This is a genomic window from Lachnospira hominis (ex Hitch et al. 2025) (assembly GCF_040096395.1).
Taxonomy (GTDB): Bacteria; Bacillota; Clostridia; order Lachnospirales; family Lachnospiraceae; genus Lachnospira; species Lachnospira hominis.
In genome coordinates this window covers 1-57,671 of record NZ_JBBMES010000004.1, presented here as the reverse complement: position 1 = coordinate 57,671, position 57,671 = coordinate 1, and the positions used below count along the sequence as shown (strand labels likewise).

Below are 57,671 nucleotides of genomic sequence, written 5' to 3'. Positions count from 1 at the left end.
TGTAATCAAAACCTTCAGGGTCAGATTTGAGTTCATCGAGTAACTTTATCATCTGCTCAGGAGTTACGGCTGATTTATCTCTTGTCTGTGCTGTAGGAAGAAGATAAAGCTTAGGGCATCGTTTATCTGTGATTAATGCCTGCTTTATACGGCAGTTTCCTTCAACAACGTCAACGAGATTGTATACAATTCTGTTTTCAAGTCCAAGAACAACATCAAGGTTTCTAAGACCTGTATCTGTATCAATCATTACTACTTTCTTTCCAAGTTTTGCAAGTCCTGTGCCAATATTGGCTGTTGTAGTAGTCTTGCCAACTCCGCCTTTTCCAGACGTTACTACAATTACTTCACTCATTATATGCCTCCCGGTTAATTAATACTATTAAATTACATTATGCGTAATTTTTTCAATTAAATCAATATTTTTTTAAAATTCTTTCAAATTCTTTTCTTTAAATTCGTATATCTTCAAGAATATCGGATGTAAGTTCTTCTATATAAATATTTCCGTCTTCAACAAACGATATTTTAGGCATCACACCTTTATTTTTGCTCTTTTTCTTTGGAGCACTGTCTGAACTTCTTGCTATGACATCTGCAATCTTTATCTGCATAGGATTCATTTCAAGTGCAACAACAAATGCATGTTCGTCTCCGTTTGCACCGGCAAAAACATTACCGCGTAAGCTTCCAAGCACAATTACATTACCGGCAGAGATTATGCGTCCGCCAGGATTTACATCGCCAAGAACAATTACACTTGTCTCAGATTCAAGAACCTGTCCGGAACGGAGTGTTCCCTTATAAAACAGGCCTTCTGACGTACCGCCGGCATTATTGTTGTGTGCAGTTGTAGTGCCCGGCATTTCTTCCTGCAGTTCTGTCTGTGTTTTTACTGCCGCTTCAAATAAAGCATCACGGTCTTTATCAAGGTCTACAATACATAAAATATTCATTTCTGTTTCTTCCTGGATAATTTCCATAAGCTGTATCTGCTGGTCTTCTGACAAAAACCTGCCTTCAAACGCAAGTGCCATATCAGCTTTTCCAAAGAAAGCCGCTGACTGTCGGAATTTTTCTCTCACACTGTTTTTTAAATCGGCGAAGCTGTCATCGCCGTTTAATACAACAGTTATACCATGTTTGTTACCTTTAATAATAACAGTATTACTCACCCTCATCACCTCGTTACTATATTATTCAAGTCCAAAATAAAGATTAAGGACTTTGGCAGTAAGCTCAGATGCCTGCGAACCAGAATAACCATGAGGTATTGATACTGCCATTGCAATCTGTGGATTGTCATATGGTGCATAACTTATCATCATGGCATGGTCAGGTTCTTTTTTATTTTCCTGGGCTGTACCGGACTTAGCTGCAAAATTAAGATTTACTTTTGACAATGCAGAATACGTATTTACAACGAGATTCATTCCGTAATGAACCGTATCCCATATTGACTGGCTTATATTCATGACATTGGCAACATCAGCACTGTTATCTCGTATAAGATTACCATTGTTATCTGTAATCTTATCAATAAGTGTAAGGTTGTAGCATGTTCCTGAATTAGCAACTGTTGTTACATATCTTGCAAGATTAAGTGTACTGTAAGCATGATTACCCTGTCCGATTGCTGAATATACCGCATCAATATTAGATGCACTAGGTGCTTTCTCGGCAATCTCAATACCAGACATTGTTGCAAGACCAAGCTCTTCTGCATATTTCTGCATTACAGAAGTTGCATATGTGTTATCAAATAATCCATTGCTTAAGGCAAGGTTGTAACCTACATTATAGAAGAATAAGTTACATGAGTCCCTGATGGCTGTTGTAACTGTCTCTGTTCCATGACCGCTTCGTACCCAGCATCTTGGACTAGGTGTAATTTTATCAAATGTACCACTACAGTAAAATGAAGTTGAAGGATTGATAATTCCCATATCAAGAGCCATGATTGAAGTACATACTTTATATGTTGAACCCGGAGCATTCTGAGCCTGCGTTGCCCAGTTATAAAGCGGGTTGGATTTGTCATTGTTAAGCTGCTTGTAATAGTCTGCATCTATTGTTCCAGACATTCTGTTATTGTCATAACTTGGATATGATACAAGTGCAAGAACATTACCATTGTTAGGGTCAGTTATTACGCATGAACCTGAACATGGCTGTAATGCAAGCTGTGCAGGTGTTATTCTCTTTGATGATATACAGCTGCTCATAAAATCGTATGCAGATATTCTTCCCGAACTTAATGCCTGATAATCATCATCACCTTGAAGAAATCCCTGCTCAAATAACATCATACATACCTGTCGTCCGGATATATTGCCGTTCTCAATCATATACTTGTATAATTTTTTATGGAAATCTGCATCAGTCTCTAAAACATCAAATATATAATTGACAAGTTCATTATATGCTTCATCAAGGCTTGTATACTGTTCCGATGTAAAATCTGACATATTAATCCAGTTTTTTGTGATAGAATATCTTAAAAGCTGTTCAAGACTTGTTGAATTGCCATTAGTCCAGTCTTTATATACAGAATCATTCGTATCAACATTATTGGAATTAAATATGCCATTTGCTTTTAATAAATCTTTGTAAATATACCAGATATATGCCTGTTCTTCTTCTGAAAGCTGTCCATATGCTGTAGGTGATGATGTAAGTTCACTTCTTAACAAGTCAAATATCTGTTCTTTTTTAGACTGGAATGCTGCATACACATCACGTTCATTTTCAGTATTTCCCTGTGCAATCTTACTTGTTGATACTAGATTGTTATCAATAAGAGCAAAATACACCTCAGGTATAGTAATATAAATATTGTTAATATCACCGGTTGAAGCATTATACGTATACTTTGTAGTACCGCTTGTAAGGTTTGATGAAATTATAGATACAAGTTCATCTTCAATTGCATTGTATATCTTTTTCTGAAGTTCTATATCAATTGTAAGATATACGTCATTGCCAGCCTTCGGGTCAGTTTCATCTAACACTTCAGTTATTCGTCCTACGGTATCTACATATACGGTTTTTGAACCTTTTTCACCTGAAAGTTCCTGTTCCATTGACTGTTCAATGCCGGCTTTACCTACAACATCATTGTTTTCATATGATGAGTTCTGCTCTTTTAATGTTGCAAGTTCGGTTGTAGACACAGTACCCGTATATCCGAGAATCTGTGAACAGTATACACTGTCAACGTATTTACGGATATACTGCTGTTCAACTGTAACACCTGCAAGCTCATCTGAATTTTCAAGAATAGCTGCAACTGTCTGGTCGGAAACTTCATTAGCAATTGTAAAACTGATATATCTGTTATATGAATTTGCAGACATTAAAAGCCTTAAATTGATAATCTCAAGCACATGTTGAGGCGTGTATTCCTGCTGGTTAATTCCATAACGTGAGCAGAGTGAATCAATCATCTGTGAAGCAGATGAATTCTTTTGTTCATCAGATAACTGAGCAATTGTCTGCGTACCATAGGTATCCCTTTGAAATCTTAAAAGAGAGTTACCGCTCACAGTGTACTGGTAAGAACCATTTTCATATGTAATCTGGAAATCATTAGAATACTTATCACCTTTTTCTTCGATTATATTAAGTGTCTTATTAATTGCATTATTGATTGTTGCATTTTTAATGTCATTATCTTTGTATGTGCCGCTGTCACTGATTTTAACTGCAAATGCAAGTTCATTATACGCAAGAAGCACACCATTTTTATCAAAAATACGGCCTCTTGTCGCAGATACACTTGTAGTTTTCTTTATAGATTCAGTAAGATTAGTTGCATATGATTCGCCATTTATAATCTGAAGTGAAAATAATCTGCTTACAAGTACCGATGCAAGTACTACAAATACAAGCACTAACGGAACAAGTCTTGACTTTAGTAAACTTAAACAATAGTCAAATATTTCTCTCATCAAATTTATTTACTCTCCTTTTATCTCTGACATTAAGATGTGAATTAAGCCATACAAGCGGCTTATACAATATTACAAAAGCAAGCATTGTATAAATCATCTCTGGTATTATAAATCTTGTCAGGAAAAATACAATATTCAGCCTGTTATGAAGAAGGAAATTACCTATATATGATAAAAATTCATATATTAAATCTCCTGCTGAAACTATAATAAGCGGGAATATAATTTCTGTGCCTTCATATCTTCTGTAAAATATACCTGCAAGGTATCCTATGTATATAAATACAAGCGAAGAAAAACCAAATAATGATGAAGCCGATAAATCATATAATGCACCGGCAAAAAATCCTGTAAACATACCTTCATTTTTGCCATTAAAATATCCAAAAATAACAGGTATAATTATAAGCAGATTTGGCATAATTCCAGCAATGCTGATTACTCTTCCAAGTGTTACCTGAAAAAGATAAAAAAGCAAAATTATAATTAATTCTCCTATTTTTCTTTTCATAATGCTCCTTATATGATTACCGGTACAAGTTTAATTTCCGTTTTCTTTTTTCTTAGTAATTACAAGAACTTCCTGAAGATGACCAAAATCAACGGCAGGAACAAGATATCCTGACTGCGTAAGGTTATTGGCATCTGTTGTCACATCCTTTGTATATCCTATAAGAATACCAGGAAGATATTTGCCGCTTATGTTAGATGTAACTATCTTATCGCCATTACGGATTGTTATTCCGTTTTTAAAATATTGTATATGGATAAGTCCCTGATCCATAAGCTCAATATCTCCGCGGATTGTGCAGACATCCCCTGTATCAATAAGCTGTCCACTGACATAACTTCCATCTTCTATAATGCTCTTTACAACAGAATAATTCTTACCGACTTCTGTTATGATTCCTACCAGACCGCCGCCGGCAATTACATTCATGTCTGTCTCAAGACCATCATCACTGCCTTTGTCTATAGTAAATGTAGAAAACCAGTTGTCGGATGATGTTCCGATTATTCGGGCTCCTGTTTTTGGATATTCTGTATATTTTGCATCAAGTTCATACAATTCACGCAGCCTGTCAAGCTCATAAGTATCCTGCTTTAAACGGTTATTTTCTTCTGTAAGATTATCAACCTGCTCATTAAGCTTTTCATTCTCATCTAAAAGCCTGTTGACTTCCTGAAGTCTGTCGTAACCGTCAGTTGCCCATAATCCCATATAATTCATTCCCTTTTGCAGAGGAACTACTACAGCAGAGACAACATTTTTTAAAGGTGTGACAAGTTTGTTGGTAAAAAAACTGATTGCGATAAATATCACGCAAAGTCCTGTCACCAGAATTAGTATGAATTTAGAAGTGAAAATTTCTGAAAACTTTTTTTTCATTTTACAAATTCCTTACATCTGTTCTAATACACTATATGATAATTATTAATCGTAAGTCTTATCCTGAGGAGTATATGCAACGCCTGCAAAATCAGGATTTGTAACTACGCCCATAAGACCTCTGACAACGCTTTCAGATGGATTTTCTACGATATTAACTGAAAGATTTGTCTCCTGGTTGATGAATTTTTCAAGGTTATTGATATTTGATGTACCACCTGATACATATATGCCGTTCTTGATAATATCAGCAGCAAGTTCTGGTGGAGTACGCTCAAGAATAACTTTTATTGAATCCATAATTGAATGAAGCGGGTCAACGATAGCCTGATAAATTACATCGGATGATATGTCAACGCTGACAGGAAGTCCTGAAAGGACATTACGGCCAAATCCCGGTGCAAAATGCTCTTCTGCCTTGACTGCACTTCCGAGTTCTTTCTTTAAACCTTCTGCAGTCTTGCTTCCGATTACAAGATTATATACTTTACGGACATTGCTTATAATGCTGTCATCAAGCTTATTACCGCCAATTTTAACTGATTTGCTGATAACAATACCACCGAGTGAAAGAACTGAAATCTCAGTTGTCTCAGCACCGATATTTACAATCATGATACCTCTTGATTTTGTTACATCAAGTCCGGCACCAATGGCATCAGCTACAGGTTTGTCAACAATATATATATTTTTTGCTTTAACTTTTGAATCAGCAACTAGTTCATAGAAAGCTCTTTTTTCTACTTCTGTCACATCTGTAGGAACTGCAATATAGAAATCTGTATTCCCCGGTGCTTTCTTATCACCATTAATCTTGTTGAAAAAGCTTAAAAGAAGTGTCTGCATATTTTCAATGTCTGCGATAACACCAAATTTAACCGGAAATGAAACCTCGATATTTTCAGGTGCTTTCTCATACATTTCATATGCTTCATCACCAAATGCAAGAAGGTCTTTCTTATTTGCAATTGCGATGATATTCTTTTCGTTTAAGATATCCTCCTTATCTTTACAGCACATTTTAAAATTACTTGTGCCAATATCAACTCCGTAAATGTTTGCCATGATTATGGACTCCTTTCGTTTACATATATTCTTTTTCTTTAAGACTAGTATACTTATTATCCCCGATTATTATATGGTCTAACAGATGTATTCCCATAATTTCTCCTGCTTCGGCAACTCTTTTTGTGACAAGTATGTCATTTCTGCTCGGAGTTTCATCACCGCTTGGGTGATTATGCAGAAGTATTATGGATGATGCACCGTATTTTAATGCTTCCATAAATATTTCTCTCGGATTAACCAGTGATGCATTGACTGTGCCAACAGATATTATACAGTCTCTTATACGGCAGCATTTGTTATCAAGAAGAACGAGAATAAGATGCTCTTTATCAAGTCCTCTCAAATCCTGCATGTAATAACCTGCTATTGTCTCAGGCGAAGAAAAATCAAGCTTTACAGCTGCTGTCTTTTTTGCAATTCTTCTTGCCAGTTCACATATGCACTGTATCTGCACTGCCTTAACCCTGCCAACCCCCTTAATCTTCATAAGTTCCGGTATTGACAGATTCGCAAGACCGATTAGCGAATCATTATCATTAGTATCAAACCTGCCACATGTCTTTATGATTTCTTCTGCAAGTTTTGTGGCATCAATCCCTTTCGTTCCGGTTCTTAAAATCGCTGCAATAAGCTGTGCATCACTTAATGATGATGCACCCAGTGCCATACATCTCTCATATGGCCTATGCTCATTCTCTCCGGTATGGGAATTTAAAAAATAACCTGATTCGTACAATTTGTCATCCTTTCCGGACAAGCGGATAATCAGATGAATCTGTAAATCACAATGGCAGCTATCACGCCAATAATACTTGCCACTGTAATCTTAATCTGCAAAGCAAATGTAATAACCAATATTCCCAGATCAAGAACAAGTGGATTACCGTTACTGTTGATGCCAAACGTATTGCCGTATGAGAGCCATGAAAGTCCTGAAACTCCTGCTGTCACCTCGGATATAAGTCCGCCGATAACAATGCCAATCATAATAAATAAAAGTAAAAGCCATCCGTTTTTGTACTTAGAAATACTACTCATGTCACTCCATTTCCGCTAAAAAGCATATAAATTTACAAATTAAGCTAAATTATTATATCATACTTTTTTTATAATGTATATAAACTTTTTTATGATATTAAAGTCAAATTATCACCATTATTCGACAGTGATTAATCCTTCTTCATACATTTTCTGCATGCTCATTATAATTCCAAGTTTCGCATGATACCATGTGAGTCCACCCTGGAAATATGCTGCATATGGCTCTCTTAAAGGTCCATCAGCACTAAGTTCAATTGATGAACCCTGCACAAAAGCACCTGCTGCCATAATGACATCGTCATCATATCCAGGCATCGCCCATGGCTCAGGAGTAACAAAACTGTCAACAGGTGCAGCAGCCTGAATACCTTTGCAGAATGCAATAAGTCCTTTTGCTGAACGCAGTTCAACTGCCTGAATTATATCGTAACGTTCTTCTTTTCCGTCAGGAACAACTTTAAATCCAAGCTTTTCATAAGCATTTGCTGCAAATATAGCACCTTTTAATGCACCTGCAACTACAGTCGGAGCAAGGAAAAGTCCCTGATAAAACTCTTTGTTTACGCCACCGATTGTCGCACCTACTTCCTTTCCGAGTCCCGGTGAAGAAAGTCTGTATGCAGCCTGCTCAACACATTCTTTTGTTCCTGCAATATAACCGCCGCATGGTGCAAGTCCACCACCAGGATTTTTAATTAAAGAACCGACAATCATATCTGCACCAACTTCGGTAGGTTCGATACGCTCAACAAATTCACCATAGCAGTTATCTACCATGCAAATAACATCCGGTTTTATTTCTTTTATGAATGAAATAAGTTCGCCTATTCTTTCAACTGAAAGTGTAGGACGGCTTGCATATCCTTTTGAACGCTGGATAGTAACAAGTTTTGTCTTTTCATTTATTGCCTTTTTAATATTTTCGTAATCAAAGCTTCCGTCAGCAAGCAGGTCTACCTGTCTGTAAGAAACGCCATATTCTGCAAGACTTCCTTTGGAAGGTCTGATGCCTATTATTTCATCCATAGTATCATATGGCTTTCCTACAGGTGATAAGAGTTCATCACCAGGACGCAGATTTGATGAGAGTGCAATGTTCAGTGCATGTGTGCCACAGATAATCTGTGGCCTTACAAGTGCGGCTTCAGCCTTGAATATATCTGCATAAACCTGCTCAAGCGTATCTCTTCCGTCATCATTATAGCCATATCCGCTTGTACCATTTAAATGCATTTCAGCAACATGGTTTTTCTGCATTGCATTAATAACTTTCATCTGGTTATATTCTGCCGTCTCATCAATTTTCTCAAAGCGTTCCTTTAATCCTGCTATTATATTTTCACTGTAATCATATACTTTTTCGGATATTCCGAGCTGTTCACAGTACATTTTCTTAATATCGCTGTTCATTATATTTCTCCCTGTTTGTTTTTTATTATTTCAATCATTGCTTCAAGCATATCATCTTTTGAATGATTGTAATTTTCATAATTAATCCATGTGACATCTTTTTCACGGCGGAACCATGTCAGTTGTCTTTTTGCAAAATGTCTTGTATCCTGTTTTATCAATTCTTTGGCTGTATCAATATCATACATGCCGTCAAAATAATCAAACATTTCCTTATATCCGATACCCTGCATTGAAATATTTTCTCTTGTAAGCCCCGAATCAATAAGTCTCTTTACTTCCTGTTCAAGCCCTTCTTCAAACATCTCATCAACCCGTCTGTCGATTCGTTCATATAGAAGCTTTCTGTCATCGTTTAATACAAAATAGACAAAATTATATGGTGAAACATTCTGACTTTGCTCTTCGTTATGCTCTGAAATTTTTTTGCCTGTCTGGTGGAAATATTCCAAAGCCCTTATAACTCTTTTTACATTATTGGGATGAATGTCTTTCGCTGATTTTTCATCTACTTTTGCAAGCATGCCATGAAGCACTTCATTGCCCTCTTTATCAGCCATATCTTTAAGGTACTTCCTGTATTCGGATTCTTCATTTACATTATCAAAATTAATATCGTATAAGAGTGCCTGAATGTAAAATCCGGTACCACCTGCTATTATCGGAATATGTCCTGCATCATATATTTTTTCCATTGCATCTTTTGCCATTTTCTGGAATAATACAACATTAAAATCTTCATCCGGTTCAAGGCAGTCAATAAGATAATGTTTTACACCTTGCATCTCCTCCGGTCTGATTTTTGCTGTGCCTATATCCATTTTTTTGTAGACCTGCATGGAGTCGGCACTTATAATTTCGCCGTTTAAAGCTTTTGCAAGTCTTATTGAAAGTTCTGTTTTTCCGACAGCTGTCGGTCCTGTCAGTATTATCAATGGTTTCATAGAATACGTTTAAACTTCCTTTCGACTTCATATTTTGACATAACTATAAGTGTAGGTCTGCCATGAGGACAGTTGTATGGATTTTCAGCCTGCATAAGTTCTTCTATAAGTTCTTTTGCCTCTTCAAATGAAAGCTTATTGTTTCCTTTCACAGCAGCCTTACATGACATCGTTGCAACACGTTCTGTTATTATATCAAGGTCAGTGCTGTTATCATCTGTCAGACCATCTATCATATCTATAAGCATCTGTTTAAGATTGATATTTGGAAGTCCTGCCGGAAGCCCGTTGACTTTATACGCATTTCCACCAAATTCCTCAATCTCAAAGCCCAGCCTTGAAAATGCCTGTTTATTGCGTTTGTACGCATCTTCCTGCTGCATGTTAAGTTCAATAATGACAGGTGGCATTATCATCTGCGTATCCATGTCCTTTACTTTTAAGTGATTCATAAAACGCTCGTAAAGAATTTTCTCATGTGCGGCATGCTGGTCCATCATATAAAACTTATCTTCATATTCAATAAGCCAGTACGTCTCAAAAAGCTGGCCTATAATCCTGTAGTCAGCCTTTGCTTTCCCGCTCATAAGAGGAGTATCAAACATTGAAAGCTGTTCGGCTTCCTGCTTTTTTTCCGCTTCATATATCTTTTTATCTTCTTTTATCATTTCATCAGAACGCTTGATTTCAAATGGTTCCGGAAGACGTGTCGGCGGCATTTTTGTATAATCTGTTGTGTTTTTTATAAAACCTGCGGTTTGATTTTCATTTACAGCTTTTTGTTTAACAGAAGATTCTGTTGAATTATAAAAGCTCTCTCTTGGAGGCTCAATACGTGGTGCCTGATAAGGTTTTGAATCTGTATTTTCCTGTACGTAAGATTTTTCGGTCTGTTTTATATTTTCAGGCGATTTAGTAGATTGCTGCTGCTTTACCGGGTCGGGCAGCTTTACGCGTGCTGCAAGCTCTCTGTTTGCAAGACATTCCTTTACAGTTTCAAGCACAAATCTGTATACAAATTCATTTTTTGAAAAACGAAGTTCCATTTTCGTCGGATGTACATTAACATCCATTATCGACGGATTAATTTTAAAATGGATTGCCGTAAAAGGATAGTTATGTGGCATTATATAGCCTTTATATGCTTCCTCTATTGCTTTTGTAATTATTGAACTTTTAATATACCGCCCATTGATATAATAATTTTCATAGCCACGGTTTCCACGGCAGATAACAGGTTTTCCTATAAATCCTGTTATTTCAACATCCTGTGTCTTACCGGATATTTCCATAAGGTTTGATGTAATATCACGACCGTACACACCATAAATTATATCTTTAAGATTCATATTTCCGGATGTGTGGAGTTTATTCTGGTTATTATTTATAAAACGAAACGATATGTCCGGATGTGACAGGCTCAGATGTTCTATAAGTGCATTGACATATCCCGCTTCTGTTGCGGCAGTCTTTAAAAACTTACGGCGTACAGGAGTATTGTAGAACAGATTTCTCACAATAAATGTAGTTCCGTCAGGAGCACCTACTTCTTCAAGTGATATTTCATTACCCCCTTCAATAACATATCTGCTGCCTGTAAAATCATCTGCTGTCTTGGTGATAAGCTCGACCTGTGATACAGCAGCTATACTTGAAAGTGCCTCACCTCTGAATCCGAGAGATGAGACATTCATTAAATCTTCAATTGATTTGATTTTGCTTGTTGAGTGGCGTAAAAATGCCATAGGAATATCATCCTTTGAAATTCCGCTTCCGTTATCTGTTATTCTTATAAAAGATATTCCACCGTCTTTGATTTCTATTGTAACAGCGGTTGCACCGGCATCTATTGCATTTTCAACAAGTTCCTTTACAACTGATGACGGTCTTTCAATAACTTCTCCGGCAGCAATTTTATTGATTGTTTCCTGATCCAATACCTGAATTGACATTTTTCCCTCTCTTTCTGCAATTTACCAGCGGTTATTTATTTTTTCCTGAAGCTTGTATAATGTATTAAGTGCATCAATTGGTGTCATGTGTCCTATATCAAGATTTTTTATATCTGCAACTATGTCATTATCACTTACCGTATCAAAAAGTGACATCTGCTTTACTTCAAGTTCATCTACTTTCCGGTATTCTTTATTCAGCTTATCGAGCTTTTGGGAATATTGTGCAATATCTTTTGCTTTCTGTGAAATATCAGCATCGCTTAATTCCGTAACAAGCTCTTTTGCACGCTCAATTACAACATCAGGCACTCCGGCAAGCTTTGCAACCTGAATTCCGTAACTCTTATCAGCACCGCCTTTTATGATTTTACGTAAAAATACTATATCATCGCCTTTTTCTTTTACAGCTATACAGTAATTATTTACACCATCAAGCGTTCCTTCAAGTTCGGTAAGTTCATGGTAATGTGTGGCAAAAAGTGTTTTTGCACCTAAAAGCTTCGTATTTGCGATATGCTCAACCACAGCCCATGCTATGCTTAAACCGTCAAATGTACTTGTACCTCTTCCTATTTCATCAAGAATAAGAAGACTCTTAGGTGTTGCATTTCTTAGAATATTGGCAACTTCCGTCATCTCAACCATAAATGTTGACTGTCCCGAAGCAAGATCATCAGATGCACCTACTCTTGTAAATATTCTGTCTACAATACATATATTGGCACTGTCAGCCGGAACAAATGAACCGGTCTGTGCAAGAAGGACAATAAGTGCAGTCTGTCTCATATATGTTGATTTACCAGCCATATTGGGACCCGTTATAATTGAAACTCGGTCTGATGCATTATCAAGATAAGTATCATTGGCGATAAACATATCATTATTCATCATTTTTTCAACAACAGGATGCCTGCCGCCTTTTATGTCAATAACACCTTTTTCATTGATTTTTGGCTTGACATAATTATTCTGCATTGCCACAACTGAAAGTGAGGCAAATACATCTATCATTGCAATTGCTTTTGCAGTTGACTGGATTCTTACAACCTGCGTTGCAATGTGTTCTCTCACCTGGCTGAATAAATCATATTCAAGACTATTAAGCTTGTCTTCGGCACCAAGAATAACATCTTCAAGATGTTTTAACTCGTCTGTTGTATAACGCTCGGAATTAGTAAGTGTCTGTTTTCTAACCCAGCTGTCCGGAACCATTGATTTGAATGAATTTGTTACTTCAAGATAATAACCGAACACTTTGTTATATTTAACTTTCAGATTCTTGATTCCTGTATTGTTACGCTCACGTTCTTCAAGCTGTGCAAGCCATTCTTTTCCTTCTGTCTTTGCTCTTCGCAATTCATCAGCTTCCGCTGAAAATCCATCTTTAATCATTCCACCTTCACGCATTGATATAGGAGGTTCTTCAACAATAGCTGAAAGAATAAGATTATAGATATCCCTTAAATCATCCATATCTTCATGATATTTTTTAAATAAATCCGATTTGAAATTACCGATAATTTGTTTTATATACGGAAGCATTTCAAGTGAATTACGGAATGCAATCAAATCTCTTGGATTTGCCGACTTACAGCTTATCTTTGTCATAAGACGCTCCAGATCGTAAATAGGATTCATATATTCACGTAATTCTTCCCTGTCAATCTGGTTATTGCAAAGTTCTTCAACAACATTCTGTCTGTTTATTATTTCATCTTTATTAATAAGAGGCTGCTCAATCATAGAGCGGAGTGCTCTTGCACCCATAGCAGTTTTTGTCTTATCAAGAACCCAGATTAATGAGCCTCGTTTCTGTTTTTCACGGAGTGTCTCTACAAGTTCAAGATTTCTACGCGATGAACTGTCAATAAGCATATATTTTCCTGTTGTATAAGGAGTGAGCGTGATAATATGTGACATATCGCTTTTTTGTGTCTCATAAAGATATGTAAGAAGAGCACCTGCAGCAATGATACCTGTCGGATAATCTTTTACACCAAGACCGTCAAGTGCTGATATTTTAAAATGAGATAAGAGCTTTTTAATTGAACTGTCCTCATCGAAATACCAGTTTTCAAGTGTTGACATTGAAATATTCAGTTTTTCATTTACAGCTGTTAAATCAATACCACTCATGGCAAAGTATTCATTTACAATTATTTCGGACGGAACAAATTTATTTATCTCATCAATAAGCTCATTTTCCGATTTTAATTCTGTAACAAAATAATCACCTGTTGAGAAATCACATATCGAAACACCTATAACATCTCCTTGATAATATATACAAAAAAGATAATTGTTTTTAGTTTCATCCAAAGCCTGTGCATTAAGATTGGTTCCCGGAGTTACAACTTTTATTACTTCACGTTTTACAATGCCTTTTGCAAGCTTCGGGTCTTCCATCTGTTCACATATTGCAACTTTGTGTCCGTTAGATACAAGGCGGTTGATATATGTCTCGGCAGCATGGAAAGGAACGCCACACATAGGTGCACGTTCCTCCTGTCCGCAGTCTTTTCCTGTAAGTGTAAGTTCAAGTTCTTTGGATACAGTTATTGCATCATCAAAGAACATTTCATAGAAATCGCCAAGTCTGTAAAATAATATACAGTCATTATATTGTTTTTTTGTCGCAAGATAATGCTGCATCATTGGTGAAAATTCAGCCATTACAACATTTCTCCCATATAATAAAATCCCTTACATTCTGTAAGTTTTACATCAACTATATTGCCGATAAGTGATTCATCGCCCGGAAAATGTACAAGCATATTATTAGTGAGACGTCCTGTAACAAGGCTTGAATCATGGTCGTTGATACACTCAACGAGGGCTTTTGCACGCTGTCCTTCATATCTTGCACTGATTGTATGTGAAACTTCATTAATTGTTGCAAGAAGCCTGTTAAATCTGTCTTTTACAACATCTTCAGGTACCTGGTTTTCCATTTTGGCAGCAGGAGTTCCTGTTCTCTTTGAATATATAAAAGTATATGCACTGTCATATTTAACTTTTCTTACTACATCAAGTGTATCTTCAAAATCTTCTTCCGTCTCACCTGGAAATCCGACAATAATATCTGTTGTTATTGACACATCAGGAAGTCTGTCTCTTATCTTATCTACAAGTTCGAGGTAGTGTTCCTTTGTATATTTTCTGTTCATAAGCTTCAGAATGCGGCTGCTTCCTGACTGGAGAGGAAGATGGATATGATTGCAGACTTTCTTTGATGTTCTCATAACTTCAATGAGGTCATCCGAAAAATCTTTTGGATGAGGTGTCATAAATCTGATTCGCTCAAGCCCGTCAATTTTTTCTATTTCTCTTAAAAGTTGTGCAAATGAAAACGGTTCTTCAAATGTATTTCCATATGAATTAACATTCTGTCCAAGAAGCATGACTTCTTTTACACCATCGTCAACGAGACGTTCGATTTCACGTACAATCTCTTTAGGTTCACGGCTTTTTTCGCGTCCACGCACATAAGGAACTATACAATAGCTGCAAAAATTATTGCAGCCATACATAATATTTACACCTGATTTGAACGGGAATTTTCTTTGTGTAGGAAGTTCTTCCACAACATCTTTTGTGCTGTCCCAGATGTCAATTATCTGACCTGCCTGCTGCCAGTGTGTATAGAGAAGTTCTGCTATTTTAAATATATTAAATGTACCAAATATAACGTCAACGAATTTATATGATTTTCTGATTTTTTCTACAACATCCGGCTCCTGCATCATGCATCCGCAGAGTGCAATAACCATATGTGGATTCTTTTCTTTTATTTTACTTAACTGGCCGAGTCTTCCATATACACGTAAATTTGCATTTTCACGTACTGTACATGTATTGTATACAACAATATCGGCCTCTTCTGAATCTGTTGGAGTATATCCGATTTCTTCAAGGATTCCCAGAAGTTTTTCGGAATCTCTTGCATTCATCTGGCAGCCAAATGTCTGTGTGCAGCAAAGAAGAGGTCTGTTAAGTTCTTTCTTTAACTGTGCAACATGTTCTTTACATTTTTCTATAAAATACAGCTGTCTTTCAAGTGCATTTTCGGGTATTGCATTATTTATGCTTATATTACTCATTTATTGTTTTCCTCTTTCTTATCCTTTTCCGGTATTAGATTGTACATTAACATACAAAATTGTGTCAAGAAACATGTTATCAAGAAACACGTTAATTTCTGATGAATTTTGATTCAAATTCATCTGCCGGCATCGGTTTTCCATAATAATATCCCTGTATGCAGTCGGCACCCAATGCTTTAACGCACTCAAGCTCTTCGGCGGTCTCGACACCCTCCACGCACACTTTTATTCCAAGCTTGTGTGCCATATCGATAACATATTCTACCAGCGAATAATTTTCTGTATTACTGTCTATATTCTGGACAAACATTCTGTCAATTTTTATTATGCCAAATGTCATATCACGTATATATCGAAGATTAGAATATCCTGTGCCGAAATCATCAATCGCAAGTTTGAAGCCGAGAAGTTCAAATGAACGCAGAACATTACGCACCATAGGATTGTTTTCAAGCTCACCGCTTTCAGTAACTTCAAAAACAATATTTTTGTGACTTATATCTTCCTGGGTGATACATTCCATTGCATCACCTACAATATCACTTTTTATAACCTGTACAAATGAAAGATTGATATTGACTGTGAAATCCGGAATTATTTCGCACCATTTTTTACACTGCTGCACAGCCTGGGTTATAATCCATTTTCCAAGCGGAATAATAAGTGAACTTTCCTCAAGAAGCGGGATAAAATCAACCGGTGACATAAAACCGTATTTTTCGCTGTTCCATCTTATAAGTGCCTCGGCACCTTTTATAGCATTACATGAAGTATTGAATATTGGCTGATAATATACTTCAAAGCCATTAAAGCCATTTATAATACTGCTTCTTAAATGTTCCTGAATATCCATTTTATGAATATAAGTCTCATACTGTTCTTTTGAATATGCAACAAATGTATTCCTGCCTTTGAGTTTTGCTTCATGTAATGCAAAACGTGCATTCTGGATTACACTGTCAAATGAATCACGTCCCGATTCAAATATATCTGCACCGCCGGAGATTGTATAAAAAATGCTGTAATTACGCTCTTTTATCATATTGTCAACACGGACTCTTATGTATTTATAAAGCAGCTTTGCTTTTTCGACGATTTCTTCATCAGTACCCTGTCTTGTCATAAGAATTGCAAATTCGTCCCCTGAAAGACGGTACACGGACTTCGTATCACCTACACACTGAATTATACATCCTGCTATATCAGCAAGAACTTCATCACCTGTTTTAACTCCATATTTTTCATTGACTGCCTTAAAGTTATCTACACCGATAAGGAGCATGTAACCGCGTTTTTTTTCAGAATTATTGTCCATCATAAAATAATTTTTTTCAAGCATGCTTTCACTGTAAAGATTAGTTGTATTATCATACTTTCTTATGCTGCCAATTTCTTCAATTGCACCTACAAGATAAAGTACATCATTTTCTTTATCATATACAGCCTCACCACGGCAGTTAATCCATACAGGCTTTTTTTCTTTGTTGTACCATCTGTATTCAAGGTCATGTCTTCCTGATTTGTTTTGTTTAATACGATTAATGTCATTAGCCAGCATTTCTATATCATCCGGATATATTACTTCATTAAGTTTCTCAGCTGCATTATCAAATGACACACTGTCAAGAGCAAATATGTCCAAAGCTTTATGGCTTATCGTATAATAATCATTTGTTAAATCATATACATAAATACATCCTGACGTACATTCATCTAAAATATTAATCAAATTTTCGTAATTTAAAACACGCGATACGTTCTCATTGTTCCAATTCATCTTATGCCCCATTTCAAATCTTATACTGACATTTGTGCAATTATTATTTTCTGACCTGGCCGTTACCTAGTATTACATACTTGCCTGTCGTAAGAGCTGACAGCCCCATAGGTCCCCTTGCATGGATTTTCTGTGTGCTTATACCTATTTCTGCACCAAAGCCAAATTCAAATCCATCTGTAAATCTTGTAGATGCATTTACATAAACTGCGGCTGCATCAATCTCATCAAGGAATTTTCTAGATGCATTATAATCATTTGTTATAATTGATTCTGAATGCCCTGTATTATATTTATTAATATGTTCTATAGCTTCGTCAATCGTATCAACTGTTTTCAGTGATATAATATAATCAAGATATTCTGTTCCCCAGTCTTGCTGTGTTGCAGGAACAATGCGTGAATCAGCTTCACATGCTGTTTCATCTCCTCGTACTTCTACATTTTTTTCTTTGAGACGGTCAACGACAAGTGGAATGAATTCTTTTGCTATTTTTTTATTCACAACAAGAGATTCACACGCATTACACACACCAATCCGCTGTGTCTTTGCATTATAAATTATATCGCATGCCATTTTAAAATCTGCATCTTCATGGACATAAATATGGCAGTTTCCTGTTCCTGTTTCAATTACCGGAACTGTACTGTTATTTACTACATTTTTTATAAGACCGGCACCGCCTCTTGGAATGATTACATCTACATATTCATTCATCTTCATAAGTTCATTTACATATTTTCTGTCTGTATCAGAAATTAATATAACAGCATCTTCGCATACGCCGGCTCTGATAAGTGTATCTCTTATTATCTCAACAAGTTTTATATTGGAGTTAATGGAATCACTTCCTCCACGGAGTATAACTGCATTTCCTGACTTAAATGTCAGTCCGAAAGCATCAACTGTGACATTTGGCCGCGACTCATATATTATTGCGATTACACCAAGCGGAACTTTTTTATATCCTATCATAAGACCATTAGGACGCTGTTTCATTGAAGTAATCTCACCGACTGGATCTTCAAGTGCAACAAGCTGTCTTAATCCTTCAGCCATTCCTTCGATTCTGGCATCTGTGAGTGTAAGCCTGTCAATAAGTGCAGGTTTCATGCCATTTTTAACAGCTTCATCAACATCTGCCTTATTAGCTTTTTTGATTTCATCAGCTTTTTTAATAAGTTCATCTGCAACCATTTCAAGAACTTCGTTCTTTTTTGTGATTTTAAACTTTGCCATCTGTCTTGACGCTGCTTTTGCTCTTTTTCCCAATACATCTAATGATTCCATTTTTTCCTCCAAAAACACTTAAACTAGAAAACTCTGTCCTGTGTCACAATGATATCAGGGCATATATCAAATTCATCGGTCTCAAACTCTTTTGTTATCTGCATTTCAAATGCGGCAGCTACTGTAAATATATTATTATGGTCTTTAAGAAATCTGTCATAAAAACCGCCGCCGTAACCGGCTCTGTGATGTGATAAATCAAAAGCCATCCCGGGCATTACCATAAAAGCTTCATCGCTGTCTTCCCATACTGTACCGTCATCATCCGGTTCTGGTATTCCATATGCACCAGGAGTTAAATCGTGAAAAGAATTTATTTTTATAAATTTCATGTCTTTTCCATAAACTTTTGGTACATATACATTTTTATCCAAAGAAATACAATCATTTATAAAATCATGTGTATCGACTTCATTATTATAACTTACATAAACAAGAATATCATGATTTTTTTTAAATTCTGGCATTTCTTTTATTTTTTTAAATATAGCTGCACTATTATTCTTTATATAGGCTTCGCCAAGCATAGCTCTTTTTGCTTTTATTTCTTTGCGTATTTCATGTTTAGTCATATTATCACTCAAAAATCTTCCAACTTTACCCGACAAATATAAGCAGATCATCAAAATGCTTTATGCACCCTTTAAATTTGTCTCTTGTTTTATATATCGCATGATGCATATCCGGAAATCTGAATACCTCCACAAAATCATTTTCTTTCCTGAATATAGACATCTTCTTGACATGTTCACTTGTAACTATTATATCATCCTGAACATATTCGACGCAGACATCTGCCGGTAATTTATATTCTGTTTTCTGTGTGTTCAGGTTGATTATACGTGTTCCTTTATCACTCTCAAGGAAATTATAAGGAACCCCCGATATCACGCATATATTCTTAAAGTCTGCTGCCTCCGATATACGGCTGTTAAGCCGTACACGTTTGACTTTGTTATCATAATCATATATTACAACTTCTTCACTGTCTGCAGATACATCTCTCTTTGTATACAAGAGAGTATTGTTATATTTACGCATATGTGCAAGCTGCATTGTATCACTTGCATTGTCAAGAATGTCTATATAAGTAATCTTTTCAAGTCCAATTACCATATCAGATACAAACTGGTTGACATTTATTACTCCTATGGTTTTATTGCCTATTTTTATTCCGCACAGATTTCCGCTTAATGGAACAATCTTGTCAATTCCAAAACGACCAAGTTCTTCGTTTTGGAATTCAAGTTCTTTATTATTTTTTACATCTTTAAGCAAAAAACTATAGCTGTCTTTGTTGCCATACTCACCATTTTTTGTCTCAAAAACACAAAAATCCTGTGCCAGTACAAGGACTTTGAGATAATCCGGTTCTCTGAGTCTGTCTGTAGGAACAATCTGTGTATGTATGATAAATGTCTCCTGCAGTGAAATCTGATACCAGTAAAATGTAATCTGTGTTTCATGTTCATTTATCATTTTTGCTGATGTAAATACAAAATAATCTCTTTCCTCCGAGCCGTAATAAATCTTCGTAACATTGAACTTTGGCACTTCCGGAAGAATTTCAAAACGCTCATTATTTGCCGGATTAAATAAGAAAATATGTTTGCCGTTGAATTGCTCAAGTCTTCTGTTATCGTCAATTATCTGAAGGAGAATTTCCCTGTTCACAGGAATATACATGCCCTCTTCAAAATTCTTGACCAGTTTAATGTCCATAAAACCTCCGTTAAACCCCAAAACTATGTGTACGTATTCAACCTCTTAAATCAATTCAAGTATATTAAAATCATTATATTCGTGTTGCAGGAATAATGTTCCGGTATTTTCACCATTAATTATTCTGCTTATATTTGTAACATCATTTCCATTCGTAATAACCATGTCTGTGCCAGAATATGTTGCAATCTGTGCTGCAACAAGTTTGGCTGACATACCGCCTGTTCCTACTGAACTTCCTGATGAATTTTTGCCCATATTCATAAGCTGCTCATCTATTTTATCTACCACATTAATGAACCTGGCATCCGGATTCTTATTCGGGTCGTCTGTATAAAGACCATCTATATCAGATAAAAGAATAAGTAAATCTGCCTCTGTTATCGAAGCAACTAAAGCCGAAAGCTTATCATTATCTCCGAAACTCTGAACCTGTTCAATCTCATATGTTGATACAGTATCATTTTCATTTACAACAGGAATTGCTCCTATATGTAAAAGTTCTTTAAATGTATTTTCTGCATTAGTACGTGTAACCGGATTAAGCATTGTATATTTAGTAAGAAGTACCTGTGCTGCAATTGTTCCGTATTCTGCAAAAAGTTTCTGGTATACCATCATAAGTTTGGCCTGTCCGATAGCTGCACACGCCTGCTTTACAGGAAGCTCGTCAGGTCTTTCGTGAAGCCCTATGGCTGTTTTTCCAACTGCAATTGCACCTGATGAAACAAGTATTACTTCTTTTCCGGAATTTTTTATATCTACTAATGCTCTTACAAGACGCTCAATTTTTAACAAATCAAGTTTTCCTGTCTCGCTGTGCATAAGTGATGATGAACCAATCTTTACAACTATTCTTTTTTTATCTTTAAGAAAATCTCTTCCGTTACACATATAAGCTGTCCTTTTTCCAATTTAAAATATTTCTGTACTATTTTACACTATTTTGCTCAGATTGTCACCTTTTTTATATATTCCGATGCAATCCTTTCCGCAACTTTCATTCCATCAACTGCAGCAGATGTAATGCCTCCTGCGTATCCTGCACCTTCGCCACATGGAAACAGGCCTTTAATATCTGATTCACAGTTTTCGTTTCTTATAATTCTTACCGGACTTGATGTTCTGCTCTCAACACCTGAAAACACAGCATCTTCCATATCAAAACCTTTGATGTGTTTTGCAAAGCCTTTAACGCCTTCACTTATTGAATCACTTATTGTTGTGCCTAAGACATTTCTTAAATTGGCAAAGCTGTAACTGCCTTTAATGTTCGGTGTTACACTGCCAAATCCGGTTGAAATTCTGTCCTGTCTGAAGTCTCCAAGCAGCTGGACAGGAACATTACCATCACCGTATCTATATGCAAGCTTTTCAAGCTCTCGCTGATAATACATTCCTGCCAATGCACCATTATTTCCATAATCATCAGGTGTTACCGTGACAATTATTGCACTGTTTGCATTGCCTGAATTTCGTCCTGAATAGCTCATTCCATTGACAGCAAGCATATTTTTTTCAGAAGAGGCATTGACAACATAACCTCCGGGGCACATGCAGAATGAATAAACGCCTCTGCCCGCTTCTGTCTGGTATGTAACTTTATAATCTGCCGCAGGCATCTTGTATGCAGAATCACCATAAGCATTATAATTAATAAATGACTGTGGGTGTTCAAGTCTTAAACCGACAGCGAATGACTTTGCTGTCATATTTATATTTCTTTTTTCAAGCATCTCGAATGTATCTCTTGCACTGTGTCCTATTGCAAGACACAGATTGTCACATGCAAGTTCATATTCTTCACCATTTTTTACATTTTTGATTTTAATACCGGAGATTGCTCTGTATGAATTCTCTTCAATTGTTAAAATATCGGTTATTTTGCAGTTGAACCTTATTTCACCGCCAAGTTCAATAATATGTTTTCTTATTGAAGATACAACATTTCCAAGTACATCAGTTCCAATGTGCGGTTTATTTATGTATAATATTGACGGGTCAGCCCCGAATTCAACGAAAGTTTCAAGCATGCATCTGATTCTGCCGCTTGTATCTTTTATCATTGTATTTAGTTTTCCATCAGAAAATGTACCTGCACCGCCTTCGCCAAACTGTACATTTGATTCTGTGTCAAGTTCACCTGTATTCCAAAAATTTTCTACAGTTTTTCTTCTTTCATCCACAGGCTCTCCACGTTCGATTACAATTGGTTTAAGTCCTGCTTCGGCAAGTTTCAGTGCGGCAAATATTCCTGCAGGTCCGAATCCTGTAATTACAGGTCTTTTGTGTGAATCAAGGCTGTAATTAACGTCTTTAGCCGGAAAATCAAACTCATTAATACATGCCATTGAAGCATTTTTTATCTGCATTTTATGCTTTTGTTTTTTAATGATTTTTCCTTCAATAATGTCATTTAAAGCAGTATTTTTTCCAGATATTATAACATTGTATACATCAACACTGTATACATAATAAATATCAGGTTTATGTCTTGCATCAAGCGATTTTTTAAATATTTTCCATTCAATCTGTGCATCTGCAGGAAGCTTTAATGTATGTATAATCATATTTTTAAGCTTTTTTTCGGATTCATCCGGCTTTAATTTCAGCTGGCTTACACGTATCACGTTTTTCATAATTATCTCCGTTCTATATTTTTACTCCGGCTGCTCATAAGCCCGGCAAGATGTCCGCTGCTGAATGCCCATTGCAGATTGTATCCGCCGCATTTTCCGTCAACATCAACAATTTCACCGGCAAAATAAAGTCCTTTTGTGTTAAGAGACTCCATTGTATCAGGATTTATCTGTGAAAGTTCAATACCGCCCTGACATACCTGGGCATTTTCAAATCCTTTATATCCTGTTATATTAAAAATGAAGTTTTTTAACTGCTTTACAATCAGAAAACACATTTCTTTTCCAGCTTCACCAACAGACATATTAATATCTGCATTTATGCTTTTTGCTGCCGCAGACACAAGCTTTTTATTTACAATTCCAGCAAAAAACTGCTCAATTGTCTTTTGCGGTTCGCGTTTTATCCGCATTTCTATGTCACTTGCAATATCATCATATTCAATATCGCTAATCATATCTATGGCAGCAGTTACTTTTTTCTTTTCAAAAACGCCCCTGACTGCAAAACGGCTCACCTGAAACACAGGAATTCCGGAAATACCGTAATCAGTATACTGTATCTCTCCTGTATCACGCGAAATTTCTTCGCCGTCAATATATATTTTTACAGTTCCGGTGCTTCTTACGCCAGCCATTATTTTGCAGAATTTATTGTCACTTTTCAACTGCACAAGTGCCGGAAGAGGTCTTTTAACACGACATCCCATATCTAATGCAATTTTATATCCGCTTCCGTCAGAACCCGAAACAGGTAATGCATTTGAGCCGGCAGCCAGAATGACTGATTTTGTATTTACACGCCTGTTTTCATTATTATCATAACAATCAATTAAAAAATTCTCTTTTTTATATATGCTCTCTATATTACATTCAAGAAAAATTTCTATTCCCAGTCTTTTTATTTCCATGCATAAAGCATCACAGACTGAAGCTGCAGTTTCAGAATGTGGGTATACATAACCGTTTTTTTCTTTTGAATAAATGCCAAGCTGCCTGAAAAATCCGATGACCTCTTTTTCATTAAACTTATTAATGACATTCATAACAAAATCCTTATCTTCATTCTGGAAACATGTTGCATCCATCTTGTGATTTGTAAAATTGCATTTGCCATTACCTGTAGATAAAATCTTGCTTCCAAGCCTTTTTGTATGTTCTATTATGGCTGTTTTTGCTCCATTTTGTGCTGCTGTGACAGCCGCCATCATTCCGGATGCACCGCCACCGATAACAACACAGTCATATCTGTAAGATCTCACATTTTCCTCCATAAGTATTTTTATAAACATTCCAACAGGTATTTTATGAACTGTAAGCCTGTAAAAAATTATAAAGATTTTCTTCACCATCAATATAAAGTCCCAGTTTTAACTGTTCACGTATTTCTGCCGGAATTGAATTCATATTAATATCGGCATAATCATAGAATGTTCTGTCCGATTCTTTATATATAACAACTTTTCCGTCTTCATAGACAAGATAAAAACTTTCATTGATATCTTCATCTGCCGGATAGGTGCTGTCAGTTGCCTGTGTATAATTTTCGAGATTAATGTTATTTTTATTATGTTTCGTTTTATAATAACCTGTTATAAATATAACAAACCAGATTATTATTATCAAACCGACAACAATTCCCACAATATAACCATATATTTTTTTCATACATGTTTATCAGCCTGTATACAAGCTGCCTCCATGTGGTTATTATTGCCTTTTTCAATTCAATTATTCAGTTTTGATATCACATGCACCAAAACTGTGCGGTAAAAGCTCATCAAGCTTGAATTTTTTAATTAATCCATGATTTTCAAGGATTATAATTCCGTCACTGTTCATAAATTCCGACATAACCTGTCTGCATATTCCGCACGGCCATGTGAATTCATTGCTGTCTGATGCAATTGCAATCTTTTTTATTCTGGTTTTTTGGTCACTTACACATTTGAAAATTGCCGTTCTCTCAGCACAGTTTGTTGCACCATATGACGAATTTTCTATATTACAGCCTGTGTATACATAATTATCTTCTGATAAAACAGCTGAACCTACATGAAAATGTGAGTATGGCACATATGCTTTTTTTGCTGCTTCTTTTGCCATTGATATAAGTTGTTCATCACTTATTTCATCCATCATATTACTCCTTTATTGTGACTTCACTTGTGTTTTCAACGAGTGCAACATATGTTTTGCCTGGATTCATTACAATTTCTGTTCCGTCACCATAATAATACTTCGTTGCACCTTCGCTCTCACTTTCTTTTATCCATGTGACTTCACTGGCATATCCATTAGATACAAACAATCCTTTTCCCGAACCATATATTTTATAATTTGGTGTTCCGTTTTCATAATAAGCAGGCGTGACATATTTTATAAGAATATTATCAAAACTCAGCTGCTCACCGCTCTCGCGGTCTATTTGTGCTGCACCGAACTGATATCTTAAATATTTTCCTGTCTTTTCATCATATTCAAACCAAGGGTCATTATATGGATAATTCATGTCAAGTTTTTTACAAGAAGCACCATTTTCAGGCACTATTTTTTTGCTATCATCTGTATTAAATGTAAACGGTGGAACAAATCCGTCGGGATATGTAAGCTTATATCCTTTATACTCAGCACTTTCTGTTATTCCATCCCAGCTTGTGTATGCATTATGCGGTGCAACTCTGTCGCTGCTTCTGTAAAAATTACAGTAATTCATTCCATCAAGCGAATGAAATGATGCTCTCTGAAGATAGCCGGCTGCATATTCGGAATACCCGAAATGGACATAAACAGCTTCAAATTCTTTGGCAAACAGAAGAAAATATGTACGGCAGCTTCGCACAGGTCCTATTTTTTCAAGGTCTGTTTTATTTTCAAAAAGACAACACATACGTGTAATGCCGCCCTCGACCGGTGATTCAAAAACAACATCTGCCTGTCCGATATCAGACTGAGGCATGGCATCATATATATTACTGTACATTACCGCATAAGGAACATTCTGATAATCTTCTTTTGATACCCATTGACCGCTCAAAAGGCTTCTTACCATTCCTTCATGTGTATCTTTTATCTCTGTCATGTCAGCAGGCGTATCTTTTTGTGTAATTATTACAGAATTATCTATATTTACTTTTTTTCTTGTAAGCTTTCCCATAACAAGAATTACTGTCAATATTGAAACAGCTGCCACAAGTGAAAATATAACAAACTGGATTCCGGTTCTTCTTTTACGCCTTTTTTTCACTATTTACATCCTCCCCAGATATTATTCATCTTGTAATTCCAAGATTATCAAGTATTTGTCTTTGTTTAGACTCCATTACAGCAGCCTCATCAGGTTCCATATGGTCATAGCCAAAAAGATGCATCATGCTGTGTGCAACAAGAAACGCAAGCTCACGTTCCTGTGAATGTCCGTATTTTTCTGCCTGTTCAACAACCTTTTCTACCGATACAACTATATCACCAAGCATCAGTTCACCCGAATCAGGATTAAAATAATCTTCAACGTCATTTTCAAGTTCATCACTTATGCCGTCAAAATCTCCGGGTAATGCAAAATTAAGCATCGGAAATGATAATACATCAGTAGGATTGTTAATATTCCTATACTCAGCATTTATTTCTTTTATTTCATCATTGTCTGTAAGTGTAACATTAACTTCAGCTTCATATGGGCATTTTGCATAATCAACAGCTTCGTTTATAACACGGTTTATAATATTCTCGTAATCAAGCTTTAATTCTTTGTCCGTTTCGTATTCTATATTAATTGTCATTTTGTCTTCCTCTTCTTTTTGTTGTGTTTTCTTTTTTATTTTCGCTCTCTTTGTCTTTTACCAGACTTTTTGTTCGTCTGTTCTGACGGCTCTCATAATCTTCATATGCCTTTACAATCTTTTGGACAAGAGGATGCCTTACTACGTCCTGATTCGTAAGTTTGACAAAACCTATATCATCAACTTTTGATAATACTTTAATTGCAACATCAAGTCCTGATACAGTTCCGGCCGGAAGGTCTTTTTGTGACGAATCACCTGTAACTATTACTTTTGAACCAAATCCTATTCTTGTAAGAAACATCTTCATCTGTGCCGGAGTAGTATTTTGCGCTTCATCAAGAATGATAAAAGCATTATCAAGTGTCCGTCCTCGCATATATGCAAGTGGTGCTACTTCAATCAGCCCTTTTTCCATATTTGCAGCAAAACTTTCAGCTCCCATAATCTGATAGAGTGCATCATATAAAGGTCTTAGATATGGGTCAACTTTACTCTGGAGATCACCGGGCAGGAATCCCAGTTTTTCTCCGGCTTCTATTGCGGGACGTGTAAGAATTATTCTTCCGACTTCATTATTTTTAAATGCCTGTATAGCCATTGCCATTGCAAGATATGTCTTTCCTGTTCCGGCAGGACCAAGTCCGAATACAATCATTTTCTGTCTTATCTGTTCTACATAATACTTCTGTCCAAGTGTTTTGGGCTTAATCGGCTTTCCTGTTATTGTTCTGCATACAAGTTCATCATCTATTTCTAATACAGCATCTTCTTTCTCATCCATGCATAATGCAAGTGCATAGTCAACATTTTGTTCTGTTATTGTATTTCCACGTTTGGCAAGTTCCAAAAGATTTGCCAGTACCTTTCGTGCATGACCGGCACCGGATTCACTTCCAAGAATTTTTACCTGCGAATCTCTTGCTATTATTGTAACTTTTAATGTCTTTTCAATCTTTTTTACATATTCATCAAACTGTCCAAAAACCGAAACGCTGTAATCAGCCGGTATTTCTATATTTGTTTCAATAACACTCATCAATTGCTCTCTTTCTTTTCTCCATCCGATATTTTACTGTCAGGCATTGCAAGTTCATCTGCCGCAACATTTTCTTTTACTGTCTGCGGTGAAATAAGAATAAGTGCACCTTCACATGTATAAATATCATTATTTTTAAATATTTTAACACGTTCATCAGCTATTTGCACGCCCTTTTGATTCAACTGTGACAATAATCTTGCAAGTCTGCCATTTAATACAGCAGAAGCTTCCTCATCACTATATGTATATTCTTCCGGTTTATATTCATAATATGTTATTTTTCCAACTGACACCGGAAGATATAAGTCGTCATTAATTTTTAATGTCTTATAATCCTCTTTTTTATCGCATAACTTTAATCCAACAGATCCGGGTCCTATACTGATAATATATTTACCGGCTCTTATTACTGCATTCACCCTTGTTTTTCCTGTAAATACTTTATTTTCATATTTTTCAGACAGCTCATCACTGTAAATCATTTCTGTTTTTATTAATACATCTGCATCTGCCGTGACGCCTCTTTTTGCTATAACTTCACCAGAATCGTCACATATATTTACAACACCGGAAACAAGCACCTGTCCTTTTTCAACGTTGTCACCTTTTTTTACAAGCGGGGTGCCGCTTCTTGTTATTATTGACTCTATTGTTCCATCATCAGACGCAATTATATTTTCGGGAATCTCTGTGCTTTTTATTTCGCCCTCAAAGCTGTCATTTTCTTTTATTGAAATATAAAGATGATTACCTTTTACTGCCGCTGCGACCCATGTAATCTCATCAAAATCCTCTCTCATCCTCTTTTCTATATCATTACAGTCAATACAGGCAGTTCTGCATCCGTTTTTTACACCGATGCTTTCAAGATATCGTGTGAGAACAGGCGTTGTAAGATTGCTGTTGCCCGAAAATGTAATATTGAAAAGGAAAAGACTGCATATGTATATAAAAGCCATGCACAGTACAACTCCAGCAACAAACGAGTAATGCTTTCTATACCTGAAAGCTATAAACGGAATTCCTTTTTTCTTTTTTATGCGTATTTTATTTCCTGTTTTTTTTGCAATTTCACACGCCGTCCTGAAGTTCCTGGCAGATATCACAGCCTCCAGATATTCATCGCTAGAAATAACATGCTCAAGACATATTTTTCTGTGGTGGCACATATTAATAAATCTTTCTCTGCTGCCGGACATAACATGTATCGTTACACATCCATAAATAAATTTAAATCCAGCCATAAACTACGCCTCTTTTATTTCTGTCTGTTATGATTTTCATATTCCACAAGACATATTATCCCTTTTATCTGAATCTGGTCATCATCCAGATATTCAATTTCAAGGCACTTCCCTTTTATGCCAACACATCCTTTTTTTGTAGTCAGTCTCACTTCGGTTGTTTCATAGCTTACTATTGATTTGAAGTTCTGTACAACAACCTGCATATCTCCTGTAATATTTATAACAGGCATGCCAAAGACAACATCTTTTGGCAGTCCAAGCGACCTTGCAGTTTCAGCTTTATTCATAAATTACTCACATCGTCAGGCAGTATTATTATAATTAATATGCCAGACATCTGGTTTTTATTCATGATGCGGCATCATTTACAGACTCTGCATCTTTTTTGCCATTATATCTGTATAAAAAAAGATGAGCCCCGAAAGGCTCACCTTCAATAAAAGTCATTTAATATTAGTTGAACTTACGTTTTCTAGCTGCTTCAGACTTTTTCTTACGTCTTACGCTTGGCTTTTCGTAATGTTCTCTTTTACGAATTTCCTGCTGAATGCCTGCCTTAGCACAGTTTCTCTTGAATCTGCGTAATGCACTATCTAAAGACTCGTTCTCTTTAACGATGACATTTGACATATCTCTTCCTGACCACCCTTCTGTTGCAAATTGTGCTGTGCAATACATATTAGGGTATTTACTAATCGCACAATAGACATTATACCACATAATCTCATTGCGTCAATGATAAAATTGAATTTTTTGCACAATTTTTTATTTAATCTGTCCTTCAAGAACTTCTGGTACTTTTGCAAGTAATTCATCAATTCCTGCCGGATTCTTACCGCCGGCCTGTGCCATATTAGGACGACCACCGCCGCCACCGCCAACGATTGATGCAACAGCTTTGATAAGATTTCCTGCATGAGCACCTTTTGCAATAACATCGTCTGTTGCCATTGCAATCATATTAACCTTATCACCCTGGGCACTGACAATAAGTACAACACCTGAACCAATTTCACCTTTAAGCTTATCACCTAAGTTTCTTAATTCGTTCATATCTACGTTATCAACTTTGGCTGCAATATATTTAACGCCTTTTACTTCTTTAACATCATTAGAGACATCACCAAGTGCATTATTAGCAATCTGTGCCTTGAGTTTGTCATTTTCACTTGAAAGAGCTTTGATTTCTTCGTTCATTGCATTAATTCTTCTGATAAGCTGTGGACGCTCTGTTTTTGCAGCAACAGCGGCTTCATTTAATTCTTTTTCAAGTGATGCAAAATACTTCATAACTCCTTTATCTGTAAGAGCTTCAATTCTTCTTACACCGGCAGCTACACCAGACTCAGAAATAATCTTGAAAAGTCTGATATTGGCTGTATTTGCAACATGTGTACCACCACAGAATTCTTTAGAAAAATCTCCCATTGATACAACTCGTACTTTATCACCGTATTTTTCACCAAAGAGAGCCATAGCTCCTGTATTCTTGGCTTCTTCAATAGTCATAACCTGTGTGATTACAGGAATTGCTTCTGAAATCTTATCATTTACAATATCTTCAACTTTTGCAATTTCTTCTGCTGTCATGCTCTGGAAATGAGTAAAGTCAAATCTTAATCTCTCTGGATTAACAAATGAACCCTTCTGCTCAACATGATTGCCAAGAACTTCACGAAGTGCTCTCTGAAGAAGATGTGTTGCACTGTGGTTCTTGCTTGTGTCAGCTCTCCATGCACCATCAACTTTTAATGTGACTTCGTCGCCGGACTTAATCATGCCTTTTGTCATAACACCGACATGTCCGATTTTACCGCCTTTAAGGTGAATAGTTGTTTCTACCTTAAATTCGCCTTCACTGCCTGTAATTGTACCACAGTCGCCTTCCTGACCACCCATTGTGCCATAGAATACTGTCTCATCAACTATAATTGTTCCTTTATCACCCTCGGAAAGAGCCTCAACAACTTCTTCTTCAGTTGTAAGAACTGTTACATGTGAATGATTTTCAAGCTTGTCATAACCGACAAACTTACTTGTAATTGCAGGGTCAATATCATCATATACAGTAGCATCCGCTCCCATATAATTAGTTGTCTTTCTTGCTTTACGGGCTTTTTCACGCTGTTCGTTCATAGCCTTTGTAAAGCCTTCTTCATCAATTGTGATATTCTTTTCTTCGAGAATCTCTTTTGTGAGATCAAGTGGGAATCCATAAGTATCATAAAGCTTAAAAGCATCTTCACCGGCAAGTACGCTGCTGCCATTCTTTAATACTTCTGCTTCCATATCATTAAGAATACTTAATCCCTGGTCAATTGTCTTGTTAAACTTTTCTTCTTCTTCAGAAATAACTTTGGTAATGAATACTCGCTTTTCTTCAAGTTCAGGATAACCATCCTTTGAACCTTCGATTACTGTCTCACAAAGCTTAGACAGAAACTTACCTTCAATACCTAAGATACGTCCATGTCTTGCTGCACGACGGAGAAGTCTTCTTAAAACATAACCTCTTCCTTCGTTAGATGGCATAATACCATCACTTACCATAAATGTAACTGATCGGATATGGTCAGTGATAACACGGATAGAAACATCCTGCTTCTCATCATCTTTGTACTTAACGCCTGCCATCTCACAGACTTTGTCACGGAGTGCCTGTAATGTATCAACATCAAATATTGAATCAACATCCTGAACTACAACTGCAAGACGTTCAAGTCCCATACCTGTATCGATATTCTTCTGGATAAGGTCAGAATAATTACCTTTGCCATCATTATTAAACTGCGAAAATACATTGTTCCATACTTCCATATATCTGTCGCAGTCACAGCCTACTGTACAGCCCGGCTTGCCGCATCCGTACTTTTCGCCTCTGTCATAATAAATCTCTGAACATGGACCACATGGACCAGCACCATGTTCCCAGAAATTATCTTCTTTGCCAAATCTGAAAATTCTTTCAGGTGCAATCCCAATCTCTTTATTCCATATATCAAATGCTTCATCATCATCTACATAAATAGATGGGTAAAGTCTGTTGGCATCAAGTCCAACAACCTCTGTAAGGAATTCCCATGACCAGTGAATTGCTTCTCTCTTGAAGTAGTCACCGAATGAGAAGTTACCAAGCATCTCGAAAAATGTACCATGTCTTGCTGTCTTGCCTACGTTTTCAATATCACCTGTACGGATACACTTCTGACATGTTGTAACCCTGCGTCTTGGCGGAATCTCCTGTCCTGTAAAATACGGCTTTAACGGTGCCATACCTGAATTAATAATTAATAAACTGTTATCGTTATGTGGAACGAGCGAAAAGCTCTTCATCTTGAGATGTCCTTTGCTTTCAAAGAAATCCAAAAATAACTTTCTTAACTCGTTTACGCCTCTGTATTGCACTCTTCTTCCCTCCTGGCTTTTTTAGCATCTTTTTTCTTTCTAAGTGCACCGCCAATAAATACTGCGGCAACTAATAAACCAAGCATAATTACAAATTTTATGCTCTCATATAAAATCTCTCCGGCCAAAATACTTACCAAACCAACCATATTGCCTCCAATTCTGCATACATTTACTATGCAATCACATTGTTATATATTATCACAAAAAAAATCATTAATCAACCTTCCAGCTTCCACTCCTGATAAAATAGCCAGCCTGTGATTCTGCTGCATCAATTATATTTTTGTTGTACCCAATCACACCAAGCAGTTTTATGGCATTTCTTGTAACCGCAGGTCCTGTAAACAATCTGTAATTAAACTTTACATCATCATCTGTAACTTCTTCCTGAAAATGATAATTATCATAATATTTTTCAAGAAGATACGTAAGTTCAATATCATGCGTAGCCGCAAAAACAAGCACATTTTTATATCTGAGGCTTTTTAGTATCTCAGATGATGCAGCAATTCGTTCAACTGTGTTTGTTCCGCGAAGAACCTCGTCAACAAAACAGAGTACAGGTCTTTTATCATCTTTATCAACAGCATCAAGTATACGTTTTAATGATTTTATTTCAACAAGGTAATAACTGTTTTGTGCATTAAGGTCGTCACGAAGTGCCATTGAAGAATATATCCTGTAAAAAGGAGCATTATATTCTTTTGATGTACTTGTATAAATAGTCTGTGATAAAAGAGCATTTATTGCAATCGTCTTTAAAAATGTCGATTTACCCGATGCATTTGACCCTGTTACAAGAACATGTTTTGATGTTGTTATCGAATTTACAACTGGTTCTTTAATAAGCGGATGAAAAACCTCAGTCACCGACATGTTAGTCCCATGTGAAGATAACGCAGGTCTTGACCAGTATTCAAGCTGTTTTCTGAAAGAGGCTACGCATATACATGCTTCAATATATCCAAGTGTTTCCATAAGCTCATAAACCTTGTCCTCATGTGAATCAAGCTTTTTAAGCATATGATTAAACTTAATGAGGTCTATATGTGTGAGCATACGTACATAATCAAGTACCATCTCTGAAAGTGAACCTGTCACATTGCCTGATGTCAGAATTCCCGAATTTTTTACAACAGAAGAAAAATCTTTTTCAGCATCTTTAAAATATCTGTTATATTCCGAAAGTTCTTCTATATCTAATTTTTCAATATCATGTGCAGCCTGGACCATGCGTACAATCTGTGTTATACATATAAAATAAGGTTCAACGCCGGCTTTTAATTTGTAATAACTTATTACAGCAAAGCTTACAGCCACAATAACAAGCCCGATTCCCGCAACAGGATTCACAAAAATGCAGCATATAATCGCAGCTGCTATTAAAATTACTGACAGATAATGAATAAGATTGCCCGACGGCTTCAAATCCGAAAGCAGGCTTATATAATCACTTACCGATACACCCTTTGAAAATCCAAGCCAGCAGAAAATCCTCTGCACAGATTTTCTTTTTTCTTTATCGGATGCAAAAAACGAAGCAAGTCTGTCAGTCTCTTTTAACTTCTTTATATCCGACGGAATACGGAGCATTTTATACAAACTTTCCTGACCAACAGAAGAATTTGCTATATTCATTTTTTTGTAAATTCTATCCATATCGAGGTCATTCCACGTTATATCATCTATATATCCGCTATCGGCCCCGGAATTTTCTATGCTGTCCTCATAATAATGAGAAATAACTTTCATTTCATCATCTGTTATTTTCCTTGTTGACGGTTTTCCCCAGCTGGATTCAAGCTTTTTTTCAATACGTTCACGCCTTCGCCTGTTATTATCCACCCACAGATAAATCACCGCCACAATAAGTGCTGCAATAAACAAGATTACTTTTGAGTCCATGCTACCTCCAGTGCAAGTTTAATCATATCATTAAATCCTTCCTGCCTCTCACCGGCATCAAGTTTTTCTGATTTATACAAATGATCACTTATTGTAAGCATACACAATGCTTTTTTTGAAAGTGCCGCTGCATTAGCATAAAGAGCAGCTGCTTCCATATCCACGCACAAAACTCCCATACGTTTCCATGCATCATTGTCTAATGGGTCATAAGTATAAAATGAATCAGTAGAAAGGATATTGCCTACGCGGACATTAAGTCCAAGATCTTCTGCCTTTCCGGCAGCAGTCGAAATAAGATTATAATCACCAACCGGTGCAAATGTTCCCGGGAGCTTAAACTGTGACATATAATTGGAATCTGTACATGCAGCCTGTGCAATTACTATATCTTTAAGATTAATATCATCTTTAAAAGCTCCAGCCGAACCTACTCTTATTATATTGTCCACATCATACATTTTATACAATTCATAACTGTATATACCCATAGACGGCATTCCCATGCCGCTTCCCATAACAGATATTTTTCTGCCTTTATATGTTCCTGTATATCCAAGCATACCTCTTACTTTATTAAAACATACTGCATCTTCCATATAATTTTTTGCTATATATTCAACTCTTAACGGATCTCCGGGCATAAGAACCGTCTTTGCAATATCTCCCATCCGGGCATTATTATGTGGTGTTGCCATAAGTCAAGCTCCTTTTATAATAAAATTTAAAAAGGCTGCAAAAATCCGCATTATGCAGATTGTCAGCAGCCATAATATAATTAGTTACCTTCGTATTGGATTACAGCATCAATATCATATCCATTGAGCTTTTCTCTTCCTTTAAGTCCTTTGAGTTCCATAAGAAATACAACTTTTACAACTACGCCGCCAAGTTCTTCAACAAGCTTGATAATAGCTTCTGTTGTACCACCTGTAGCAATTAAATCATCAATAATTACGACTTTCTGACCAGGTTTGATTGAATCCTTGTGCATCTCGATAGTTGCTTTTCCATATTCAAGATCATAATCACACGAAATTGTCTCACATGGAAGTTTACCTTTCTTCCTTACAGGCACAAATGCTTTATGATTATTGTATGCAATCGGCACACCAAAAATAAATCCTCTCGATTCAGGACCTACAACAACATCATAGTCAATTCCTTCAAGACACTTATCCATCTCATTAATTGCAAGATGTAATCCGTCCGCATCCTGAAGTACACTTGTAACATCTCTGAATATAATTCCTTTTTCAGGAAAATCAGGAATACTTCTTACATATTCTTCCAATTTCTTCATCTCGTATCCTCCAAATAGATATCTTTATTCTTTGTTAATAATAACACATTTTCATATTATTGTACAAGTTTATTTATACAATAAGGCATACAAGTCCTGTGTTTTCATTCATCACCTTTTCAAGTGTGCCGCTGATTTTCTCCATGCTTTCAGGCGTAATATTATGTGTTTTTTCTTTTATTCCGTCACTTACAATCTGTTCAACAGTTTTTCCAAAAATATTAGTTTCCCAGATTCCCTGTGGATTATCCTTTGTATTATCTTTTATATATTCAATCAGGTCATCAGCCTGATTTTTATTGCCGACTATCGGTGCAATCTCAACATTGATATTTGTCTTTAACATATTAATTGATGGAACCTGGGCTTTTATGCGTACACCATATTTATTTCCGTTTTTTATAACAGCCGGTTCATCAAGCACAATATCTTTAACTGAAGGAGTTACAACACCGAATCCACTGATTCCGACGTCCGTAAGTGCCTCTTTGACAGAATCAAATTCCTGTTTCTTTGATGCAAGTTCTTTTATTGTATTTATCAGTTCATATTCATTTTTTATCTGCGTTTTTGTAAGTTCACTAAGTACATCATAGTAAACATCAGGTTTCATTTTTATATCAACTGAGACATTTCCGTCTGCCATATTAATATTTCTGAATGACATATCCTGAATGTGACTCTCCCCATCTGTCTTCATTATCATATCAAAAATATTATTATTTCTTGTATCTTTCATATATGTAGCACTGTCGAGGATTTTGGCAGCCGCATCAGTTATTTCTTTTTTTAGCCAGTGGTCACACGATAACATCTCAAGCCACTGTGGACCGAAAAATCCTATGCAGCGTATAGGAAATTCCATCAAAACACTCTCTAAAATCTGCTTTACATCTTCTTTTTTAAGCTGGTCGCAGTTTACAGGAGTTACCGCTACGTTATATTTTTGTGACATTTCTTCAGCAAGTGCTTTTGTTTCTTTGGCATAAGGTTTGCTGCTGTTTAAAATAACAACAAATGGTTTACCTATAGTTTTTAATTCACGTATGGTACGCTCTTCAGGCTCGACGTATGATTCTCTCGGAATTTCCGTAAAAGAACCGTCAGTTGTTACAACAATTCCAATCGTTGAATGTTCCGAAATAACTTTACCGGTTCCTATTTCTGCCGCACGACTGAATGGAATTGGACTGTCAGACCACGGAGTTTTTACAAGACGCTCCTTATCATTTTCATACACACCAAGAGCACCCTTCACCATAAATCCAACACAGTCAATAAGACGCACTTTTACATTTACACCGTCAACAGGGCATATTACAGGAGCAACTCCCGGAATAAATTTCGGTTCGGTTGTCGTTATTGTGCTGCCTGAACCACTTTGCGGAAGTTCATCTATAGTACGTTTCCTGACATTTTCATTTTCAATTGCGGGTATGACCCAAAGATCCATAAACCGTTTTATAAATGTTGATTTTCCTGTTCTTACAGGACCTACAACTCCCAGAAAAATCTCACCACTGGTTCTCATCTGTATATCTTTGTAGATATCAAATTTGAAAGCACTATCCATAAATCACCCTCCGAAATACACTTGTAAATATTAATAATTATATAATTATATTATATTGGTAAATGTATATGCGGATAGCAATCATATTTATTCGTCAAAAGATGCAATTACATAATATCCTCTCGCCGTCTCACCAACTTCTTTGACAATGCCTTTTCTTGACTTTAAACGCTCCGGTGTCGTGTAATTGCCTGACATTGCGACAGCCGGTTCTATTGTATAATAATAACTGCTTGGAAGTTTTCCTTCTGTAATTTCAACTTCCTGTCCCGGCTCAACAAGACCGGGACGGCTCATTGTAAATTCCATATCTCTCATAAAACAATCTCCTCTTTTCATCAATATTCAGATGTTGAGCTTTTCAAGGCACTTAACTGTATATTCCGACACTTTTTCTGCCAGATATCTGTTTTCTTCAAGTTCAAGTTCCGGGTCTTTGTCAAGTACTTCTCCTGCTGCTTCTGACGCACTTTTTAAAACTTTTGCATCCGTATAAATATCTGCTATTCCAAAATCAAAATCTCCGCTTTGTCTTACTCCGAAAAAATCTCCCGGACCACGCAGCTTCAAGTCTTCTTCTGCAATTTTAAATCCATCATTTGTCTTATTAAGAATCTCAAGTCTGTCTTTTGTTTTCTTTGATTTATTACCTGACACAAATATGCAATACGACTGAAAACCGCCTCGTCCGACACGGCCTCTTAACTGATGCAGCTGTGCAAGTCCGAATCTTTCTGCATTTTCAACCATCATAACTGTTGCATTTGGCACGTTTACGCCAACTTCAATTACAGTTGTTGAAACAAGCACATTTATTTCATTTTTTGAAAACTTCTCCATTATCTCATTTTTCTGTGAAGCTTTCATTTTTCCGTGAAGATATTCAACTTTTATATCATCAGGAAGCTCACCTGATAATTTTTTTGCATAATCAATAACATTTTCAGCCTCAATATTCTCGCTGTCCTCTACCATCGGACATATAACATATGCCTGTCTTCCGGCATGGACCTGATTTTCAATAAATTTATACGCATTTGGCCTGTAACTTTCATCGACAACACAGTTTTTAATCGGAAGCCTCTCTGCCGGAAGTTCATCTATAACAGATATGTCCAAATCGCCATATACAATTATTGCAAGCGTCCTTGGAATAGGTGTCGCACTCATTACAAGAATATGCGGATTATTTCCTTTATCTGACAAGTCCCGCCTCTGATTTACGCCAAATCTGTGCTGTTCGTCTGTAATTACAAGTGCAAGATTTTTAAATATCACTTTTTCCTGTATTACAGCATGTGTTCCAATTACTATATCGGTGCGTCCGTTTTCTATATCTTCATATACCTTTCTTTTTGCGGCAGCTGTCATTGAACCGACAAGTAATGAAACATTAAGTTCAACGCCCATATTATTAAACATTTTTGTTATTGAATCGTACTGCTGTTTTGCAAGAACTTCCGTCGGTACCATCATTGCTGCCTGATAACCGGCATATGCTGTATTCATAAGTGCAAGCACTGCTATAATTGTTTTTCCAGAACCAACATCGCCCTGGATAAGCCTGCTCATAAGACCTTTTCCTGACATATTCTTTTTAACTTCCGTCCACGCACTCTTTTGTCCATTTGTAAGCGAAAATGGAAGCTTTTCTATAAAATCATCCGTCCGTGAATCATTTTGTATAATGTATCCATTAGGAATTCTTTCGTTAGAATTTCTAAGACTTCTTACAGCAAGAACAAATAAAAAGAATTCCTCGAAAGCCAGCCTTTTTCGTGCCTGAATATAGTCCTCCATCGATTTTGGAAAATGAATATTTACAACTGCATAGTTATGCTCAGCAAGTTCGTTTTTTTGTCTCACATAACCTGGAATGTATTCTTTCTCCAATCCGGCATCAAACTTTTCAAGTGCCTGATGTACAGCGTTGGCAACCGTTTTATTAGACAATCCTTTTGTAAGCGGATATATCGGCTGCATGGTTCCTTCAATCTCAGAATATTGCGATCGTGTATACATTTGCGGCTGCTCAAGTATTTTTATTCCATTTTTTATAACAAACCTGCCTCTGAATATATAACGCATTCCAAGCTTTAATGACGATTTTAAAAATGGCATATTAAACCATGTACATTTTATTCTGTCACCATTTTCATCATTGATAAATGTACTTATAACTGCAAGTTTTCCCGTATGATAGACATCAATTTTTTTTGATACAACACCGTCTATTACAACATTATTATTCTCATAATCTGGCGACAGTGTGCTAATAAAAGCAGGCTCCTGATACAGTTCATAATCCCGTGGGTACAAACCCACGAGATCTTCAACTGTATATACAGAAAGCCTGCCAAGCAGCTGTGCATATTTTTCGCCTATACCTTTTAACTCTGTTATTTTCATAGGCTTATTACATCATTGATGCTAAAACTTCATTTACAAGTTTGCCATCTGCCTTACCCTTAACTTTAGGCATAAGTGTTTTCATAATGGCACCTTTATCTTTAGGTGTTGGCTTTTCGATTGAAAGTTCAGCAAGTGTTTCTTTGATTACTTTTTCAATTGCATCTTTATCCATCATCTCAGGTGCATAATTCTGCAATACACTTATTGAAAAATTACATTCGTTAATAATATCTGTTCTGTCCGCAGGTGTAAGTGACAAAGTTTCTTTAAGCTGTTTAATCTGTTTTAAAACAACCTGTGCAGCTGCTTCATCTGTAAGCTCAACTCTGTTATTAATCTCATAATTTTTAAGATCAGCAAGAAGCATTGAAAGAACTTCTTTCTTTTCTTTTTCCTTTGCCTTCATTGCAGCTACCATATCTGCTCTTACAACATCTATCATACTCATGACCAAACATCCTCCTGTTTAACATAAATCATTCTACTGATACAAGATAATAATAAATTGGCTGGCCACCCGGCTGTAATTCAACATCTGTATCAGGATATTTTTCTTCTATCTTGGCAACAACTGCTTCAGCATCCTCTTCTGTCACATCTTCACCATAGTATACGCTGATAAGTTCTGCTTCATCATTTTCTTTCATCATCTCATCAAGCATTTCAATAAGAGTTGAATCTATATCTTTGCCGACTGCAAGAAGTCCCGAATCGCCAATACCCATAATATCACCATTTTTAATCTCTTTGCCGTCAATTGAAGTGTCGCGGACTGCATATGTAAGCTGTCCTGTTGCAACTGTAGAAAGTGATTCGACCATTGCATCTTCATTTTCTTTTGCACTTCTTGTCGCCTCGAAATTAATCATAGCTGTGATACCCTGTGGAATTGTCTTTGTAGGTATAACAACAATCTTCTTGCCTTCAACAATCGAAGCTGCCTGCTGTGCGGCAAGAATAATATTCTTATTATTAGGAAGAACAAATACAACATCAGCATTGACACTGTCTGCCGCATTGAGGATGTCTTCTGTACTCGGATTCATTGTCTGACCACCTTCAATTACGCTGTCAACGCCAAGTCCTTTAAAAATCTCAGCAAGACCTTCACCTGCTGCAATTGTAACAAATCCAAAGTCTTTCTTAGGCTGGTTTGATGCAATCGGCTTGCCGTTCTTTTTCTGTGCCTCTGAAGCAACAGCAGCCTGCACCTCTGCCTGTTCGACAACTTTCTGGTTATGCTCTTCTCTCATATTGTCAACTTTCATTTTTGTAAGCTGGCCATATTCAAGTGCTTTTTCAAATGCCTGACCAGGATGATTTGTATGAACATGTACTTTTACAATATCATCTAATGCAACGCATACAATCGAATCACCAATTGATGATAAAAATGCCTTAAATTCCTGTTCTGTCTTTTCATTAAACTCTTTATCAAGCATAATAATGAACTCTGTACAATATCCAAATTTGATATCAACATTATCAATAGCTGCACCTTTAGCCTGTGTCTTCTCTGATATATCTGCCTTTGGTTCTGAAATATCAAATTCTGTAACCTTTCCTGTGAGTGCATCATACATTCCTCTGAGGACTACAACAAGTCCCTGTCCGCCTGAATCCACAACACCGGCTTCTTTTAATACAGGAAGCAGATCAGGTGTTGTTGAAAGAACATATTCAGCATGTTCAATTATAGTAAGAAGAGCTTCTTCCAGATTTTCTGTCTGCGATGCAACTTCAGCTGCCTTTTCAGAAATTCCTCTTGCAACAGTAAGAATTGTACCTTCCTTTGGCTTCATGACAGCCTTGTAAGCTGTCTCTGTTGCACGCTGTGTTGCAGCTGCAAGATTCTCAACAGTAATCTCTTTAAGTGATGACATTTCCTTTGTAAATCCTCTTAAAAGCTGTGAGAGAATAACACCTGAATTTCCTCTAGCACCTCTTAATGAACCTGTAGAAATTGCCTTTGCGAGATTCTCCATAGTAGGATTGGCAATTGAACTTACTTCTTTGGCTGCCGACATAATTGTCATTGTCATATTAGTACCTGTATCACCATCCGGTACAGGAAATACGTTAAGGTCATTTATCCATTCTTTTTTTGATTCAAGATTCTTGGCACCTGCAAGAAACATCTTCTGGACAAGTGCTGCATCTATTGTATTGGTTGCCACAATTTTCCTCCATTCCGCCGATACAACGGCAAATGACAAACTTTACGTCTGTCTGCAATAATCAATATATATGAATCAATATATATATATGTGCCAGTTAATCTATTACTCTGACACCTTCAACAAATATGTTAATTTTTTTAATCTCAAGACCTGTGAATTCACAAACCTTATACTTGACATTTTCAATAAGATTATCAGCAACTGTAAGAATACTTACACCATATGAAACTATAACATGGAAATCTATTGTAATCTTATTATCTTCATCAATATCAACTTTGATTCCTCTTGTGAGGCTGTCACCCTTTAAAAGCTTGACAAGTCCGTCTTTCATGCTGACAGCTGCCATTCCGACGATGCCGAAACATTCCACCGCAGTAGAACCTGCATATCTGGCAATCACCTCTGAATCAATGGAAATCATCCCCAGTTCACCATCCAAATAACCTTTCATATATACCTCCATTCACAGATGTAATAAAACACCTGAATTTATATTCTACTTCATTGATGTTATTATACATTGCTTTGACCAAAAAATAAACCCTTTTTCTTCTATTAAGAAGCACAATGCTCATTCTCAGTTTAATATCCGTTTAAAAAGAAAAAAGTGGGTCGCTGACAGCAATCCACTTTTTACTGTTATAAATTTTCGAAAATTAATAGCAGATGCTTACTGAATGAAATTAAGCACGTTCAACTAATCCAGAACGTAAGCATGAAGTACAAACGTACATCTTCTTAGCTGCTCCATTAACATTAACTCTTACAGACTTAACATTAGAATTCCACTTCTTATTAGTTCTTCTATGAGAATGGCTCACAGCTATACCGAAATGAGCACCTTTTTCGCAAATTGCACATTTTGCCATTGATTTACACCTCCTTACGGCTGGGTTATTTTTACCCACAACAACAGACATTGTATCAGACAACAAGACAAAATGCAATACTTTTTTAAAAAAAGTTTGTCGAATGTTTGATATCATCATAATTTACTTATGTATTTTTACTGCTCTGCTTTTTTCCAGCTTTTATATATCATTTGCAAAACATATTATATCCAAGCAATATGAGTGCAATAATAACACATATGCAAAAAAACATATTTTCAGCAAGAAAAAGTGCAATTATCATTCCGATTGCAATCCAGAAAAGTATAAAACCAATCATTCTGCAACACATATCATTCTCCTAAAATGCACATTTCCCTGCTTTATTATATGCACACAGTTTATCTGTTATTCAAATATATTTATTAAAATCTGTTATTCAAATTCCTTTGCAACTCCGTCAATAGCATCATTAATGTCATCATCAGTTGTCACATTACCTGATTTACCTGTGAATTTATCAATAATATCAGGAACCATATCAAGAATTTTTGTGACAGTATCCTGATTCTTGATATTTACAAGCTTAGTTGCACCATTCTGTATAACAAGAACAGCACTTGGTGACATTTTCCCTGTCATTGCACCACCGGCATTATTCTTCTTTTCACCTGCAAATGCACCGGCACCAACACCAAATGAAACATCAACAAGCGGAAGAATGATTGTATCATTTACCGTCACAGCATCACCCACTACCGTCTTGGCTGATACAAATGAATCCATCCCTTTAAAAAGTGATGCCACAGTAGCATCAAAGTTATTCTTATTTTCTGCCATAATATCCTCCTTTATTTTAACTATTATCCAACTTTGATAAAATATTAATTTTTCTTTAAAATTATCTTTTTGAATAATTCGTTAGTATATACCCTTAAAGCTATAACTACTATTCCAAACAGCTGTACGCTGCCTTTTAAATATACCTCTCCTTCGAGAATCTCATTCTCAAAATCAGGAATTATATCAAAATCAAGTCCCAGAAAGCCATACAGGACAGCTGCATACATTGCAGCCCTGCCTGTTATATCAGGCTCCTCAAACCCAAAACGGATATACCCCTTAAACTTTGAAGGCTTAACCTTTGCAATAACAAGCTTTGTCTGTTCCCATAGGAAGCCGGCAAGCTTTCTGTTATTTTCATCTGTTATTTTACTATTAAAATTTCTGATTTTATCAGCTAAATTTTCCTGTTTGTTTTTTATATTTTTAAAAGTGGCTTTTATTTTTACTGCAATACTTTTTATTTTATCAAAAATGTCCGAAATTTTCTGCATGATTCCTGTTTTTTTACATGTCTCAGAATAAGAATCTTTCTTCTCAATCATTTTTTGTGACACATTTTCAGGCTTTTTTAATTCATCAACAGAAACTTCCTGCTGGTACGGGCCTTCCTGTTTATCTTGAAGTTCATCTTTATCAGGCAGATCGTCAAAAACATTCTTTTCATGTCTTTTATGTTCTGTTTGTCCTTTTTTTTCAGTTTTTTTCTCATGGCTTTTTTTCACTGCATTATCATCTGCATCTGTCTTTTTGTTTTTAGGATAAAGTGTAAAAAATAAAATTTTCACTTTCATCAGGAAACCGTCATTTTTGTTATATAGGCCATTAATCCTGAAAAGATGCAAAAGCCATGAAACATTAAACTTAACATCAGGCTTATTATCATAATATTCTGCCGTAAGATTATATCTTACGGGAACAAAAAGCACTGCCATAATAACCGCAATAGCCGCAAGCAGGATAACAAGAAGAATAATCCCTATTATTTTTAAAACCAGAAGCAATATATGAATCATTCTCTATTTCTCCCAACCCCGAAATGCAGATATCCGGCTATGTCAAAACCTTTGGTATTTGAATACACTTCATCAATTATATCTCTTACAAGATATAAAGCCTCTTCTCTTCCTTTTGCAAGCCCCACAACATATATTTTATCAAGATTTATTTTCTTCTTGAAATATGGCTGTAATAAAAAATTTGCTGATGTTATATCAAGCAGATTTTCCTCAGAGGAAGGAAGTGTTATAAGAAATGTATCCGATGTAAATCTCCCTTTTCGTATTCTACCAAATACTTTATATTTTGCTTTTTTAGCATTATCACCCAGATACAGGTTTCTATACCATCTCATTATATATCACAGTCCCATCTATGAATTAATTATAAGCTTCAAAACCTCAACCGTAGCTGCTGCTTCGGCTTCATCAGTACATTGCATAAGTGAAACATTGATGTAATTCTGAATTTCATCAGTATTATTAAAAAATACAGGAAGCTGTGATAACAAAGTTGCCATCACTGCTCTTCTGACCGGAACGCTTGCACTTTCAAAAAATGTTTTCAAATCATCAATAAGCGATTCGCACACCTCATCTGCATATGAATCCTGTGGAACTTCTTCACTTGATTTATCTTTTTCAAGCTCAACAAAATCGCTTCCGGACTGTAAAAGTGAAACCTTTTTAAGTGCTTCGTATACTGTAAGAAGATTGCATTTTTCTGCCTTCTCTTTATACTCATCAATCACCATATCAACAGCATAATCGCACTGGCTTATAACACTTAAAATTCTTTCCTGTTTACCCTCAAACCGGGTAAAATCTTCAAGAATGTCCTCACTAAGTTCATCTTTTCCATTATGTGCCATAACAATCTGCTCTATAATAGAAAATGCAAGATTTGTTTCCTCTACCTCACCGACAGTATATCCGCCTGTGAGTAGTATTGTATACAAATCATTAACCATCTGTGCCAGAAGTACAAAATAATCTGCAAGATCTGTTACTTTTTCAGCACCAATCTGTAATGCATCATGAAGTTTCTTGTACTCGTCTTTGTCAAGGGATGTGTAATCTGCATTTTCAAGTAAACCAACAAGTTCATGCATTTCAGGCATAATTTCATCAAAGCCTTCCGGCTTATGTATTGTGGCTGTTGTCTTTAAAGAATAGGCAAAATCATCAATTGTGCCTTTCTGGGCACCATGATACAAAGAGAATGCATCTCTTAAATATTCATAAAACTTATTTCTTGACAATCTCATAGGAAGCTGGCCTACAACCTCTGCTATCTTACTGTGAATAACCACATTATCCTTATCAGATAATATATAATGCATCAAATCATTTGTAAGATACGTATTATAATATTCTTTATCAAACTTATCATCCCTGAATCTGTATTCAATTCTGTTTAATGCATGCTCATATATTCTTAATCTGTCAACAAAAGAAGTTACACTTTCCATAATTCCCGTAATCTTATTTCTTAAATCATCAACAGTTTTAATGTCAATATCTTCTTTTGCTGCAATCTTTGCAACAAGGCTATTAAATTCTTCGAAACATTCATTAAAAAGAGGTTCTTTTACAGGCTGTTCATTATACATATCATATACTGTATAGTAATTCATTGCCAGCTTTATACATGCGAGGGTATTGTAAAAAGAACACATACCCGTCGCATATTTTTCAAGATTAATATCAAGATTTTTACCTTTGCTTATTTCGCCTGCAATATATTTTAAATCTTTCATTATCAAGTTCCTTAATTTTTATTTTAAAATTGAGATTATCCGGATTAACTATTTTATTTAAGATTAAGCTTATCCAATGCATCGCTGAAATCAAATGTTGCAAAATAATCCTTTGGAGTCTCTGCTCTTCTTATCATCTGGACATCACCATTTTCTTTTAAGAGAAGCTCTGCTGAACGAAGCTTACCATTATAGTTATATCCCATTGAGAATCCGTGTGCTCCTGTATCATGAATAATGAGATAATCTCCCATATCAATCTTTGGAAGCTTTCTGTCTATGGCAAATTTGTCATTATTTTCACAAAGTGAACCTGTTACATCATAAACATGGTCGCAAGGTGCATTTTCCTTTCCGGCAACAGTGATATGATGATATGCGCCATAAATAGCCGGTCTCATAAGATTTACCGCACATGCATCAACACCAATATACTCTTTGTGAGTATGCTTTTCATGTATTGCTTTAGTCACAAGGCATCCGTAAGGTGCAAGCATGAAACGTCCAAGCTCTGTATAAATTGCAATATCGTCCATTCCGGCCGGCTTTAATACTTCATCATATACCTTGTGTACATTGGCACCGATAATTGAAATATCATTCTTTTCCTGCTCTGGCTTGTAATCAACGCCGATACCGCCTGAAAGATTGATAAACTTGATATCTGCTCCTGTTTTTTCTTTAAGTTCAACAGCAAGCTCAAATAAAATCTTGGCAAGTGTAGGATAATATTCATTAGTTACAGTATTGCTTGCAAGGAATGAATGAATACCAAAATGCTTAACGCCTTTTGACTTGAGAATCTTGAATGCCTCAATTATCTGTTCATGAGTCATACCATACTTGGCATCTCCCGGATTATCCATAATTGAAGTACCAAGCTTAAAAAATCCACCCGGATTATAACGGCAGCTCATTGTCTCCGGGAACTTTCCGTCAAGTATCTTATCAAGAAAATCAATATGTGTTATATCATCAAGGTTGATTGTTGCACCAATCTTTGCTGCATATTCATATTCTTCTGCCGGTGTATCATTAGAAGAAAACATAATCTCTTCCGGTTTGTAATCTAATGCATATGCCATCATAAGTTCAGTCATCGATGCACAGTCAACTCCACAGCCGTAATCTTTTAAGATTTTAAGTATGTATGGATTTGGAGTAGCTTTAATTGCGAAATATTCTCTGTATCCTTTATTCCATGAAAATGCTTCTTTAAGTTTCTTTGCATTCTCGCGGATGCCCTTTTCATCATAAAGATGATATGGTGTAGGATATGTCTTATCAATCTCCTTCAACTGTTCCAATGTTACAAATGTCTTTTTCTCTGCCATTTTACAAGCTCCTTCCTCATCAATTCCATATAAATCTTTTGTATAAAACTCTGCGTAAAATTTTAGCCTACATGACTATATTTGTCAAACAAAATAGTTTAATAGCTGTATTTTTTCCTGTTTTTTACAAGAAACATCACACTTATTACAACAGAAAGAACTTCTGCTGCAATCACCGCAGTCCATATTCCGCTGATTCCCAGAACGACCGGAAGGAAAAGAATCATGACAATCTGGAATACAAACATTCTCATAAATGAAATAACAGCTGAAACAACGCCATTATTTAAAGCAGTAAAAAATGATGATGCAAATATATTTATACCGCTTATAAGATATGAAACAGCATATATTCTTATCGCCTCAGTTGTCAGCTCAAGCAGATTATTGTCATAACTTACAAATATTCCTGCAAGATAACCAGCAATAATTTCAGCAATAAGTGTCATGACAACAGAACTTACAATTATTATAGTAAGACTTCTTTTGAAAAGATTTTTAAGTTCATCTTTATTACCTGCACCGTAATGATAACTTATAACAGGAGCAGAACCAACAGCGTATCCCATATATGTTCCCACAAATATAAATCCCACATACATAATTATTCCGTATGCAACAACTCCATTAGTACCTATATATTTCATAAGCTGCATATTATACAGAATATTTACAAGAGACATTGACATATTGGTGACCATTTCTGATGAACCGTTAATACATGTCTTTATAATTATATCTTTGTTAAAACGGCATTTTGTCAGTTTAAGTACATTATTTTTACCACCGGCAAAATATATAATCGGAATTACAGAACCGACAAACTGGCTTATTCCTGTTGCAAGTGCCGCACCAAAAACGCCAAACCGTAATACATATACAAATAAAAAGTCCAGAAACATATTAGTAAATCCGGCAAGTAGCGTTACAAACAGTCCAAGCTTGGGCTTTTCGGCAACAACAAGAAAACTCTGGAATGCATTTTGCAAAAACAAGCCCGTAAGCATAAAAAACACAGTTCTGCCATATGTCACACAGTCTTTTGCTATACTTCCCTTAGCACCGAGTAAAACAGCAATCGGTTCTGTAAATATTATACCTATAACAGACAATATTACGCCTGATACAACACACAGATATACAAGCATTGAAAAATACTCGTTAGCCTTTTCTTTCTTGCCTTCTCCCAGTGTCTTTGATACAATGGCACTCCCTCCTGTTCCTATCATAAATCCGACAGAACCAAGTATCATAATTATAGGCATAATCAGATTAACAGCCGCAAAAGCATCACTTCCGACACAGTTTGAAACAAAGACACCATCTACAACACCATAAATTGATGTAAATATCATCATTGCTATTGTTGGAAGTGTAAATTTTATAAGTTTGCTATATGAAAAATGATCTGATAACTGAATTTTCATTCATCTTCTCCTTTACTATTGTCACTTATTTTACCAACTAACTTTTCAAGTTGTTTTACATGTTCAAAAGAGAGCCTGAACATCTTTTTTAATTCCTGTATATCAAATGCATCAAACTTATTATTTCTCTGAATTAAGTATTCTTAATCAAGCTCCTGCGGTTCATCCAGAACTGTAACATTAGTGAGCTTACGATTAATCGCTCTTGTACGGACTCCGATAAGCTTCTCAAGTTCTTCGTCAGCCTGTCTTAATCTGCTGCGTGTTTTGTTAAGTACATCCTCAAATGTCTCAAATTCTTTCTTGGCAGATTCAAGTATTTTCCAGACTTCCCCACTTTTTTTCTGTATTGCAAGTGTTCTGAATCCCATCTGAAGGCTGTTAAGCATTGCCGCCATGGTAGATGGTCCTGCAATATTTACTTTGTAATTTTTCTGTAAATCTTCCACAAGCCCCATATTTACAACTTCTGCATAAAGTCCCTCAAAAGGAAGAAACATTATTGCAAAATCAGTTGTATATGGCGGAATAATATATTTATCATGTATGCTTTTTGCACATTTTTTTATCTCATTTACAAGAAGAATTCTCTTTTGCTTTATATCATCTACATCGCCATTTTCATAGGCCGACATAAGATTGGCATATGTATCACCCGGAAATTTTGAATCAATAGGAAGATATACTGTTTTGTCAGCAGATGCCCCCGGAAGTTTTACGGCAAAATCAACTTTTTCATTTTTACCCGGAACAAGCACAACCTGCTCTGCGAACTGTTCAGGTGCAAGTATCTCACCTAATATTGATGCAAGCTGAATCTCTCCCATAATTCCTCTTGTCTTTACATTTGAAAGTACATTTTTAAGATCGGTAACTCCCGATGCAACTTTTTTCATCTCACCGAGGCCTTCGTAAACTTCAGCCAGACGCTTATTTACAGCTTCAAACGACTGTGAAATCTTATCATCAAGTGTTTTTTGCAGTTTTTCATTTACAGTATCATTAATTTTATCAAGACTCTTCTGATTATCATTCCTTAACTGTTCAAGGCTTTCCCAGTTGGATTTTCTCATGCTGTCAAGTGTACCCAATGTGTCTTCACGGATTTTATCAAGAATCTCCCTGTTTTCTTTTCTTAATTCTTTCATTTCATTCTGCACATTTACAAGCTGCTCTTTCGCCCTGCCCTGCTGTGTTTCCTGTGACTCTCTTAACTCCCTGCCAAGTGCTGTTATATTATTAACCATAAGGTTATTCTGACGGTTAAGCTGGTCATAAAGTGTAGAAATCTGTGCTGCAAACGTCTGTGACATCATATCAAGCTGCTGATTAACTCTTTTATATTCATCAGTATTTTTATTTTTCATGCTTACTGTTAAACATAAAACCGAAATTATTATGCTTACAACACAGCACATGAGAATAATAAATTGCATATCTTTAATCCTTTCTTTATTACTGCATGCTGTATGTCACGCGGCTTAACGTATTGATTCAATTATGCCTTCAGCATCCGCTTTTGCCAATGCATCAAGTTTATCATTAGTGCAAAGAAAATTCCTGTAATCATTTTCATTACTTAAAAAAGCATGTTCAATAATTATCGTTGGAAGTCCGGCTTCGGTTCCGCAATAAAGAAGTGTATAATAATCAGCCTGTGAGCCATCGGGATATGTCGCACCTACGGTATTTACCCTCTGCAGAATTCCCTGTGTATTTTCTGTATTCCAGTCATTTGCTATTGGTAACCCAAGCCGGTTAAGCTTTGAAATCACAGACAATGCCATTCCTCTTTCTGTGTCATAAAGACTTCCGACTTTTGTATTTGCAGGCTGATATCTGCTGCAGCTCATAAGAACCATACATCCATGCGAATTTACTTCGTCAGTGCTTCTGCTGTTTACATGGACTGATATAAAATAATCTGCTTCATTTGCAACAGCATAATCAATCCTCTGAATAAGGCCAAGCCCCTGATTTTCATTTCTTGTAAGTATAACTTTGATTCCGTCATACTGCTCAAGATAAGACTTTAAACTTGTCGCAATCCTGTAATTTAAGTCTTTTTCCATAACAAGCTTTCCGTCATAAGTTTCTTTTGTGCCCTCATCGTTATCTCCGCCATGTCCGGGGTCTATACATATTATTATCGGTCTGCTTTCCCCTGGAGTCTCATCGTTTCGTGATTCTTCCTCATATTCCTCATAATATGTATCATCTGAATCTTCTACTGTTGAATCTTCATCAACTTCTTCCTGTATATCGACATTTTCTTCACTTGATTCTTCTGTCATATTTTCACTTTCTGTTTCTTTTATACTTTCAGTTTCAGTTTGTTTTTCTGTCAGTGCAATATCGGAAGCTGTTGTTTCGACTACATTCTGTGTATTTAATTCTGCCTGCTTTTTACTTCCACAACCGGCAGTCACGATTAATAAAGTCAAAATTAAAATATAACTAAAAATTCTATTTTTCACAATATAACTACTCCCCTATTTTTCCTCTATATTGTAATCTAAAACCTGTTTTAACAGGTAATTGCTCATATTGAGCATTTTTATATTAAAATCTTCTTCATCAAAAAGCAATGATACTGCAAAAAGATTCGCTTCATATTCAACATTTTTAAAAGCATTTTTACTTGTAACTGCGAAATTGTTGACCGCATCTGAATGAAGAAGTGCATGCCCCAGCTCATGTGCACAAAGCACCATCTGACTTTTATACTCATATCTGCCGTTGACAATTATAATTGTAGGATAATTATCTGATTTTATTGTATACGCCTTTTTATCCGCCGGAAGCACTTTGCTTATAAGCACTTTTATGCCAAACTTATCCGCCAGTTCAAATGGATTTCTCGTATTGTAATTTTCTCGTAAATCCTCTGCGAGATTTTTTATTTCTTTTGCTCTCATTTTTCCACCTACCTGTATTTGTAACTCACAAGTTGTAACTGCTGTAAAATTTCATTTGCAAATGCCACCATTGTCTCGTCATCCATCTTTGACGGATCATATCCGCCATAAGCCGCCACTGTCGGCAGCTTCAAAAGAAATTCCATAGCATCTTTTGGATTATCAAAATTCACAGGTAAATCATTACCGCTTTTTATATCAACTGTTTTTTCAGGAACATTTCCCATCATTTGTGCCGGTGTTGTTCCCAGAATATCACACATTTTTTCAAAAGTTGATACAGGAATCTTTAATATGCTTGAATCCTCATATCTGTAAACGGTTGACACTGAAATCCCCAATTCTTTTGCAAGATATTCGGCAGATATATTTTTTTCTTTTCTTTTTGCTTTCAATCTTTTCCCTAAATCCATAATAAATCTCCTGCTGCATTTTTCTATTAAAATCATACACCTATTTTTGCATTTTCGCAATTATTTTTTGCGTTTTTGCATATTATCATTGACATTTTAGCATAAATGCATTATATTGCAAATTATAAATTCGCATTTATGCAAACTTCAGGAGGTTAAATATGCTTGAAATAACAGACTTAAAATATGCTTCATCAAATATGCCTGTAATTAAAGTTATAGGTGTCGGCGGCTGTGGCAACAACGCTGTAAACAGGCTTTCTCACGAAACCCCTTTTCCAATTCAGTTTATTGCCATAAACACCGACCAGATGGTTCTTGACAAATCAAATGCCGATATCTGTCTTACAATCGGTAAAAAATTGACAAATGGATTCGGTGCAGGAGGAAATCCTGAGATTGCATATGCCGCTGCCGAAGAAAGTACCGATGAAATCAAGGAACTTGTAAACGATGCAAATATGGTTATCCTGACTGCAGGAATGGGTGGCGGGACAGGTACCGGTGCACTTCCCTACATTTCTAAAATATGTAAAGATATGGGAATACTTACAGTAGCTGTTGTCACAACTCCTTTCAATTTTGAAAATCCTAATCGTACAAACATTGCAAATGCCGGAATTGAAAATCTCGAAAAATGCATTGACACACTGCTTGTAATTTCCAACGACAAACTTCTTTCGTGCAATGAAAAAATTGTTACTATGTCCGCAGCTTTTTCTCTTGCAGATTCTGTGCTTAAAAATGCCATTGACACAATAACAAATATTGTATTCAACTGTGGTACTGTCAATCTTGACTTTAATGATTTAAAAACAGTTCTTGGTGACAAAGGTTACGGACATCTGGGAATCGGCTATGCAGACGAAAATACATCAATAACAGATGCGGTAAAACAGGCAGTAAATTCGCCGCTCCTTAACACTAATCTTACAAATGCCAAATATGTAATGATTAATTCATCCGGAGACGTCAATCTTATAGAATTAAACAATGCAATCCAGTACATCCAGGAAATTGCAGGAAAAGATGCAAAAATAATGTGGGGAACTGTCTCAAGTGAAGAACAGTTAAACGATAATAAAAATTCTGTTATTACAATTATTGCAACCGGACTTGAAAATGTATCTGCCTCAAAATCCGATTCAAATATGGCTTACGACAAGGCTTACGTTCCGAAACATGACACGAAAAACATTTATACCAGCAATTCTGATATTCCTGTATTTGACACGCTTAAAAACAATGCACACAAAAAAGAAACTGAACTTGTAATACCGGCATTTTTACAGTCAAGAATGCGATAAAAACGATAACAGCCGCGATTTTTAATTTAATCACGGCTGTTACTACAGAACATATATTTATATATAATAACATACATACTGATTTCATACAAACTCACCCCAAAACCGCCTCTCAGTTTTGCGTCATTACACAAACTCTTTACAGCATCATCACGCAAGCTCTCTCACCACTTTTTTAACTTCATCATCCGGTGTGAGCGACTCACATATTTTTCTTATTGCTTTTTTGTATGAAACATTATCAAGTTTCATATTTTCTTTATCCGTAAGATAACGCCATGTATCTAACGGAAATGTAACAAAACACTCTGCTAGAAGCCATCCTGCCGCCATCTGAGTATAATATCCGTTTGAAGAAAAATCACGGTTCACAAGTAAAAGAATTTTATCTATGTACATTCCCTGCTCTTCTTTTTTATTATTTTCACCACACATGCCTATATCTTCAAGCATAACTTTTTTCATTCTCGGCTTTTTATTGCCGTCGGCATCAACCTTAATATAATGGTCAAGAAGCATTATAAGTCCGGCTCTTGCCTCAAATTCATCTTCCGACAATATACATTTTTCCAAAAACGGCAGAAATTCCTGTCTGTATTTATCCATAATTCTGAATTCCACACAAAATCCATCATTAACAGCCCAATTATCAATAAGCGGAATAAATTTCTTTAAATCTTCAAGAGCTTTGTCAAAATCTTTTTCTTTCGCGGTACCCATTCCTATGATATAACCTCTTAGAAGGGTTTCCTCATAGTATAAATCAGGCTCCGTAAGAAGTTTTCTAAAATCCTCATTTTCTTTCACAAGCTGTTTTGCATATTTTTTCAGTGCCGGCTGACGCACACCGATAATATTATTACACCCCGGAATGAGTGAAGATGTAAATGTTTGATAATTTCCTTTATCTGTCATTGATACCAGTTCATCACGTATATATTTAAGCATAATTTCTCCGAATTTCAATCAATATTAATCTGGCACATTTTCATTGCATCCAATGCTATTTTATGCGATTCGGGTGTTACACAGGCACATGCATCTGCCTTAACTGTAATTACAGCTTCAGGCAAAGCTGCCTTCAACAGCATTGCATTACTGATAACACAAATCCCCGTACACACACCCACAAGAACAATTTCAAGATTATCCTGCTTATTTTCATATTCCGTTTTTATATCTTCTGCAAGTTTGAGGGAACCAAAAACAGGCTTATCTATAATGCAAAAATTATTGTCGCTGACAGCTTTCATAATCTCTTCTCTAATCTGCCAGCCAATTGTTCCCTCTATGCAATGTTCAACTGGTAAATTCCGTCCCTCTTGAGTTTCAAGATAATTTTTTTGATGTGTATCCCTTGTAAGAAAAATCTTATCATAATTATCCTCATTTATAACTTCTACAACCTTTGAAACCGCTTCTTCGCACTCATTATTCCCCAATACTCCTGATGTAAAATCATTCTGCATATCTACAATAACTAAAATTTTCATAACTGTTCTCCTTAAATCATTGTCCTTTATATTTATAACCAGCTGCTTTTTTTCCGCCTTTTATCATAGATGTAATTTTACAATCTGTTGATATTAATTTAGATTTTATATTTGCATTAAAATTCGATTTATACAATTCTTTCCCCAGAATCACTTCATACACCCTTTTAACATCTGGGAGTGTAAATTCTTCAGGTAGCAGATTAAAAGCAATATCACTATATAAAATTTTATTTTTTAATCTTAATAATCCTTCTAATATTATTTCATTATGGTCAAATGCCAATTTTTCATCTGTTATGCTTTCCTGCGTGTACCCTGTCGTATCCACCACACCATTTTTAAATATTTTTTTATGCAGACAATATTTTATATTAATATTTTCTTCTTCATTTTTAAGTTCCAAAATATCATCATGCAAACTAATATCAAACCATAGTGATTTTTTCGCATCATCTCCTGCCAGCACTGGCTGTTCTCTCATCAATGTTATATATGCTACATCTATAACACGCATTCTTGGGTCTCTGTCAGGATTACTCATTGTATACAACTGCTCTAGATATGTATTTGTTACTAATCCTGTCTCTTCCTGTAATTCCCTGCAAGCCGCATCATAAGTTGATTCATGAATTCCTACAAATCCTCCCGCCAAAGCCCAGCAGTTAATATATGGATGATTTTTTCTCTGAATTAATAATACTTTCAGATTATCAAGATATCTGCTCATACACAAAATCAGCATATCAACCGTAACACTTGGTCTTTCATACTTTGACGGCTTGTATTGTTTTAAAAATTCTTCCTCTGTCAATCCATCTTTATTTCTTATTTCTCCCATAAATGCTGCCCTCCATGCAAAGGTATTATTTCACTACTTTTAAAAAAAAGAGTATCACTAATCTTAATCCAGGTCAATATATTATCTGATGCATCAGAAATTTATATCTTATTTTTGTAATATTGCAATATATTCACAAATGTATTATAATTTGATAATCAAATATTTGGAGGCTAAAATAAACATGTCCACTACAAATAAAAAATCTTTAATTATAAGCATTGTTTTAAAATCCATCTCACTTGTTGCATCGTTATATGGATTAATATTTACAATTGATAACATTATGTCTTTTACATTTTTTACAACATTGTCAAATGTCGCATTGGACATAATTCTTATAATATTTATTGTGTTAGATATTATTCTGCTTAAAACAGGCAAAGATTACAAAAATAACAAATTATATATATTAAAATTTCTTATGACACTTTCAATCACACTTACATTTCTTGTTTACATGTTGATTCTTGGTCCCACATCTGAAGATGGACTTATCGGTGCATATTTTCGCAATCATGCCGGAAGTTTCGGTGTACATTTTGTAGGTCCACTATTCGCTATAGCTGATTTTCTTCTATTTGATAAAGGATTCAAATCAAAAAAAATATACGCCATATATGCCGTCATTCCACCTCTTTGCTATGTCGGATTCGTATACATCCTTGCTTTAACCGGCGTACGTTGGTATCAAACAATGACAGCACCATATAATTTTCTTAATTATAATGCTCCTACCGGATGGTTCGGATGGGATTTAAGCCGGATGAGTACTGAAACACTTGGAATAGGCGTTGCATACATGATAATATTGCTTTTATTAATTTTCATAGGCATAGGACTTTTATACCTTACAATTAACAAACAAAAAAAGAATTGAATATGATAACTTTATAGATAAAAACGTCATTTGTCATCAAGCCTATGACGTTTTTAATTCATATTCTATTTCTTTCATCATTGCAATAAACAATTCATCAGGTGTGGCGTAATCACCTATATAATATGTTTGTCCGTCGTCAGCCATATATATTTTAGCTTTTTCCTCATTATCAGCAAATTCTATCACAAGCAAATCACTTGTCACAATATCCACATGAATAGCCTCTTTATTTGGCAGAATAAACCATCTCATACTATTAATACTACGTTCTTCATATATTTCTGCCAATCTGTTACTTGCATATTCAGCTAGCACTCTTACCTTAGTCATTTTTTATATCCATTCTATTCATATTATTAATCCAATCGCCTCTTTATATTTCAATACTAACATAACTTATCTATAATTGCAAGTATTAATATTATTTATTTATTTTAAATATTACTTGCATACTTTTAAAACATATGTTATAAGTA

General features: G+C 35.8%; 57 protein-coding genes (1 of these 57 running past the window's edge). 2 read left to right on the top strand and 55 right to left on the bottom strand.

What is annotated here, in order from left to right; translation table 11 throughout:
* The 51 genes from minD to WMO38_RS05020 all read right to left on the bottom strand — a co-directional run.
* Positions 1-355, bottom strand: partial view of a septum site-determining protein MinD gene (gene minD, locus WMO38_RS05270; RefSeq protein ID WP_021866686.1) — the 5' end (the start) only. 452 nt of this gene lie to the left of the window's left edge; the window shows 355 of its 807 coding nt (coding positions 1-355); the start codon lies at positions 353-355; its stop codon lies beyond the left edge, outside the window.
* Positions 356-452: 97 nt separating this feature from the next.
* On the bottom strand, positions 453-1,181 hold the full coding sequence (gene minC / locus WMO38_RS05265; RefSeq protein WP_186836922.1) for a septum site-determining protein MinC: 729 nt from the start codon (positions 1,179-1,181) through the stop codon (positions 453-455).
* Between the two features lie 15 nt (positions 1,182-1,196).
* A complete protein-coding gene (locus tag WMO38_RS05260; protein WP_349161895.1) occupies positions 1,197-3,950 on the bottom strand; it encodes a penicillin-binding transpeptidase domain-containing protein in 2,754 nt (917 codons plus the stop codon).
* Positions 3,934-4,464, bottom strand: a complete 531-nt coding sequence (gene mreD / locus WMO38_RS05255) for a rod shape-determining protein MreD (RefSeq protein WP_186836923.1) — start codon at positions 4,462-4,464, stop codon at positions 3,934-3,936. Before mreD ends, WMO38_RS05260 begins: the two co-directional genes overlap by 17 nt.
* Positions 4,465-4,494: 30 nt before the next feature.
* Positions 4,495-5,343: a rod shape-determining protein MreC gene (gene mreC / locus WMO38_RS05250; RefSeq protein WP_021865460.1), complete on the bottom strand. Its 849-nt coding sequence runs from the start codon at positions 5,341-5,343 to the stop codon at positions 4,495-4,497.
* 45 nt (positions 5,344-5,388) lie between these two features.
* The gene (locus tag WMO38_RS05245; protein ID WP_021865461.1) at positions 5,389-6,408 is read right to left on the bottom strand and encodes a rod shape-determining protein; all 1,020 of its coding nucleotides are present in this window, start codon (positions 6,406-6,408) and stop codon (positions 5,389-5,391) included.
* Between the two features lie 19 nt (positions 6,409-6,427).
* Positions 6,428-7,147, bottom strand: a complete 720-nt coding sequence (radC, locus tag WMO38_RS05240; protein WP_349161810.1) for a RadC family protein — start codon at positions 7,145-7,147, stop codon at positions 6,428-6,430.
* A gap of 29 nt (positions 7,148-7,176) precedes the next feature.
* A complete protein-coding gene (locus WMO38_RS05235; protein ID WP_186836925.1) occupies positions 7,177-7,449 on the bottom strand; it encodes a DUF4321 domain-containing protein in 273 nt (90 codons plus the stop codon).
* 117 nt (positions 7,450-7,566) lie between these two features.
* Entirely contained in the window at positions 7,567-8,862 is a 1,296-nt protein-coding gene (locus tag WMO38_RS05230; protein ID WP_021865464.1) for a methionine gamma-lyase family protein, read from the bottom strand.
* Positions 8,862-9,806 carry a tRNA (adenosine(37)-N6)-dimethylallyltransferase MiaA gene (miaA, locus tag WMO38_RS05225; RefSeq protein ID WP_349161809.1) on the bottom strand — a complete coding sequence of 315 codons (945 nt, stop codon included), beginning with the start codon at positions 9,804-9,806 and terminating at the stop codon, positions 8,862-8,864. The genes WMO38_RS05230 and miaA overlap by 1 nt, the downstream gene beginning before the upstream one ends.
* The gene (gene mutL / locus WMO38_RS05220; protein WP_349161808.1) at positions 9,803-11,758 is read right to left on the bottom strand and encodes a DNA mismatch repair endonuclease MutL; all 1,956 of its coding nucleotides are present in this window, start codon (positions 11,756-11,758) and stop codon (positions 9,803-9,805) included. Before mutL ends, miaA begins: the two co-directional genes overlap by 4 nt.
* Positions 11,759-11,779: 21 nt before the next feature.
* The gene (mutS, locus tag WMO38_RS05215) at positions 11,780-14,434 is read right to left on the bottom strand and encodes a DNA mismatch repair protein MutS (RefSeq protein ID WP_349161807.1); all 2,655 of its coding nucleotides are present in this window, start codon (positions 14,432-14,434) and stop codon (positions 11,780-11,782) included.
* Positions 14,434-15,861, bottom strand: a complete 1,428-nt coding sequence (miaB, locus tag WMO38_RS05210; RefSeq protein WP_349161806.1) for a tRNA (N6-isopentenyl adenosine(37)-C2)-methylthiotransferase MiaB — start codon at positions 15,859-15,861, stop codon at positions 14,434-14,436. Before miaB ends, mutS begins: the two co-directional genes overlap by 1 nt.
* 91 nt (positions 15,862-15,952) lie before the next feature.
* Positions 15,953-17,641 (bottom strand): bifunctional diguanylate cyclase/phosphodiesterase, encoded by a 1,689-nt coding sequence (locus WMO38_RS05205; protein WP_349161805.1) that lies wholly within the window; start codon positions 17,639-17,641, stop codon positions 15,953-15,955.
* Positions 17,642-17,684: 43 nt separating this feature from the next.
* The gene (locus tag WMO38_RS05200) at positions 17,685-18,932 is read right to left on the bottom strand and encodes a glutamate-5-semialdehyde dehydrogenase (RefSeq protein WP_349161804.1); all 1,248 of its coding nucleotides are present in this window, start codon (positions 18,930-18,932) and stop codon (positions 17,685-17,687) included.
* 23 nt (positions 18,933-18,955) lie between these two features.
* A complete protein-coding gene (locus WMO38_RS05195) occupies positions 18,956-19,504 on the bottom strand; it encodes a 5-formyltetrahydrofolate cyclo-ligase (RefSeq protein WP_021865471.1) in 549 nt (182 codons plus the stop codon).
* A gap of 25 nt (positions 19,505-19,529) precedes the next feature.
* Positions 19,530-20,654 (bottom strand): hypothetical protein, encoded by a 1,125-nt coding sequence (locus WMO38_RS05190; RefSeq protein WP_349161803.1) that lies wholly within the window; start codon positions 20,652-20,654, stop codon positions 19,530-19,532.
* 45 nt (positions 20,655-20,699) lie between these two features.
* Positions 20,700-21,548, bottom strand: coding sequence for a glutamate 5-kinase (gene proB, locus WMO38_RS05185; protein ID WP_349161802.1), 849 nt, complete (start codon positions 21,546-21,548; stop codon positions 20,700-20,702).
* 56 nt (positions 21,549-21,604) lie between these two features.
* Positions 21,605-23,284 carry an NAD(P)/FAD-dependent oxidoreductase gene (locus WMO38_RS05180; RefSeq protein WP_435390994.1) on the bottom strand — a complete coding sequence of 560 codons (1,680 nt, stop codon included), beginning with the start codon at positions 23,282-23,284 and terminating at the stop codon, positions 21,605-21,607.
* Between the two features lie 11 nt (positions 23,285-23,295).
* Positions 23,296-24,555, bottom strand: coding sequence for a BaiN/RdsA family NAD(P)/FAD-dependent oxidoreductase (locus WMO38_RS05175; RefSeq protein WP_349161800.1), 1,260 nt, complete (start codon positions 24,553-24,555; stop codon positions 23,296-23,298).
* A gap of 43 nt (positions 24,556-24,598) precedes the next feature.
* A complete protein-coding gene (locus tag WMO38_RS05170; RefSeq protein ID WP_349161799.1) occupies positions 24,599-24,961 on the bottom strand; it encodes a hypothetical protein in 363 nt (120 codons plus the stop codon).
* Positions 24,962-25,024: 63 nt separating this feature from the next.
* Entirely contained in the window at positions 25,025-25,432 is a 408-nt protein-coding gene (locus tag WMO38_RS05165) for a cytidine deaminase (protein ID WP_021865478.1), read from the bottom strand.
* 4 nt (positions 25,433-25,436) lie between these two features.
* Positions 25,437-26,540: a DUF3048 domain-containing protein gene (locus WMO38_RS05160; protein WP_349161798.1), complete on the bottom strand. Its 1,104-nt coding sequence runs from the start codon at positions 26,538-26,540 to the stop codon at positions 25,437-25,439.
* A 25-nt stretch (positions 26,541-26,565) separates the two neighbouring features.
* The gene (ybeY, locus tag WMO38_RS05155; RefSeq protein WP_349161797.1) at positions 26,566-27,075 is read right to left on the bottom strand and encodes an rRNA maturation RNase YbeY; all 510 of its coding nucleotides are present in this window, start codon (positions 27,073-27,075) and stop codon (positions 26,566-26,568) included.
* Positions 27,065-28,114, bottom strand: coding sequence for a PhoH family protein (locus WMO38_RS05150; protein WP_349161796.1), 1,050 nt, complete (start codon positions 28,112-28,114; stop codon positions 27,065-27,067). Before WMO38_RS05150 ends, ybeY begins: the two co-directional genes overlap by 11 nt.
* On the bottom strand, positions 28,114-29,361 hold the full coding sequence (locus WMO38_RS05145; protein ID WP_349161795.1) for a sporulation protein YqfD: 1,248 nt from the start codon (positions 29,359-29,361) through the stop codon (positions 28,114-28,116). Before WMO38_RS05145 ends, WMO38_RS05150 begins: the two co-directional genes overlap by 1 nt.
* A 14-nt stretch (positions 29,362-29,375) precedes the next feature.
* On the bottom strand, positions 29,376-29,651 hold the full coding sequence (locus WMO38_RS05140; RefSeq protein WP_021865483.1) for a YabP/YqfC family sporulation protein: 276 nt from the start codon (positions 29,649-29,651) through the stop codon (positions 29,376-29,378).
* 166 nt (positions 29,652-29,817) lie between these two features.
* Positions 29,818-29,994, bottom strand: coding sequence for a 30S ribosomal protein S21 (rpsU, locus tag WMO38_RS05135; RefSeq protein WP_005539624.1), 177 nt, complete (start codon positions 29,992-29,994; stop codon positions 29,818-29,820).
* 135 nt (positions 29,995-30,129) lie between these two features.
* A complete protein-coding gene (gene alaS, locus WMO38_RS05130) occupies positions 30,130-32,769 on the bottom strand; it encodes an alanine--tRNA ligase (protein ID WP_021865485.1) in 2,640 nt (879 codons plus the stop codon).
* Positions 32,751-32,918, bottom strand: coding sequence for a hypothetical protein (locus WMO38_RS05125; RefSeq protein ID WP_021865486.1), 168 nt, complete (start codon positions 32,916-32,918; stop codon positions 32,751-32,753). The genes alaS and WMO38_RS05125 overlap by 19 nt, the downstream gene beginning before the upstream one ends.
* A gap of 67 nt (positions 32,919-32,985) precedes the next feature.
* Complete coding sequence (locus WMO38_RS05120) at positions 32,986-34,677, bottom strand: MutS-related protein (protein WP_349161794.1); 1,692 nt, start codon at positions 34,675-34,677, stop codon at positions 32,986-32,988.
* Positions 34,662-35,375, bottom strand: a complete 714-nt coding sequence (deoD, locus tag WMO38_RS05115) for a purine-nucleoside phosphorylase (RefSeq protein ID WP_349161793.1) — start codon at positions 35,373-35,375, stop codon at positions 34,662-34,664. The genes WMO38_RS05120 and deoD overlap by 16 nt, the downstream gene beginning before the upstream one ends.
* 80 nt (positions 35,376-35,455) lie before the next feature.
* The gene (locus WMO38_RS05110) at positions 35,456-35,980 is read right to left on the bottom strand and encodes an adenine phosphoribosyltransferase (protein ID WP_021865489.1); all 525 of its coding nucleotides are present in this window, start codon (positions 35,978-35,980) and stop codon (positions 35,456-35,458) included.
* Positions 35,981-36,053: 73 nt separating this feature from the next.
* Positions 36,054-37,553, bottom strand: a complete 1,500-nt coding sequence (gene spoIVA / locus WMO38_RS05105) for a stage IV sporulation protein A (protein ID WP_349161792.1) — start codon at positions 37,551-37,553, stop codon at positions 36,054-36,056.
* An 87-nt stretch (positions 37,554-37,640) separates the two neighbouring features.
* Entirely contained in the window at positions 37,641-37,871 is a 231-nt protein-coding gene (locus WMO38_RS05100) for a hypothetical protein (RefSeq protein WP_021865491.1), read from the bottom strand.
* Positions 37,872-37,898: 27 nt separating this feature from the next.
* Positions 37,899-39,962 carry an ATP-dependent DNA helicase RecG gene (gene recG, locus WMO38_RS05095; protein WP_349161791.1) on the bottom strand — a complete coding sequence of 688 codons (2,064 nt, stop codon included), beginning with the start codon at positions 39,960-39,962 and terminating at the stop codon, positions 37,899-37,901.
* Between the two features lie 7 nt (positions 39,963-39,969).
* Complete coding sequence (locus WMO38_RS05090) at positions 39,970-40,413, bottom strand: GatB/YqeY domain-containing protein (RefSeq protein WP_021865493.1); 444 nt, start codon at positions 40,411-40,413, stop codon at positions 39,970-39,972.
* 28 nt (positions 40,414-40,441) lie between these two features.
* A complete protein-coding gene (locus WMO38_RS05085) occupies positions 40,442-42,142 on the bottom strand; it encodes a DAK2 domain-containing protein (RefSeq protein WP_349161790.1) in 1,701 nt (566 codons plus the stop codon).
* A 97-nt stretch (positions 42,143-42,239) separates the two neighbouring features.
* A complete protein-coding gene (locus WMO38_RS05080; RefSeq protein WP_021865495.1) occupies positions 42,240-42,599 on the bottom strand; it encodes an Asp23/Gls24 family envelope stress response protein in 360 nt (119 codons plus the stop codon).
* 232 nt (positions 42,600-42,831) lie between these two features.
* Complete coding sequence (gene rpmB / locus WMO38_RS05075; protein ID WP_021865496.1) at positions 42,832-43,017, bottom strand: 50S ribosomal protein L28; 186 nt, start codon at positions 43,015-43,017, stop codon at positions 42,832-42,834.
* A 169-nt stretch (positions 43,018-43,186) separates the two neighbouring features.
* Entirely contained in the window at positions 43,187-43,330 is a 144-nt protein-coding gene (locus WMO38_RS05070; protein ID WP_021865497.1) for a hypothetical protein, read from the bottom strand.
* Between the two features lie 83 nt (positions 43,331-43,413).
* Positions 43,414-43,818 (bottom strand): GerW family sporulation protein, encoded by a 405-nt coding sequence (locus tag WMO38_RS05065; RefSeq protein ID WP_021865498.1) that lies wholly within the window; start codon positions 43,816-43,818, stop codon positions 43,414-43,416.
* 44 nt (positions 43,819-43,862) lie between these two features.
* Positions 43,863-44,837: a hypothetical protein gene (locus WMO38_RS05060; RefSeq protein WP_349161789.1), complete on the bottom strand. Its 975-nt coding sequence runs from the start codon at positions 44,835-44,837 to the stop codon at positions 43,863-43,865.
* A complete protein-coding gene (locus tag WMO38_RS05055; RefSeq protein ID WP_021865500.1) occupies positions 44,834-45,175 on the bottom strand; it encodes a hypothetical protein in 342 nt (113 codons plus the stop codon). The genes WMO38_RS05060 and WMO38_RS05055 overlap by 4 nt, the downstream gene beginning before the upstream one ends.
* Positions 45,176-45,193: 18 nt before the next feature.
* On the bottom strand, positions 45,194-46,579 hold the full coding sequence (locus WMO38_RS05050; RefSeq protein ID WP_349161788.1) for a hypothetical protein: 1,386 nt from the start codon (positions 46,577-46,579) through the stop codon (positions 45,194-45,196).
* A gap of 53 nt (positions 46,580-46,632) precedes the next feature.
* The gene (locus WMO38_RS05045) at positions 46,633-47,913 is read right to left on the bottom strand and encodes a diaminopimelate decarboxylase (protein WP_349161787.1); all 1,281 of its coding nucleotides are present in this window, start codon (positions 47,911-47,913) and stop codon (positions 46,633-46,635) included.
* Positions 47,914-48,011: 98 nt separating this feature from the next.
* Positions 48,012-49,340, bottom strand: coding sequence for an MATE family efflux transporter (locus tag WMO38_RS05040; RefSeq protein WP_349161786.1), 1,329 nt, complete (start codon positions 49,338-49,340; stop codon positions 48,012-48,014).
* A 143-nt stretch (positions 49,341-49,483) separates the two neighbouring features.
* Positions 49,484-50,776, bottom strand: coding sequence for a DNA recombination protein RmuC (locus WMO38_RS05035; RefSeq protein WP_349161785.1), 1,293 nt, complete (start codon positions 50,774-50,776; stop codon positions 49,484-49,486).
* 45 nt (positions 50,777-50,821) lie between these two features.
* Positions 50,822-51,817 carry an N-acetylmuramoyl-L-alanine amidase family protein gene (locus WMO38_RS05030; protein ID WP_349161784.1) on the bottom strand — a complete coding sequence of 332 codons (996 nt, stop codon included), beginning with the start codon at positions 51,815-51,817 and terminating at the stop codon, positions 50,822-50,824.
* A gap of 15 nt (positions 51,818-51,832) precedes the next feature.
* Positions 51,833-52,258 carry an ImmA/IrrE family metallo-endopeptidase gene (locus WMO38_RS05025; protein ID WP_021865508.1) on the bottom strand — a complete coding sequence of 142 codons (426 nt, stop codon included), beginning with the start codon at positions 52,256-52,258 and terminating at the stop codon, positions 51,833-51,835.
* Between the two features lie 8 nt (positions 52,259-52,266).
* Positions 52,267-52,671 (bottom strand): helix-turn-helix domain-containing protein, encoded by a 405-nt coding sequence (locus WMO38_RS05020; RefSeq protein WP_186836951.1) that lies wholly within the window; start codon positions 52,669-52,671, stop codon positions 52,267-52,269.
* A 161-nt stretch (positions 52,672-52,832) separates the two neighbouring features.
* Here WMO38_RS05020 and ftsZ point away from each other — a divergent pair, with 161 nt between their 5' ends.
* Positions 52,833-53,978, top strand: a complete 1,146-nt coding sequence (gene ftsZ, locus WMO38_RS05015) for a cell division protein FtsZ (RefSeq protein WP_349161783.1) — start codon at positions 52,833-52,835, stop codon at positions 53,976-53,978.
* Between the two features lie 150 nt (positions 53,979-54,128).
* Here the strand turns inward: ftsZ and WMO38_RS05010 are convergent, their stop codons facing one another.
* From WMO38_RS05010 to WMO38_RS05000, 3 genes are read right to left on the bottom strand one after another with little or no spacing between them, the layout of a single operon-like run.
* Entirely contained in the window at positions 54,129-54,926 is a 798-nt protein-coding gene (locus tag WMO38_RS05010; RefSeq protein ID WP_349161782.1) for a DNA alkylation repair protein, read from the bottom strand.
* A gap of 14 nt (positions 54,927-54,940) precedes the next feature.
* The gene (locus WMO38_RS05005) at positions 54,941-55,471 is read right to left on the bottom strand and encodes a cysteine hydrolase family protein (RefSeq protein ID WP_021865512.1); all 531 of its coding nucleotides are present in this window, start codon (positions 55,469-55,471) and stop codon (positions 54,941-54,943) included.
* A 16-nt stretch (positions 55,472-55,487) separates the two neighbouring features.
* Entirely contained in the window at positions 55,488-56,312 is an 825-nt protein-coding gene (locus WMO38_RS05000) for an NUDIX hydrolase (protein WP_349161781.1), read from the bottom strand.
* A gap of 184 nt (positions 56,313-56,496) precedes the next feature.
* On the opposite strand from WMO38_RS05000, the gene WMO38_RS04995 reads away from it, so the two are divergent.
* On the top strand, positions 56,497-57,192 hold the full coding sequence (locus WMO38_RS04995; RefSeq protein WP_349161780.1) for a Pr6Pr family membrane protein: 696 nt from the start codon (positions 56,497-56,499) through the stop codon (positions 57,190-57,192).
* Positions 57,193-57,234: 42 nt separating this feature from the next.
* Here WMO38_RS04995 and WMO38_RS04990 read toward each other — a convergent pair whose 3' ends face one another.
* Positions 57,235-57,525, bottom strand: coding sequence for a hypothetical protein (locus WMO38_RS04990; RefSeq protein ID WP_349161779.1), 291 nt, complete (start codon positions 57,523-57,525; stop codon positions 57,235-57,237).
* Positions 57,526-57,671 lie beyond the last annotated feature (146 nt).

Bases quoted from the DNA above. Each gene is read 5' to 3' on its own strand.
- minC (WP_186836922.1), bottom strand. From the start codon at position 1,181: ATGAGGGTGAGTAATACTGTTATTATTAAAGGTAACAAACATGGTATA.
- WMO38_RS05260 (WP_349161895.1), bottom strand. From the start codon at position 3,950: ATGAGAGAAATATTTGACTATTGTTTAAGTTTACTAAAGTCAAGACTT.
- mreD (WP_186836923.1), bottom strand. From the start codon at position 4,464: ATGAAAAGAAAAATAGGAGAATTAATTATAATTTTGCTTTTTTATCTT.
- mreC (WP_021865460.1), bottom strand. From the start codon at position 5,343: ATGAAAAAAAAGTTTTCAGAAATTTTCACTTCTAAATTCATACTAATT.
- WMO38_RS05245 (WP_021865461.1), bottom strand. From the start codon at position 6,408: ATGGCAAACATTTACGGAGTTGATATTGGCACAAGTAATTTTAAAATG.
- WMO38_RS05235 (WP_186836925.1), bottom strand. From the start codon at position 7,449: ATGAGTAGTATTTCTAAGTACAAAAACGGATGGCTTTTACTTTTATTT.
- WMO38_RS05230 (WP_021865464.1), bottom strand. From the start codon at position 8,862: ATGAACAGCGATATTAAGAAAATGTACTGTGAACAGCTCGGAATATCC.
- miaA (WP_349161809.1), bottom strand. From the start codon at position 9,806: ATGAAACCATTGATAATACTGACAGGACCGACAGCTGTCGGAAAAACA.
- mutL (WP_349161808.1), bottom strand. From the start codon at position 11,758: ATGTCAATTCAGGTATTGGATCAGGAAACAATCAATAAAATTGCTGCC.
- mutS (WP_349161807.1), bottom strand. From the start codon at position 14,434: ATGGCTGAATTTTCACCAATGATGCAGCATTATCTTGCGACAAAAAAA.
- miaB (WP_349161806.1), bottom strand. From the start codon at position 15,861: ATGAGTAATATAAGCATAAATAATGCAATACCCGAAAATGCACTTGAA.
- WMO38_RS05205 (WP_349161805.1), bottom strand. From the start codon at position 17,641: ATGAATTGGAACAATGAGAACGTATCGCGTGTTTTAAATTACGAAAAT.
- WMO38_RS05200 (WP_349161804.1), bottom strand. From the start codon at position 18,932: ATGGAATCATTAGATGTATTGGGAAAAAGAGCAAAAGCAGCGTCAAGA.
- WMO38_RS05195 (WP_021865471.1), bottom strand. From the start codon at position 19,504: ATGACTAAACATGAAATACGCAAAGAAATAAAAGCAAAAAGAGCTATG.
- WMO38_RS05190 (WP_349161803.1), bottom strand. From the start codon at position 20,654: ATGGACATTAAACTGGTCAAGAATTTTGAAGAGGGCATGTATATTCCT.
- proB (WP_349161802.1), bottom strand. From the start codon at position 21,548: ATGTGTAACGGAAGAGATTTTCTTAAAGATAAAAAAAGAATAGTTGTA.
- WMO38_RS05170 (WP_349161799.1), bottom strand. From the start codon at position 24,961: ATGAAAAAAATATATGGTTATATTGTGGGAATTGTTGTCGGTTTGATA.
- WMO38_RS05165 (WP_021865478.1), bottom strand. From the start codon at position 25,432: ATGGATGAAATAAGTGATGAACAACTTATATCAATGGCAAAAGAAGCA.
- ybeY (WP_349161797.1), bottom strand. From the start codon at position 27,075: ATGACAATTAATATAGAATACGAAACGGACAAAGAATTAAAGCTTGAT.
- WMO38_RS05150 (WP_349161796.1), bottom strand. From the start codon at position 28,114: ATGAGTGTTATTGAAACAAATATAGAAATACCGGCTGATTACAGCGTT.
- WMO38_RS05145 (WP_349161795.1), bottom strand. From the start codon at position 29,361: ATGGCTGGATTTAAATTTATTTATGGATGTGTAACGATACATGTTATG.
- WMO38_RS05140 (WP_021865483.1), bottom strand. From the start codon at position 29,651: ATGAATAAAGCTGAAACTGCAAGGTCGCTTGGACTGCCAAAAGATGTT.
- rpsU (WP_005539624.1), bottom strand. From the start codon at position 29,994: ATGTCAAATGTCATCGTTAAAGAGAACGAGTCTTTAGATAGTGCATTA.
- WMO38_RS05125 (WP_021865486.1), bottom strand. From the start codon at position 32,918: ATGGTTGGTTTGGTAAGTATTTTGGCCGGAGAGATTTTATATGAGAGC.
- WMO38_RS05120 (WP_349161794.1), bottom strand. From the start codon at position 34,677: ATGGACTCAAAAGTAATCTTGTTTATTGCAGCACTTATTGTGGCGGTG.
- deoD (WP_349161793.1), bottom strand. From the start codon at position 35,375: ATGGCAACACCACATAATAATGCCCGGATGGGAGATATTGCAAAGACG.
- WMO38_RS05110 (WP_021865489.1), bottom strand. From the start codon at position 35,980: ATGAAGAAATTGGAAGAATATGTAAGAAGTATTCCTGATTTTCCTGAA.
- spoIVA (WP_349161792.1), bottom strand. From the start codon at position 37,553: ATGGATAGTGCTTTCAAATTTGATATCTACAAAGATATACAGATGAGA.
- WMO38_RS05100 (WP_021865491.1), bottom strand. From the start codon at position 37,871: ATGAGAGATATGGAATTTACAATGAGCCGTCCCGGTCTTGTTGAGCCG.
- recG (WP_349161791.1), bottom strand. From the start codon at position 39,962: ATGAAAATAACAGAGTTAAAAGGTATAGGCGAAAAATATGCACAGCTG.
- WMO38_RS05090 (WP_021865493.1), bottom strand. From the start codon at position 40,413: ATGAGTATGATAGATGTTGTAAGAGCAGATATGGTAGCTGCAATGAAG.
- WMO38_RS05080 (WP_021865495.1), bottom strand. From the start codon at position 42,599: ATGAAAGGTTATTTGGATGGTGAACTGGGGATGATTTCCATTGATTCA.
- rpmB (WP_021865496.1), bottom strand. From the start codon at position 43,017: ATGGCAAAATGTGCAATTTGCGAAAAAGGTGCTCATTTCGGTATAGCT.
- WMO38_RS05070 (WP_021865497.1), bottom strand. From the start codon at position 43,330: ATGTGTTGCAGAATGATTGGTTTTATACTTTTCTGGATTGCAATCGGA.
- WMO38_RS05065 (WP_021865498.1), bottom strand. From the start codon at position 43,818: ATGGCAGAAAATAAGAATAACTTTGATGCTACTGTGGCATCACTTTTT.
- WMO38_RS05060 (WP_349161789.1), bottom strand. From the start codon at position 44,837: ATGATTCATATATTGCTTCTGGTTTTAAAAATAATAGGGATTATTCTT.
- WMO38_RS05055 (WP_021865500.1), bottom strand. From the start codon at position 45,175: ATGAGATGGTATAGAAACCTGTATCTGGGTGATAATGCTAAAAAAGCA.
- WMO38_RS05050 (WP_349161788.1), bottom strand. From the start codon at position 46,579: ATGAAAGATTTAAAATATATTGCAGGCGAAATAAGCAAAGGTAAAAAT.
- WMO38_RS05045 (WP_349161787.1), bottom strand. From the start codon at position 47,913: ATGGCAGAGAAAAAGACATTTGTAACATTGGAACAGTTGAAGGAGATT.
- WMO38_RS05040 (WP_349161786.1), bottom strand. From the start codon at position 49,340: ATGAAAATTCAGTTATCAGATCATTTTTCATATAGCAAACTTATAAAA.
- WMO38_RS05035 (WP_349161785.1), bottom strand. From the start codon at position 50,776: ATGCAATTTATTATTCTCATGTGCTGTGTTGTAAGCATAATAATTTCG.
- WMO38_RS05025 (WP_021865508.1), bottom strand. From the start codon at position 52,258: ATGAGAGCAAAAGAAATAAAAAATCTCGCAGAGGATTTACGAGAAAAT.
- WMO38_RS05020 (WP_186836951.1), bottom strand. From the start codon at position 52,671: ATGGATTTAGGGAAAAGATTGAAAGCAAAAAGAAAAGAAAAAAATATA.
- ftsZ (WP_349161783.1), top strand. From the start codon at position 52,833: ATGCTTGAAATAACAGACTTAAAATATGCTTCATCAAATATGCCTGTA.
- WMO38_RS05010 (WP_349161782.1), bottom strand. From the start codon at position 54,926: ATGCTTAAATATATACGTGATGAACTGGTATCAATGACAGATAAAGGA.
- WMO38_RS05005 (WP_021865512.1), bottom strand. From the start codon at position 55,471: ATGAAAATTTTAGTTATTGTAGATATGCAGAATGATTTTACATCAGGA.
- WMO38_RS05000 (WP_349161781.1), bottom strand. From the start codon at position 56,312: ATGGGAGAAATAAGAAATAAAGATGGATTGACAGAGGAAGAATTTTTA.
- WMO38_RS04995 (WP_349161780.1), top strand. From the start codon at position 56,497: ATGTCCACTACAAATAAAAAATCTTTAATTATAAGCATTGTTTTAAAA.
- WMO38_RS04990 (WP_349161779.1), bottom strand. From the start codon at position 57,525: ATGACTAAGGTAAGAGTGCTAGCTGAATATGCAAGTAACAGATTGGCA.